Here is a 57,066-nt window from a genome sequence, read left to right on the forward strand (position 1 = left end):
AGCGGGTGCGCGACGACCTGCCTTTGGATCAAGTAGGTTGACGATGTCTTTTAAGCTGAAGCCATACTTCGCCAACAAGGCACGGAGCTTTGTTTCGAATTCGATTTCAGCCTTCAAGCCCGCGTCACCTTTGAGGGCTTCGAGTGCTTGAAGCTGTTCAGCTAGGTGTTTTTCGAGCTGGCGGAACTCTGCGAGCTTGGACATGGGAAATCTCTCCGTGAGTGTTAATCTAACGTTACACCAAAAACTCCGATTTGCATGAAGTAAGCGCGTTTACTTTGTTCATTAGGTCATATCCGTTGCAAGATTCGCACTTGAGCAAACGTCCATTAATCAATATTTGGCGACAAGAGAAGGTTCGTAAAATCGCAACGGAACATTGGTGTGATGGCGCCGCATCTGAATCTGGTTTACGGAACGGAATTGCCAGCGGAGGTGTCGTTTGTATTAGACACTTTGGTGTCGAAATCCCGTTCAGGTGGAGAGGTAGTTTTCATGAACAATATCATTTACATCGTTGGGGCAGTTGTGATCGTCCTAGTTATCCTGTCGTTTGTCGGTCTTGTATAGACTGCAAGCTGAAACCCATTCTGGTGGCGCCGGGAGCGGTTCAGTACGAGCCAAACCACGGTCTTCGGCGGCATTTTCCGACATGTATCCGACGACTCCTGACGGTCGCCACTTTGTGGTCAAAGGGAAGCTTTGGCGTTGCACCACCCCTTCACTGACAGCAGATGCACGGCAGCGCCTCGTCGACGAACTCATGGCAGCGCGAGGCGAGGTAAAGGCAGCGAAAGCCTCAGGTGATTCTGGGCAGATATCGGCGGCAAGGACAAAGGTTCAGAAGACCAAGGTGGAGCTCGGTGAACGCGGGCCTGTTTGGTGGGACGATGGGAGCCCTGACTTCAACAGGTATCAGGTCGCCAATACACCCTATGCTGATTGGTACCTTTCCATAACGCACTAACCGCATGCATCCAGAGGGGCGTGTGCAGATCAGTCGTACAAGGACAACTAGATGCTCGGACGCAAACAGCCAACACACAAGACCGACAGCTCCAACGAACCCTACTCTGAGAAAGCTGTGCAGGCTGGAGCTACGTTCCGACTCACAGTGAGCTTCATGCTGGTGGTAATTGTCGCATTCGTGGCCGTTGAGGGTTGGCGAACGTGGCGCGACTATCGCTCTGCCTTTGCGTCTGCCCGCGACTCCGTGACGAATCTTGCGCGTGCGACGGCTCAGCACGCGGAAGATACCATTCGGCAAGTAGATGTGTTGACCGCAGCGCTTGGTGAACGAGTGGAAGGCGACGGCTTACAAAACATCAACATCCCTCGCATCCACAAACTATTGGTTCAGCAATCCAAAATAATGCCCCAGCTGCACGGGCTATTTATTTACGGCCCTGACGGGCAGTGGATCGTGACGGACAAGGAAGTCACTCCAGAGCCGGCGAACAACGCCGACCGCGATTATTTCCAGTATCACCGTACGCACAATGATCGGAACGTGCGTATCGGTGAAGTAGTCAGGAGTAGATCAACCGACGATCTCATCGTTCCCATCTCTCGCCGATTAAACAATCCAGATGGGTCGTTCGCGGGCGTACTGCTGGGGACGATCAAGGTCAGTTACTTCGTGGACTACTACGGCGATTTCAAAATTGATGACAAGGGCGCTTTGGTTCTGGCCATGCGCAGCGGAACAATCCTGGTGCGTCGTCCCTTCATCGCATCCGTTGTCGGTAAAAGCTTGGCGAACAGCGAGATTTTCAGGCGCTTCTTGCCAACGTCCAACGAAGGCATCGCTGAGGTTAAGGCAGTCATAGACGACACCGAGCGCCTGTACGGTTATAGAGCATTGACTACCTATCCTCTGGTCGTTGAAGCCGGGCTGTCTCGTGAATCCATCATTGCACCTTGGCGCCGTGATCTACTAAAAACAGGGCTCGTGCTGGTGTTCTTGATCGCCGTGCTCGTGGTATTTGGACTCATCGTTTTGAATCAGCTCCGTCAAAGAATGGTGATGGAAAGAGAGTTACGTCACGCACACCAAGCCATGCGAGACATGGCCCTGACTGACAGTCTGACTGGGCTGGGCAATCGCCGACGTCTGGATAGTGCCCTGCTAGATGAGATTCGCTTAGCGAAGCGCCAAGGCTCATCGCTATCACTGATCATGCTTGATGTCGATTACTTCAAGCGCTACAACGACAAGTACGGGCACGCTGGCGGCGATGACTGCCTGAGCGCAGTCGGGGGAGCAATCCAACAAGCGGTTAAAAGACCTGGGGATCTGGCCGTCAGGTACGGTGGAGAAGAGTTCACAGTTCTACTTCCCAACACCGACAGCGCGGGCGCAAAACAAGTCGCCCAAGATATCTTTGAAGCCATTCGATCACTGAACATCGAGCACTCCGAGCATCCGTTGGGAAAGGTGACCGCCAGTGCAGGCATTACTACAAGCCAGCCGAGCATCGAAGAAGTGACGCCGGCGACTTTGTTAAAGTCGGCTGACGCGCAACTCTATTCAGCTAAACAACGAGGACGAAATCGTTGGTGCTCCGCTGATGAGTCCGCGCGATGACTCGCAGTGCTTTTTCCCAATGCTGACGGTGGCGAACCGCCGTCCTCAGGCATATCGGCCCGGGAACACGATACGCACCCAGCTCATGATTCGTTACGAAGCAAGGCAATCCTAATTCAGCAAATCCATGGGAACCTTCCAGCCATTTTCCGCCAGCTTTTTCATGACCGCCGAATGGAGCGAGATGTTAATCGCCGCCGAAACGCCCACGCGTCATTTGCAGTACACCGTCCAAAGCTGAGGGGCTGTACCCAGTACAGATGTCGTCCAGCAGATAGCGCAAACAGTTGCCCTCCCCCCAAATATGCCAATCAAAGCCCAGCTCCACCAGATTGGTTCAGGAGCGTGATGGGTGATCACCACGGTTTTGCCGTCGAAGGGTGTACCTAATTCCTGAGCTAGCCAGCTGTAGGCCGTCTTTGATCTTGCGATCAGATCAGCAGGCCGCAAGCGTCGGTAGCTCGCGTCAGCTCTTATCACTTGAAAATCGTTCATCCACTCCCAAGCAGTGCGGATCGCGGCCTGGATATCTCCAGTCGAGGTGTAATCCGTCCAACCCGTAGCAACTAGAAAACGAGTCTGATCCAAAATCAGCACCTCATTTTCAAGCACGTGCACATGCGGTAAGGCCGCCTCCTTCATCTTGAGCAGCGTGTGTTCGAGGTGCCCACCGTAGTACTCGTGATTTCCGCACACATAGATTACTGGGCACTGGAAAGTTTCGTTCGCCCACTTCACTCCACGTGATTTCAGATCGATGTCTCCCGCAAGAATGACCACGTCAGCGTCGCTTGGGGCGGGATCGAACCGAGCAAATTCATTGTGCAAATCTGAAAAAATTTGAAGCTTCATTGGAATATCCACCCTGATCAATGCTCCGCACATTCCGACTCATGCAGACGTCGTCGACCGCAAAAGCATCTCGTAAATAGTCGGTAAACGCCTGCACTCGAGCCGATCACCTGCGATCCTGGGGAGAGACTGCATGGATTGGCAGTGACGGCGGTGTGTGTCCCTCCAGCAACCCCGTTGGGGTACACAGCGATCGCCTGTTGCGGGCTGCATACGGGTTAACTCGAAGGCCTGCGAGACATAAAAATTATTCACAACCGTGATTGATTCGATCATAAACACCACGTAAAGCGCTTACAAAAAGCAAACCAAGTGATTTGTTCAATCATCAGTCTTGCATTTTATGCACGATTCGATCACTCTCGTTTCAATTACAACAAAACGAGAGAGTTCTTCATGAAATTTCACGGCATCGTTCCCGCTTTAGTCACCCCATTTACTGCAGACCAGCGTGTGGACGAAAAGGCCTTGCGCGGCCTTGTCGAAAACCTGATCGAAGCCGGTGTTCATGGCTTGTTCGTTCTGGGAACCAATGGTGAATTCTTTGCCCTGTCCGACGAAGAAAAACTCGAAATCACCCGCATCACCCTCGACGCTTCAGCGGGCCGATTGCCCGTTATGGTCGGGACCGGGGCGTTCAGTACCCGCGAAGTGATTGAAATGAACAAACGCGTCGAAGGCATGGGGGCCGATGCGTTGTCCGTTATCAGCCCATACTTCAATGCCGTCAGCCAAGCGGAACTGATCAAGCATTACGAGGCCATCGGCGACGCCACCTCGTTGCCGGTGATGATGTACAACATTCCAGCCAAAACCGGCATGTCCATCGGCATTGGCGCCGTCGCCACGTTGTCCCAACATCCACAAATCAAAGGCATCAAGGACAGCGCCGGCAACTTTGACAACCTGGTGCAGATGATCAAATACCGCAGTGATGACTTCGCGGTCTTCGCCGGTACGGATTCCTTGATCTACTGGAACCTGCTCGCCGGTGGCGATGGTGCAGTGGCCGCCACTGCCAACGCCGTGCCGCATATCGTCATGTCCATCTGGAACAACTTCCAGGCCGGTAACCACGAAGCCGCCAAAGTCGCTCAGGAACAGCTGCGTCCACTGCGCGATGCCTTCGCGCTGGGCACCATGCCCTCTGTGTTGAAAAAAGCCACCGAGTTGCTGAACGTGCCGGTTGGCCCGTGCCGCGCCCCGGTCGCGCCCCTCGATGCAGCGGCCGTGGCCAAACTCGAAAGCTTGCTTGCCGTCTACCGCAACAACGCCTGAGGGAGCCGACATGTCCGCGATCTATCACTTCCAAACCGTCAAGAACATCATCCACGGCCCTGGTAGCCTGGAGCAGTTGGGCGACAAACTGCATCTACTGGATACCCCGCTCAAGCAGGTCGTTCTGGTTACACAGCACGCCATGCACCGCCTCGGTGTCACCGAGAAGATCAAAGCGCAGTTCGCGGCGCGCGGCATCGCCGTGCATATGATTGATAACGTCGAGATCGAGCCGACGCTGGAAAACATCGAGCGGGTTTTTCGTGAGGAAGTAGCCCCTCATGCACCGGACGCGTTGATCGCCGTGGGGGGTGGCAGCGTTCTCGATGCGGCCAAACTGTTTGCGGTGATGCTGACCAACGACACGCCGCTCAAGGACCTGCTCGGGATCGACAAGGTTGGCAACCCCGGCAAGCCGATGGTGCTGATTCCGACCACCTCGGGTACCGGTTCCGAAGTCACGCCCAACGCCATCGTCACCCTGCCCGACGAAGCGTTGAAAATCGGTGTCGTCAGCCGTCACTTGTTGCCGACCCTGGTCATCCTTGACCCCTTGCTGACCCTGAGCCTGCCCAAGGCGATCACGGCCGCTACCGGCATGGATGCATTCACCCATTCGCTGGAATCGTTCATTTCCACCAAGGCCAATCCTATCAGCGACGCCTTTGCCCTGGAGTCCATGCGACTGATCGCCGGCAGCATTGTCGAGGCCTGGCAACAACCCGACTCGGTGCGTGCCCGTGGCGATATGCTGCTGGGTTCGATGTATGGCGGCCTGGCACTGACCGGTGCCGGCACCGCCGCTGTCCATGCCCTCGCCTATCCGCTGGGCGGCAAGTTCCATGTCACCCATGGCGTCGCCAATGCGATGCTGCTGCCGCATGTCATGGCCTTCAACATGGACAGCTGCGCTGAACGTCTCAAGCGCGCCGCCTGCGTCTGCGGTGTGGCCCTGGAGAGCGATAGCGACGAGCGTGCCGCGAGCAAACTGATCGAGCAGATCAGCGAGTGGACATCGATCCTGAACATCCCGCAAAACCTGCGCGAATTCGGCGTGGCAGAAGAGCATCTGGCGGAAATGGCCGTGGCTGCATCCAAGGTGACTCGACTGATGGCCAACAATCCAAAAGCCCTCAGCCTCGACGATATCCAGCAGCTCTATCGGCGCCTGCTGCCGTGAGCACCACGCCCATGCCGCGCCTCCTGATCATTGCTGACGACCTCTCCGGGGCTGCCGACTGCGCCGCCGGTTTCGCCAGGCGCATGGTCACTCAAGTCGCTCTCACCCAAGTAGTGCTGGATGCCAACACCGAGCTGAGCGCCGAGGTGATCGCCCTCGACCTCGACTCTCGGCGCCTTGATCCGCAAGCGGCCGCGGCGACCCATCGCAACGTGCTAGCCGTTGCGCAGTTGGGCAACCTGCCGCTGTACAAAAAAATCGACTCCACCCTGCGTGGCAACGTGGCGAGTGAAGTCGCCGCGTTGCAGGCCACTCGCGGAATGGCCCTGGTTGCTCCTGCGTTTCCGGCCATGGGCAGGACGACCGTCGGCGCGGTTCAACACGTCGACGGCATCTCGGTCGATCAAACCGACGTCTGGCGCAATGAGCACCTTGCCGGCACCGCCAACCTGGTGGAGCTGTTGATGGCGCAGGGTATGCGCTGTGCGTCGCTCTCGCTCAATGAAGTGCGGGACACTGCCCGATTGCACGCAGGCCTGATCATGCATCTGGACGACGGTGTGCAGGCATTGATTTGCGATGCGCAAACGGAAACCGATCTGGCGAATATCGCTCAGGCGTCGGCGCCGTTGCATAAGCGCCTGTTCTGGGTTGGCTCCGCCGGTCTGGCCCGGCATCTGCCGCAGGCATTGGGATTTCCTGCGGTCTCACCTCAGGTGAATGCCCCGATCAGCGGACCGGTGTTGACCGTGGTCGGCAGCATGTCCCGACACTCCCAGGACCAGGCCAATTACCTGGCTGATCACAGCGATCAGCAGCGCTTCAGCCTTGCCCCTGCCACGTTGTGCGCGGGACCGGCGGCGGCCGAATGGCAGTCCACAGCCGCCGCGATCGATACGGCCTTGCAGCAAGGTCAGCATGTGCTGGTCAGCCTGCAACAGGAGCAGCGCGATCCCGGTCAAGCCGCGCAGTTGAGTGCGGCGCTGGCTCAATTGCTACAGCCCGCCCTGCTTCGGACGGGTGCGCTGATGGCCACCGGAGGCGAAACCGCCCGCGCCATTCTCGGTGCTGCAGGCATTCAGCGCCTGGACCTTCAGGGTGACTTGGCGCCCGGTGTGGCCTTCTCCCGCGCCTCTTGGCGTGGGCGTGATCTGGCCGTCATCACCAAAGCCGGAGGTTTCGGCCAGCCGAGCAGCCTTTTCGATGCCTGGCGGCAACTTCTCGGCCCCCTGCCGAATACCGCCACGCCAACCCTAACAAAGGAAGACCACTATGTCTGAGCGTCCCGTCATCGGCATCACCATGGGCGATGCCACCGGCGTCGGTCCGGAAATCATCATGAAATGCCTGGCGCATGCCTCGCTATACGAAACCTGTCGCCCGTTGGTGATCGGCGATGCCGGCCGACTGGCGGATGCCAACCGCATTGTTGGCGGCAACCTGAAAGTGAACAGCATTGAACGCCCTGGCCAGGCGCGCTTTCAACACGGCATCGTCGATTGCATCGATCTGGGCCTGATCCCTGCCGATCTGCCCTACGGCAAGCTTTCGCCCATCGCCGGCGATGCTGCATTCCGCTACATCGAACGCACCGTGCAACTGACCGAAGCCGGTGAGCTGGACGCCATTTGCACCGCGCCGCTGAACAAAGAGGCGTTACATGCTGGCGGCCATATCTTTCCTGGCCATACCGAGCTGCTCGCCCACCTGACCGGCATCGAAGAAGTCTCGATGATGCTGATGACGCCGACGCTGCGGGTGATTCACGTCACCACCCATATGGGCATCATCGATGCTATCGCCAGGATCGAGCCAGGCCTGGTGAAACGCACGATTGAACGCGCCCGGGAAACCCTCGTACGCGCCGGAATCGATAACCCGCTCATCGCGGTATGTGGCATCAACCCCCATGCCGGGGAGAACGGTTTGTTCGGCTATGGCGAGGAAGCCACCAAGATCCAGCCGGCTATCGACGAACTGCGCGCACGCGGCTGGCGCGTGGAAGGGCCTTTGCCGGCCGACACCCTGTTCTTCCGCGCCGGGCGCGGTGATTTCGATGCGGTGGTCGCGATGTATCACGATCAGGGCCACGGCCCGGTAAAGGTCATGGGCCTTGAGGCCGGAGTGAACGTGACGGTTGGCCTGCCAGTCATCCGCACCTCCGTCGACCACGGCACCGCCTTCGACATTGCCGGCAAAGGCATCGCCGACGAACGCAGCCTGACCGAGGCGATGCGCCAGGCCGTGGAACTGGCCACCCACAAGCGCACCCGTACAGCGGCCTGATTACGCGCCAAAACCTGAATCAGCAGAACTTCAACCATAAAAACAATATGAGGTCATTACTATGAGAATCGTCTCCACCTCCCCGTCTTTTGCCAAGTATTCTCCAGAGCCTCTGACACTGCTGGGTGAGCAGGCTATCGAGTGCGTCAACCTGCCGGCCGACATCAGCGAAGACGATTTCATCGCCCAGGCCCAGGGGGCTCAGGCGGCGATTGTTGCCTTCAACACCATCAACGCCCGCGTTCTCGATGCACTGCCGCAGCTGCGCATCGTCTGCAAGCATGGCGTCGGCGTGGATAACATCGACCTGTCCGCCGCACGTGAACGTAAGGTGTGGGTCTGCAACGTACCGGACTCCAACAAGCATGCCGTGGCGGATTACACCTTTGCCCTGCTGCTGGCCTCCGCCCGCAAGATCGCGCTGGCCGATCAACAAACCAAAGCCGGAGAGTGGCCGCGCGTGTTCGGTGCCGATGTCCACGGCAAAACCCTGGGCATTATCGGGCTGGGCAATATCGGTAAAGAAGTCGCGCGGCGCGCAGCAGGCTTTTCGATGCAGGTGATCGCCCATGACCCGTACCCGGACCAGGCATTTGCCGATGCCCACGGTATCCGCCTCATGACATTGAATGCGCTGTTGGGCGAAGCGGATTACGTCACGTTGCATATCGGCCTGAACGACGCTACCCGCCATCTCATCGGCGCTGAGCGTCTGGCGTTGATGAAGCCGCAAGCCCACCTGATCAATGCTGCGCGGGGCGGCATTATCGATGAAAACGCCTTGTTTTCCGCCTTGCAAAATGGGCGCCTGGGTGGCGCCGCACTGGATGTTTTCGAGGAGGAACCCGCCATTCACCATCCTCTCTATGCCTTGCCGAGCGTGATCGCCTCGCCGCATATCGCCGGCTACACCCCGGGCGCGCTGGACATCCTGAGCCTGACCTGCGCTCGCAACATCGTTGCGGTGCTGAAGGCCAATGCGCGCCCCGAATCCGTGATGAACGGCCTCTAATCCGTCAGGTCTCCCGAAAAATCCGATCCCGGAGTTGGAACCATGCACAACAATAATAAGGCTTCCTCGGTACGCTGGCTCATTGCCGGATTAATGTGGACCGCCATTGCGATCAATTACATCGACCGTGTAGTGCTTTCGGCAGCAGCCCCCATCATCAGTAAAGAATTCGCCCTGAACACCGCGGAAATGGGCTTGATCATGTCGGCGTTTTTCTGGTCCTACGCATTGCTGCAGTTGCCGGCCGGTTGGCTGGCTGACCGCTTCGGCCAGAAAATCACCCTCGGCGGCGCTGTCCTGTGGTGGTCGGCGGCCACTGCAATGACCGGCCTGGCAACCGGTTTCAATTCGTTGTTCGCGCTGCGTATCGGCCTGGGCGTGGGCGAAGCGGCGGCTTATCCAAGTAACGCCGGGATCGCATCGCGCTGGTTTCCGGACAAAGAGCGCGCCACCGTCGCGGGGATCTTCGACAGCGGCTCGAAATTCGGCGGCGCGATCGCCATGCCATTGATTGTCTGGCTGATCGCACTGGTGGGCTGGAAGATGACGTTTGTCTTGAGCGGCTCCATCGGTATCGTCTGGGCACTGGTCTGGTTTGCTTTTTACAGAAACGATCCGGAGCAGCACAGCGGCGTCAACCAAGCCGAACTGCAGTACATCCGTGAAGGCCAGCGACGCAAGGAAGGCACCGGCGACAAGCCGACCATGCGCTGGTACGACCTGCTGCGTTATCGCAATGTATGGGCCATGTGCCTGGGCTTTTTCTTCATCAACTACAACTCGTACTTCTTCATTACCTGGTTGCCCACCTACCTGGTCAAAGAACGCGGCATGGACCTGATTTCCATGGGCTTCGTCGCGGCGCTGCCGTTGCTGATCGCCATGGTCGTGGAAGTCTTCGCCGGCTGGCTGTCCGACCGCATCTACCGCCAGGGTCGCTGGTCATTGACGCGTATTCGCAAGACCTTCCTGGTCATCGGCCTGCTGATGGCCTCCTGCATCGGTTTCGCGGCATTCGCCGAATCGGCCTGGCTCGCCATCGTCCTGTTGTGCATCGCCAAGTCCGGAACCACGGTAGCCGCCACCCAGGTCTGGGCCATGCCCGGCGATATCGCACCACGGGGCATGACCTCGATGCTGGCCGGCTTGCAAAACACCGTTTCCAATATGGGGGGCGTTGTCGGTCCGATCATCACCGGCTTCATCGTCGCCGCCACGGACTCATTCATTCCAGCCCTGCTGTTTTCTGCCGGATTGATCGTCGTCGCCATTCTCAATTATCTGTTTCTGCTGGGCAAAGTCGAACCGATCGAGGAGCAGCCTGAAAACCCGATCATTCAACCCGCCTTGAACCCTTGACCTGCAAAACGCTCGGACACTTACGCGGTGTCTGAGCGTTTCACCCGGTAACTTTCCCCAGCGACCTTTTACTGCCTCGTTGAAAACCGTATAAAGGCGGTCGGGCCAGATCTCCAGGAAATCCATGAAAGTTGCCACGCGCCGCCAAGCCATTCTGAATCTCGTGCTGTCAGGCACTGCCAACGTCGAGGAGTTGTGTCTTCATTTCGGCGTATCCGAGGCCACGATGCGCCGGGACCTCACCGCGTTGGCGGAAGAAGGTCTGATCCTGCGGACCTATGGCGGTGCCGCCCATGTTGGCCTGCGTGAGCCGGAGACCTCCGTCGAGGAACGGCGCTATCAACACAGCCAGGAAAAACTCGCCATCGCTCGTGCAGCGCTGGCGCACGTGCGAGACAACGACACGCTATTGCTCGATGGCGGCACCACCACCTGCGCTTTGGCGCACCTTTTGGTGGAGCGGCGCGGCTTGCATGTCATCACCAACAACATCCTCGCGTTGCCCGCCCTGGCTCGGCTTCCGGAGGCCAAGATCACACTGCTTGGCGGTGAACTGCGGGCCTCCAGCATGTCGACCTTCGGTGCAGCTGCGCAGGCGACATTGGAGCATTTAAGTGCCGACAAGATTTTCCTTAGCGCCGATGGCGTTGTTGCCGAGTTGGGGCTCTGCGAAGCCAGTGCTGATCAGGCTTACCTCAAAGAAAACATGATCGGGCGAGCGGCACAGACTTTCGTACTGGCTGACGCCACAAAATTGGGGCGCGCACTCCAGCAATATTGGTCTCCCCTCAAAGGGCCATGGACACTCATTACCGATTCAGTGGCAGATGAATCGCTGCTGGCGCCTTTCCGGGCACACAAAATGATCACTATTGAAATAGCCGATAGCTGACTGTTCGGCTGACGTCTGCAAGCCGCTGCCACTACTCACACCGCGCTTGTGTTTGCGACACGAGCGGTGCGAATAAACAAGGCGCGCACCTTCTCCCAGAAATTCCCCCCCAGCACAAAAAAGCTGCCGATCAGCATGGCGTCGCCGAGCGCTTGAGCCTGCCAGAGGTTGGGTCTGAGCCCCGGCCAAATGCTGTCGACATAGGGTTCAAGAAAGGAGGAGATCAGCGGCACCAAGAACATAAAGAGGCCAATTCGATGACGCAATGGGCCCACTTCGACTTCCGTGCTAGGTGCAAGCGAGGTCACATAACCGAACAGGCTGCGCTTTAACTGTTGGAATCCGGCTTTGCCCATCACCGCAATAACGATGATCAGCAGGACTTTGTTGCTGATGAACAGCACGCCGGTCAGTGCAGCGATCTTTGATCCAGGCACATCGGCTGCCGCTGCGAGAGGCACCAACAGCCAGGAGCCAAGCATCAAGCAGATAATGACTATGCCCAACTTAAAGCGCCAGCCGGCTGAATGGGGTTCAACGACACCCGGGGTGTTATTCATAATCGTCGTACCTTTTTAACAGATCACAGTAGATTTGATGGCGCTTAAAAAGCGTAGCAGCCATGTGCCCATTTGGACGGCTATGCTCCAGTGAACTTTGTTGGTCGGGAAATGCGTAATGCATCCAGGTACAACCCTGCTGAATTGGCCAGGCCGGCTTGTGCTGCTTGGCGTACTCGGCCTCAGTGGCTGCGTACGACTTGGGCCGGACTTCCAGCCGCCCGGCGAAGAATGGGTCAAACACTGGAGCACCCCTGCCCTTGAGCAATCCAGCCAGCGCGGACTGAACCCGGATCTGCGTCAGTGGTGGGAAGTCTTCGCCGATCCGGTCCTCAATGATTTGATTGCCGAGTCGGGTACACGCAACTCCAGCCTCAAAATCGCCGGCCTGCGCGTCATGGAGGCCCGTGCCCAACTCGGCATTGCTCAAAGCGGTCTTTACCCGCAACTGCAGCAAGCCAGTGTCGACAGTCTTTACTTTAACCGCAGGCAATCCGGCGGGACCAACCCGCAGGACAGCCATTTCTGGCAACACAGCGCGGGGTTCGACGTGGGGTGGGAGCTGGACTTCTGGGGCCGCTTCAGTCGCGCCATCGAGTCGTCCGACGCCAGCTACTTCGCCGCCCAGGCCAACTATGAAGACGTGCTCGTACTGCTGCGCGCGCAAGTGGCCGATACCTACTTTTCGCTGCGCACCACCGAAGCTCGTTTGCGCGTCGCCCGGGAAAACGCCAAACAGCAAAAGCGCAACTTCGAGATCACCGAAAAACTCTTCAACAGCGGCCAAAGTGCCGAGCTTGACCTGCAACAAGCCAGAACCCAGTACCTGGGCACGTTGAGCACCATCCCCAATTTCGAAGACCAGTTGCAACGGACCCGCAATGCGTTGGCGGTGTTGATTGGTCAGCCGCCCGGCGCGCTGCCGCAACTGCTCGAGAATGAAGGACTGATCCCGCTGATCGACCGTGCCGTGTTGCAAGATGTACCGGCCAACCTGCTGCTGCGTCGGCCTGACGTGCGCGCCGCCGAGCTCAATGTCGCCGCCCAGTCGGCGCTGATCGGCGTGGCCGAGAGTGATTTCTATCCATCGCTGACCTTGCTGGGCAGCATCGTCTGGTCAACCGACACGCTCAGTGGCACGCCCCGAAATCTGGATTTAATCGGGGGCCCGAGTCTGCGCTGGAATCTGTTCGACCATGGCCAGATCAGCAACAACGTGCGCGTGCAGGATGCGCGGTTGCAGCAGCTGATCGAGGCTTACCGCGACAAGGTTCGCCAGGCGGCACGCGAGGCAGACGATGCGGCCTATGGCCTGATCAAATCCCTGGAGCGCGAACGCATCCTGCGTGAGGCCGAAGTGGCGGCCAAGCGCTCGTTGGTGTTGGCCAGCGCGCAATATCGCGAAGGCTATTCGGACTTCCAACGGGTGCTGGATGCGCAGCGTGCCTTGCTCGAACAACAGGACAATTATCTGGTCGCTCGCAGCAATGCCGTGAGTAATGTCATTGCCTTGTACAAAGCCGTGGGCGGTGGCTGGTACAGCGCCCAACCGAAAGTTGACCCAACCACCCGCCAGCAGATGGAAAAACGCATCGACTGGGGCGATCTGCTGGAAGAGCCCGCCACTGCACAGCCTGCCATTCCAATGTCTTACAAGGTAAAAGACCAATGAGTGAAGCCGCCCAGCCCACGCCCGAGACACCTGTCACCCAGGCGCCAGAACCGGCCGCCGACCCGGCGAAAAAAGGCATCAAGTGGGTGCTGCTACTGATCCTCTTGAGCCTGGCCTGGTACCTGTTGGCGGATCGTTTCACACCCTATACGCAACAGGCCCGGGTGGGGGCCTTTGTGATTCCGGTCGCCTCGGAAGTGGCAGGCCGCGTGACCCGGGTGAACGTGCGCAACAATCAGGACGTCAAGGCCGGCGAAATCCTTTTCGAGGTGGACCCGCAGCCGTATCAGATTGCCGTCGACCGTGCGCGCGCCGACCTTGAATCGACCCGCCGACAGATCGGTGCGAGCACCGCCGGGATCGCCTCGGCCCAAGCCAACTTGCGGGCAGCCCAGGCCAATGAACTCAAGGCGCGGCAGGACAATCAGCGTCTTGAAGGTTTGTATCGCGAAGACCCCGGTACCATTTCCGTGCGCCTGCTCGAAGTGTCTCGCGCTAACCGCGAACAGGCTGTGAGTCAGGTCGCCGCTGCCCGCGCCGAAGTGCAGCGCGCGCGTGAGCAGGAAGGCGGCAGCGAAGAAGACAACGCCTTGCTGCGCAGTGCCGCCACGGCGTTGTCCAAAGCCGAACTGGATCTGTCCAACACGCAGATTCGCGCTCGCTCGGCCGGACTGATTACGGATCTGCGTACTGACGCGGGGCAATTTGCTGCTGCCGGCAGCCCGGTCATGACCCTGATCGCCATTCACGATGTGTGGATCAGCGCGGACATGACCGAGAACAACCTCGGCCTGGTCAAGCTCGATACGCCCGTGGCAATCGTACTGGATGCGCTGCCGGGCGAAGTTTTCGAGGGGCGCGTGCGCAGTGTCGGATATGGCGTCAGCGTGGGCCAGACGCCCGCGCCCGGCACGCTTCCCAGCGTGCAGAACAGCCGCGATTGGTTGCGTCCGGCCCAGCGTTTCCCGGTGATCATCGAGTTTTCCGAAGACTCAATGAACAAACTGCGTGACGGTCGTGCCATCCGTGCCGGTGGGCAGGCTGAAGTCATGGCCTTCCCCACCCAAGGCAACCCGCTCAACCCGCTCGGTCGCGTATTCCTGGGACTGATGAGTTGGCTGTCCTATGCCTACTAAACGCACGCCCCGGGCTCAACGCGCTCTGCGCCTGGCCACCGGCACGGCACTGTGCCTGGCGATCAGTTTCGGTCTCGGTTTGCCGATCCCCTTTATCGCGCCGGTGCTCTGCGTGCTGCTGCTTGCCTCACTCAATCGTGCGTTGCCCTTCAAAGCCGCAGTAGTACTCGCACTGGTGGCGATGTTGACGACCGGCATCGGTCTGCTGTTGATTCCGATCCTGCGTTACTACCCCGTCAGCGGTGTGCTTCTGATCGGCGCAAGTCTGTTCCTGGCGTTCCGTTTCGGTCTGCGTGGCGGTAACAACCTGATCGTCACGTTTCTGGTGATTGGCCTGACCATGATCTCTTCGGCCGGTGTGGCGGAATTTGATTTGGCCGCGATGGTTATCGGTGCGTTGGTCAAGGGATTGCTCCTGGCGGTCATGGTGCTGGCGCTGAGTCATTGGTTGTTTCCCGAACCGGCCAGCGCCCCATCACCCCCGCCCACCCCGACCATGCCAGCCGAAGAAGTCGGTCGAGTGGCACTGCGAGCCACCCTGATCGTGCTGCCGACCTTCCTGTTGGCGCTGATCGATCCGGCCAGTTATCTGCCGATCATCTTGAAGGCCGTGACCCTGGGTCAGCAAAGCTCGACGACGACCGCACGCCAAGCCGGTCGTGAGCTGGTCGGTTCAACCTTGCTCGGTGGCCTGCTGGCCGTTCTGTTCTGGTGTGCCCTCAGTCTGTTCGTGCATTTGTGGATGTTCTTTTTGTGGATGCTGCTGTTTGGCCTGGTGCTGGCGCGCAAGCTGTATGGCCTGAGTCCCACGGGATTGAGCCCTGGATTCTGGCTCAACAGCCTGATCACGATGATTATTCTGTTGGGCCAGTCGGTTCAGGACAGCGCGGCGGGCAAGGACGTGTACACGGCGTTCGCGGTGCGTATGGGGCTGTTTATCGCCGTGACACTGTATGCCGACCTGATGGTGCATTTGCTCGATCAACGTCGGCCAAAAGAGGCTCAAGGGTTAACCTGATACCCCTTCCCTTGCAGGCAACTGGTATAGGCCGTTGAACTGGTAGAAGCACTGGTTTTCTGCTGCGCCCGACGTTCCTGACGCTGGCGCGAGCCGCCCACCACCGCTCCCGCAGCCGCGGTCCCTTTTGCCTGGTTCTGGCGATAGTCCTGCTTCACGTCATCATCGACGCGATCATAAAACTCGTCATGCTGACGTCCCCGCACCTGGGCCCCCGCAGCCCCTGCGGCAGCGCCCGCAGCAGCCCCCTTCAGCCTTCCACCGCTAGGAGGCGGTGCAGCCGAGGCGCTCTGACTGGCCGCGATGTTTTGGCAATCGGTGATGTCCACTTGGGTTTGTTGCGAACTCTGCCCTTTCATCGGCACGACCGTTTCCGCCCACCCCTGGGTCCAGGAAACTGACAATGCGATGCACAGGCTAAGGGATGACAACCTTTTCATGATGACCTCCGACAGGGCCCGGCACTCTGCAAGCACACTGGGTCGGTAGACAGACCGCTCAATACGTCACACCTCGTGATCCTGAGCGTGGTTCAGCATAAAAGATTGTAGATCACCCCTTCTCGCCCGCCCCCTTCTCCATTTGTGATCCGCATGGCGCTAGACCTCCATGACCAACCGGTCTTCGACCCATCGCACCGGCACGGGCTCCAACTGTGCGCCCTTGCAGGGACCGTCGATGCAATGTCCGTCTTCGAAACGAAACATCGCGCTGTGATGAGCGCACATCAGGATCTTGCCGCGATAGGTGCAGAATTTTTGCGGTTGATAGTCCAACGGCACCGAGAAATGCGGGCAACGGTTGATGTAGACCCACACCTGCTCGCCTTGCCGCACCGCCACCAGCCCGCCGGGATGCAATTGCTGGTGTTCGGGCAGACCCAGGGCGCCGCCATCAGTGATGTCATTCAGCTGGCATAACGTAATGATGGTCATGATCAGCCGCGCAATTCCGGGTTGCCAAGGCTCCAGTGCCAGGGGCGAATCTGGATACTGGCAAACAATCCGGCCTGAACATACGGATCGTCCTGTATGAACGCCTCCACCTCCGGCAGACTGCCAGCTTCGATGACCAGCAACGTGCCATTCATGGCCGCACCCGCCTCATCGAGGGTCGGGCCGCCGAGCCGGACGATCACCCGATGCGTCTCGGTCGCTCGCAAGTGCGCTTGGTGGCTGGGCCGTAAACGCTGACGCAAGGCCAGTGAGTCCGGGTGGTCTGTGGCGAATACCGCAAAAAACTGTCCCATGGTTCACTCGGTTTCCATGACGAATTCGTAACACGCACGCTTGAACGGCAGTTCGATACCCAGGCTGGCGGACAAATCATCGTGCGTGACCCGGTCTTCATAGATCACTTGCAATGACTGCTTGACGCCAAACACGGCATCGGACGCCAGGTACGGATCATCGTGATTGAACAGGTGGGTGACCAGTTTGCGATAGCCCGGCACATCGATCATGAAGTGCAGGTGCGCAGGCCGCCACGGGTGACGATTGGCGGCATTGAGCATGCGTCCGACCGGACCATCGGTGGGAATTGGATAGCACACCGGGACAATCGTGCGAATCGCAAAATAGCCGTCGGCATTGGTGCGATAGCGACCGCGCAAGTTGCCGACCGGCTGTTCGGCGTCCTGCCCTGAATACATGCCGTTTTCGGCGGTCTGCCAGACGTCCAGCACCGCGCAGGCCAGGGGATTGCCGTGAGTATCGACTACGCGACCGCGCACCAGCGCTGTTTCGCCGGCGGTGAATGCCATGTTTTCGCCGAATTCACGATCCGGCATGCCTTCGATGTAGAACGGCCCGAACACGGTGGTTTCGGTGGCGTTTGCACTGTGCCGATGATTGATCGCGTCGACCAGCATCGACACGCCCAGGGTGTCCGACAGCAGGATGAACTCCTGTCGCACCAGACCATCGCACTTATGGCCGGTTTCAGTCAGAAAACGGATGCCTTCAAACCACTCCTGCTCGGTCAGTTCCACGTCGCTGACGAATGCGTGCAAGTGGCGAACCAGGCTCTGCATGATCTGTTTGTAACGCGCATTGGGAGCGTCGCTGAAACTGTTCACCGTCTGCTCGGAGATCAGGGTTTCTATGGTTTTGTCTTGATCGGTCATTGTTTTTGTTCCGACATATATTGGCTGCACGGATGAATCAGGCTGGCGCCAGGCCTTTCATGGCGCGGGTCAACAGCGCTTCGATCGGGCCTTGTTCAAACGGCCGTGGGTTGTAATAAGGACTGGCACAGGCAATTTGCGCAGCGTCGGCCGGCCCGTTTTCAGGCAGGCCAATGTCAGCCAGCGCCAATGGAATACCCAGCTTCTGGTTCAGTGCGTACAACAAGGCGCCCACCTCCCCCGCTTCGCTGCCGCCCAAGGCGCGGGCGGCGCGCTGTAACGGTCCTGCGGCCGCTTCACGGTTGTAATGCGCCGCGTGTGGCAAAACGATCGCGTGTGCCTGAGCGTGAGGCAAATTGAACGTCCCGCCCAAGGTGTGGCAGAGCTTGTGGTGCAAGGCCATGCCCACCGAACCGAGGCAGATGCCTGCCAGCCAAGCGCCATACAAAGCCTGGATGCGCGCTTGCGGGTCATTGGGATCATTGACCACACCCGGCAGGGCCAGTGCCAGTGAGCGAATCGACTCTTCAGCCATGAAACCGATGATCGGATTGGCGTCCTGGGCGTACAACGCTTCAACCGCGTGGGCCATGGCGTTCATCCCGGAGCAGGCGGAAATCTGCGCGGGCAAGGTCAGGGTCAATTGCGGATCGTAGATCACGGTTTTGGGCAACACCCGGGGATCACGTCCGGTTTTCTTCAGGCGGTTTTCGGTCAGCCCGTAGATCGGGGTCATCTCTGAACCGGCGTACGTCGTCGGGATCGCCACGATCGGCAGTCCCGAATCCATGGCAATCGCCTTGCCCAGCCCAATGGTCGAACCACCGCCAATGGCGACGCAGCAATCGGCATCCAAACGCGCCGCTTCGACACGCGCCGCTTGCGCCACTTCCAGCGGCACATGCATCACTGCCTTGGGATAGATGCCCGCCGCGCGATCACCGAGCAACGCCGCGACCTGTTCGCCGAGCCCATGCTGTTCAGGCGTGGTGAGGATCAACGCACGCCTGGCGCCCAGGCGCTCGATCTCTTCAGCCAGCGCCGAGAGCTTGCCCCAGCCAAACACCACGCGGGTTGGCAAGCTTTGGTACACAAAAGGATTCATGGCAGGCCTCAGCGTGTGTAGTACGGAGCGATTTTCGCGTCAACGTTGACCCACACCGAGCGGGCTTCGGTGTAGTCGTGGATCGCTTCAAAACCCATTTCACGGCCGTAGCCCGACTGTCCAATGCCACCAAACGGGCTGCCAGGACTCACGCGCTTGTAGCAGTTGACCCAGCACATACCGGCGTGAATGGCGTCGGCCATTTTATGCGCGCGGCTCAGGTTCTGCGTCCACAGGCCGCTGCCCAGCCCATATTCAGTGCTGTTGGCGATGGCCAGGGCTTCTTCATCGGTGCTGAAACGCACCACGGTGACGAATGGACCGAAGACCTCTTCCTGGCAAACGCGATCTTCTGGCGAAGCCTCGACAATGGTCGGCTCGACATAAAAGCCTTGGGCCAACGCTTGGTCATCCGGGGCCTTGCCGCCACAGAGGATTTTGCCGCCCTGCTCTATCGCGATATCGATATAGGCCAGCACGCGGTCGCGGTGCAGCGCCGACGTCAGGGGGCCCATTTCGGTCTCTGGGTCCATCGGGTCGCCCAGGCGAATGGATTTGGCCAGGGCGATGAAACGCTCAAGGAATTGGTCAGCAATGTCTTTATGCAGAATCAAACGCGAACCGGCGATGCAGGCCTGGCCCTGGTTGTGAAAGATCGCCCAGGCAGCGCCGTTGACGGCCGCGTCCAGGTTGGCGTCTTCGAACACGATATTGGCGCCCTTCCCGCCCAGTTCCAGTTGAATACGCTTGAGGTTGCCTTTCGACGCTTCAACGATCCGGCGACCGGTGGCCGTCGAACCGGTAAAGGCAATCTTGCCCACGTCTGGGTGTTCGGCCAGGCGTTGACCGGCGGTATGCCCGTAACCCGGCACGACGTTGACCACGCCCTTCGGGAAGCCGACTTCAGTCATCAGCTCGACGATGCGCAAAGTCGACAGCGGTGTGATTTCCGAGGGTTTGATGACGATGGTATTACCGGCGGCCAGTGCCGGGCCCATTTTCCAACTGGTGAACATCAGCGGGAAGTTCCAGGGCACGATCTGCCCGACCACACCGATCGGCTTGCGCTGCACGTAATTGAGAAACCCGGCTTCGACCGGAATCACCGAGCCTTCGATCTTGTCGGCCATGCCGCCGAAATAACGGAAACAGGCCGCCGTGCGCGGAACGTCGAGGCCACGGGAATCACGAATCGGGTGCCCGGTGTTCAGGGATTCGAGCTGCGCCAGTTCTTCGCCACATTCTTCGATCTTGTCTGCCAGTTTGAGCAACAAGCGCCCGCGTTCGGCCGCGCCAAGTGCTGACCAGGCCGGGAACGCACGTTTGGCAGCGGCGACAGCGAGGTCGATGTCGGCGGCCTCGGCGGCCGCGACGCGGGTGATCACCGAGCCGTCATGGGGCGACACGACGTCGAGGGTGCCGCCAGCGACCGCATCCACGAAACGACCATCGATATAGAGCTGATTTTGCATAATATTTTCCTCGCACCGCGCTGATGGCGCAGTGTCTGACGACTTGATTCTTGAGCGCTTGGCCCGGCGCAATGCCGGGCAAGACACAGGGTCTTAGAACTCGATCGGATACGGCTTGAGCTCACCGCTTTCGTAGCGTTGCGGCAGGTTCGGCGTGGCGTTTTCCCACACCAGCAGCATCGAGCGCTTGGTCGAATAGCCCTGGTGGCGTATGTCCGCCGGCATGGCGCAGATGTCGCCAGCGCGCATGGTGATGCGCGCTCGCGGGTTACCGTCGTCCTTGTCGCCGACGTCCCAGAGGATTTCATCGGACAACTGCAAGAACCACTCGACCCGGTCATTGCCATGGAACACCGGCAGGATGAATTCTTCAGTGGTCGGGCAGAACAGGCTGGCCTTGCACACCGAAGTCACCGACGGGTTCCAGGTCACGTCGGAGCGCGACAGGTACTTGAACAGGCTGAAGGCATGCAGCTCACCTTCGAAACCTTCTGCGGCATGAACTTCCGGTTCATCCTGAGAAACGTCGATGAACTGGCGATTGACCGGCAAATCGTTGCGCAGCGGCGAGTCATCTTTCAGGCCCGGCATGCGCTGGGTGGCAATGCGGAAGCGTTCGATGGCTTCGATGTTGTTGCCGTTCTTGCGACCGAACGCCGAACCGGTTTCTTCCGGTGCCGCGAAGGGGTCGAAGGTGGCATTGGTCCAGTCCCGCAGGATGGCCTTGAAGGTCGCCATGATCAGCGGTGTTTCAAAGTTTTCGGTGTAGTTGACGCCTGCGGCCTTGAGCGTGCCATTGAAGGTGCCGGCGTACATGTCGACTTTGCCGTAGTAATTGCGGGTGCCGATGACGTGGTCGAAGTTGACCCAGCCGTAGAAAAAGCCCCAGGCCACGTCCCGCATCATGGCGCGCAGAAAGGCATCGACCGGAATCAGGTGCGAACGGGTCTGACCTTTGGCGGGCCAGGTGATACGGGCAAAATACTCGTCGCGCGAGAGTTCGAAGGCGCCGAGTTTGAAGGAGCGATAGCCGGTGACGGCATGGGGAGCGCTGGCCTGGACTTCGTCGTCGGCAAAGGGTGTGTTATCGGCAGCGTTTTCAAGCATGGCCATGACGGGGTTCCTCTTGTTGCTTTTGTTAGATGGGAGAGCGGTGATCACTTGAAGCAGATGTCTGCCCACTTCTCGACCGACAACGGCCCCTTGATGGTCTGCTGCAGGATCACGCCGGGATGGCTGGCTTCGAAGCGATACGCAGTGCCGGTCGGCAGCAGGCACTGGTGTCCGCGCTTGAGCAGCACGTAGCCCATCGGTTTGCCCTCAGGCAGTTCACCGGCCAGCCGAGTGCCCTCGCCGTCTTTCAACGGTGCATCGAGCTTGAGGAAGTCCACACGTACTTCACCGTCCATGACGATGGCGAATTCGTCATGCGCCGCTGTGTACCAAGGCGACTGTCCCTCGGCGCGCAGGGTTTCAATGACGTAGACAAGATTGAGGCCGACGACGACTTTTTCATAAGGAAGGGATTTTTCCGCCACTTCGAAAATGTTCGAAAAGGCGTAATGACTGGCCTGGCCGCTGATGATTTCAACCGACCCTTTGCTGTACTTGTCCAGCGAGCCGAAGACCGTTTCGATTGCCGCGCTACTCATGGTTTTCACCGTTTTGTTGTTGTAGTAACAGTGAGCCAACAGTACGTCGCAGCTCGTGCGGGAACAATTAGAGAGCCGGCGACAACAGTGTTTGCGAAACGCAAACACTGATAGGGCAACCGTGCCGCTCAGCGTACCCAGCCACGCTCCAGCAAGGGTTTGTCCCAGCACGGTTCGTCACCGAAGTTTTCCACCAGGAAATCGATCAGCGTGCGCACTTTCAAGGCCCGGCGCTGGGTGGCGGGATACACCGCCGAGAAATTGAAGGATGACAATGCGTACTCCGGCAGTACCGGAATCAGTCGACCGCTGAGCAGGTCATCGCTGGCCACCAACGTTGGCAAACACACAATGCAGACCCCGGTCGACGCGTAGTCGCGCAGCAAATGAACCGAATTCGACCGTACCTGCCCCGGCAGGCTCAGCTCCACCTGCTCGTGCTCGCCGGTGAAGATCCAGCGGTTGCGCGACGGATAGCCTTCGTACAAGGCGATTTTGTGTTGCAGCAGCTCCTGCGGATGCTTGGGCATACCGAACTCGGCGGCATAATCGGGTGACATGCAGAACAACCGGCGAACGCTGAACAACTTGCGTTCGATCAGGGTTTCCGCCATCGGCGGGAACATCTGGAACGCCACATCGAAGCCTTCTTCGATCGGGTCCACCACCCGGTCATTGACGATGACGTCGACCTCAATGTCCGGGTACAGCCGCGTGAACTCGGCGAGCATCCTGCCAAAGTGACCGATGGCAAAGCCAGGCAGCATCTGCACGCGTAATTTGCCGGTGGGTTTGGCGCGCAACTCGCGCATGTGTTCAGTCAGCGAGTTGAAACTCGCGACCATGTCCGCACACTCCTTGTAGTACGTCTCGCCCACTTCGGAGAGCCGGACATGCCGCGTACTGCGGTGGAACAACGGCGCATTGATGAACTGTTCCAGCTGTTGAATGCGGTGAGTGATCACCGAACGGGTCACGCCCAATTGCTGAGCCGCCTTGGCGAAGTTGCCGGTTTCGGCAACACGCACAAAAGCTTCGACACTGAGTAAACGATCCATGGGGCAGGCTCTCTGGATGATGCCAGTCAGTTAACCAATCGCACCCTTTGCAGCTGCCCTGTGGCGAGGGGATTTATCCCCGTTCGGCTGCGAAGCAGTCGTAAAACCTGAACGCACGGTCTATTTGATGCACCGCGTTGTCTGAATTCACGACTGCTTCGCAGCCGAACGGGGATAAATCCCCTCGCCACAAGGCAGCTGCTACGAAGGCTTAACTGACGTTTTTGTTCTTATAGGAACAATGAGGTTAGCCTGTCGGCCCCTCGCACTCCACATCCCTGACCGCGCGCTATTTGTCGCTTTGAACAGACAACCGTCGCTGCATGGGGAAAACCTGCCAGCCCAGGCGTTCACTGATCAGCCCCCACACCCCTTGCGGCGCCTTGAGCATCATCACCACCGCGACCACGCCGAGGATGATCATGTACACGGCGCCGTACTGCGCCAGACAGCCGCGCAACACAAAGTAGATCAGCGTGCCAATCAAAGGCCCCTCCAGGGTGCCGATGCCGCCGATGATGACGATGAAGATCACCACCGCCGTCCAGTCCTGCAGGTTGAACGCCGCGTCCGGGGAAATTCGCAGTTTTTGCAGGAAGATCAGCGCCCCGACCACGCCCGTGCAACCGGCGGCCAGCACGTACACCATCAACTTGGTACGGAAGGTGTTGACCCCCAGGCTGCCGGACGCCGGCTCGGAATCGCGAATCGACGCCAAGGCCAGGCCCTGTCGCGAACGCAGGACAAAGAACACCACCGCCACGGCGGCAATGGCGATGGCCAGAGCGGTGAAGTAGATCAGCATCTCGCGCTCGTCCCGGTCATTGCCGATCTGCCGCACAATCGCCGCCGGCAGGCTTTGCCCGGAACCACCACCGAGGCTGCTCATCTGTGCCAGCCCCAGGCGAAAGACTTCTGCCACCACCCAGGTGCCGATGGCGAAGTAGGCACCGCGCAGCCGAAACACAATCAAGGCGGTGGGAATCGCCAACAGCGCGACCAGCACGCCCGAGAGCAGGACCGCGAACAACGGCGGAATACCCAACCGGGTGGCCAACATAAACAGCAGATACCCACCCAGGCCGACGAACGCCTGCTGTCCGACCGAGACCATGCCCGCGTAACCCGCCAGCAGGTTCCACATTTGCGCCAGGGCCAGGTAATAGGCGAACTCCACCACGAGTCGCAAACTTGAGCGATCCGCCCAGAATGGCGCACTGATCAACACCAACACACAGACACCCAGCAATGACAGCCCGATCATGCTGCTGGTACTCGTGCGTTGTACGCGATAGCTGAGCGCGGGATTGTTCAAGGCATTCATCAGTCGACACTCCGGGGGAACAGGCCACGCGGGCGCACGACCAGGATCAGCAGAAACACAAGATGACCGGCGAGGATTTGCCAGCCGGGATCGATTTTTGCGCCCAGCGCCTGGGCGACGCCGAGAATCACCCCGCCGGCCAGGGTGCCCCACAGGCTGCCCAACCCGCCGATGATCACCGCTTCGAAACCGTACAACAGACGCGCCGGCCCCACCGTGGGATCGAAACTGGTGCGAATCGCCAGAAACACCCCGGCAATCGACACCACGGCCATCGCCAGCGCCATGGCCAGACCGAAGATATGCGCGTTGTTGACGCCCATCAGCCGCGCGGTGTGCTGGTCATCGGAAGTGGCGCGAAACGCCCGGCCCAGTGCGGTTTTGTAAAACAGCAGTTGCAGACCACCGATGATCAGCAACGCACTGCAAAACACGATCAGCGGCATGACGCCCACGCTCAAACTGCCGAAGCCGACACTGGCGACTTCAAGGTCACCCTGAGACAGCTTTTGACTGTCTGCGCTGAAAAACTCCAGTAGTACGTTTTGCACGATGATCGACAAACCAAAGGTCACCAGCAGCGGCGGCAGGATGTCCTGGCCCAGCGTTCGGTTGAGCAACAACCGTTGCAGCAGGTAGCCGAAGCAAAACATCAGCGGCACCACCAGCAGCAAACTTGCCAGCGGGCTGAACCCCAGATGATTGACCACCATCAGCGCCAGGTACGACGCCAGCACGATGAAGTCGCCATGGGCGATATTGACCAGGCGCATGATGCCGAACATCAGCGACAGCCCCACTGCGAACATCGCGTAGAGGCCACCCAGCAACATGCCCTGAAGCAAAGTATTGAGCCATTCCATAACTAGATCCCGAAATACGCGGCTTTGATTTGCGCTTTGTCCGCATCCCCAGGGCGGCCGGTCAGGGACACGCGCCCTTCCTGGAAGCAATAGAAACGGTCACAGACACTCAGCGCCTGATTGATGTCCTGCTCGACGAGAATCACCGTGGTGCCGTCGGCCTTGATCGAGGGCAGCGCGGCGTAGATGTCCTTGATCGTGGTCGGCGCCAGGCCCAGGCTGATCTCGTCGCACAACAGCAAATGCGGGTTGGCCATCAAGCCCCGGCCTATCGCAACCATTTGCTGCTGGCCGCCGGACAGCGCGGTGCCGGGGCGTTTGCGCAGTTTTTCCAGCACCGGAAACAGCTGATAGATCCGTGCCAGCGTCCAAGGGCCGGGGCGTTTGCTGTAAGCACCGATCAACAGGTTTTCCTCGACGCTCAGCGAAGGAAACAGCTTTCTGCCTTCCGGCACCAAAGCGATGCCACGTTCGAGCACCCGATTCGCCGCCAGATCACCAATCGCCTGCCCCTTGAAGGTGATTGCGCCGGGCTGGTTTTTGATCAGCCCGGCCAGCGAGCGCAGGAATGTCGATTTGCCCGCGCCGTTGGAGCCGATGATCGCCACGGTTTCGCCCGCCTCAAGGGTCAGGCTGATATCGAACAGGGCTTGAAAGTCGCCGTAGCCGGCACAGAGTTTTTCGATGGACAACAGGTTTGAAGGGGTCGACATATTCAGCTCCCGATGCCCATATAAATGTCCTGGACCCTGGGGTCGGCCATCACGCTGCGCGGTTCGCCTTCCGCCAGTTTGGCGCCGAAGTTGATCACCGTCAGACGGCTGACGACCGCCAGCAAGGCATGCACGATGTGCTCGATCCAGATGATGGCGACGCCGGCCTTGTGAATGCCCTGAATGGTTTCCACCAGCGCCAGGCATTCCGGTTCGGTCAGGCCCCCGGCGATTTCATCCAGCAACAGCAGCCGCGGTTGGGTCGACAACGCGCGAGCCATTTCCAGACGCTTGCGGTCGAGCAGTGTCAGCGAGCCGGCCAGGACGTTGGCCTTGCGCATCAGGCCGGTCAGTTCCAGGGTCTGCGCGCACCATTGGCTGGCCTCCTTGTCGCGCAATCGCGCCCCGTAGGTCGCACCGACCAGCAAGTTCTCGAACACCGTCATTTTCACGAACGGATGCGGGATCTGATGGGAGCGGCCAATGCCTTGCTGACAACGTTTGAACACTGGCTCACGAGTGACGTTACGGCCTTCGAAATGGATCGTGCCGCTGTCGGCTCCCACGCCCCCGGCGATCAGGTTGAACAGCGTGCTTTTACCCGCGCCATTGGGACCGATGATGCCCAGGGCTTCACCCGGCTGCAGGGTCAGGCTCATCGCGTCCGTGACCTTCACCGAGCCGTAGCTCTTGTGCACATCGTTCATTTGCAGAAGTGGCTGTTGCATGGTGCACCCGTTTCTTTTCGAGTCATCAGTACGTAATGGCCTGCATGTCGCCGCCCAGTGGAATCGCCGGTGCGGTGGCATTGCTGGTCACGATCAGGTCGTATTTGTTGTCATTGCCCAATCGCCATTGGCCGCTGACCAGAGGCGTCTTGGCGACGTTCTTCACCGGTCCGTTTTTCCAGCTGATCGGCCCGACCACGGTGTTGAGGTCAGTCTTGAGCAAGGCATCGCGTACCGCATGCGGGTTACCGACTTCTTCAGTGCGCTTGAGGATGTCCACCGCCAGTTCGAACAGGGCATGCACGAAACCCAGCGGTTGAGTCCACTGTTTGCCGGTTGCCTGAGTGAAGCCCTGGGCCAACTGCCCGGCACTGCCGCCGGTCAATGAAGAGCTGAACGGGTGCGTCGGGCTCCACCAGATTTCGGTCGACAGGTTGTTGCCGGCCTTGCCCAGCGCTTCGACCGCCGTGGGAAACAGCAGCGCCTTGCCGACCGACACCGCTTTGGGTTTGAAGCCCTGCTGGCGAGCCTGGGTCCAGAAGGTGGTGAGGTCCGGTGGAATGACCACACCGGTGACGATCTCGACATCGGCCTTCTTGAACGCAGCGATCTGTGCCGAGAAATCGTCGGTCAAGCTTTGAAAGCGGCCGGGATCGACCACTTGGAAACCCTTTTGCGCCAACACCGGTGGAAACCCCAGTTTCGGATCGCCCCAGGCATTGCCGTCACCATCGTTGGGGAACAGACCGCCGACCACCTTGTTCGACGGCATCGCGCCCCACATGGCGCTGTAAGTGCCGATCACATCCTCCAGGCCCCAGAAGAAGTGATAGGTCCACTCGAACCCCTGATCCGGCTTACCACCGCGGGTAAAGAACCACGGCTGCCATGGCGCCACCGTGGAAATACACGGAATCTCGTTGATTTCGCATTGGTCGGAGACCGGGTTGGTGGTTTCCGGTGTCGACGACACCAGCATCAGGTCGACCTGATCAGACAGGATCAGCTCGCTCGCCACTTCCGCTGCGCGATTAGGGTTGGACTGGCTGTCCTTGACGATGACTTCCAGGCGATACGCCTTGCCGGCCACGTTGATGGAGTTCTTCAACACCTGCTTGAGCGATTCGATGATGTAGTTGTCAGCGGCCGCAAAGGGGGCCAATGGCCCGGTCTGCGGGCTGACATAACCGAGTTTGATCACCCGCTCGCTACCCAGCGCAAAGTTGAACGGCAAACTCGCCAGCGCCACACCGCCGGCAGCAACGCCTGTGCTGCGCAGGAAATCACGGCGCGAGACGTCGCGGCCAAACAGGTTTTTATCGTTGTTGTCTGTCATGGAGTACTCCAAAGCGGCTGCGTATCGGCAAAGCCCGGACGAACACGGTTGCAGCGTGTGGGTTGAGCCAACACGCAGGGTCAGGTGCTTTGCGAAAGTGGGCGGTTTAGAAAAAGAAGCTGACGTCGAAAGAAGCGACCAGTTGCGAGTCCTTTTGCCCATCGGCATAGGCATCGCGGCCGGGGCCGGAATGAATGTCGTAACGCAATTCCGGTCGCAGGCGCACGTTGGGTGTCGGCGTCCAGGCCAGGTTGGTGGTCACACCGTAGAAACTGCCCCAGGTCGGGTCGGGAATCCCGGTGTGCGGGTCGATGTTGGCCATCATCACGTGCACCGGTGCATCGGTGTAGAACCACTCGGCGCGGCTGTTCCACATCAGGGTTTCGCTAAGTTTGTGATACCAGTTGATGTCGGTGCCGTACCAGGTGGCATCGTTTTTGTTGGCAAACCCGGCGAAAGCGCCCTGCTCCTGCTTGCCGTAATTCAACTCCAGCGCCACACGGTTGTTCGGATCGAGCACTTGCGACAAGGTCAGGTAAGAGGCCAGGCGCTTGTAATCGTCATCCTTGGTGCCGGCCGGCAATGGCGATCCGCAACTGCAGTCGGCGAAGCTGTCACCGGCACCGTTGCCGTAGATGTTTTCCCAGTCAACCCAGGTGGTGAAATCCGCCGAGCGCCAACGCACGTTGGCGATCACATCCGGGTCATGGTTGGGGTCCTGCAGGTTGTTCCAGCCCTGCACTACGCCCAGTTCGAAGCCCAGCATGCTTTCCCCGGGCGCCGAGGGCAGTTTGAACGAGTACAGCGCACCGGCATGCTTGGCCGGGCCGTGCATGAAGGAATAGGTGTGCGAGTAGAAGTCGCTCGGTGCCGGGGATGGCAAGGCGAAGCCGATTTCATTTTCCAGCGGCGTGTGGAAAATCCCGATCATCAGGTCCGAACCGCCGAGCACCGGGAAGTAAAAATCGACATACGCCTGAGCGACGGTGAACGCTTCGTCTTCGGCCTTGTTGTCGCGATTGACACTCAGGTCCTCGTCCCAGCCATAGGTCTTGAAGAAGCGCGCATCCTTGCCGTACAGCGCCGTGACGTTGAAGCCCCAGTCAGCCTCTTGCGGCATGGGCCCGGGAAACGGTCCGACACGACCGACCACATTGCTCTTGGGTTTTTTCTCCACGGCCAGGGCGAACTGGTTGAGGTTTACACCTTCGTCGGAGGTGAAGAAGCTCTGCTTGCTGACGTCATCCGTGCCGTTGTTGTTGTAGGTCACGCCTACCTGGCCCCAGCCGTAGACCTTGATGCCATGTTCGCGCTCAAGGCTATCGCCGAACACCCCGCGAACCAGCGAGCCCATCGGGTCGTCCGCCGCCGAAGCCGTTGATGGAAACAAAACGTTGGCACCCAGAACGGGGGCGAACAGGGTTGCTGCGCAAACCCATGCACGAATACTCATACCTGCCTTCCTTATTTTTATTAGGCGCCAAACCCCCGAGGGGGCGGAAGTCCGAAAGCAAGGTATGACGTTGAAGCGTCTGTCTTGGTGAGCCCTGGCTTGGGCTCCACTCGATCGTTGGCAAATCGTAGTGTTCGGCGTAATGGAGGCTACAAGCCCGTCACTACGCCAACAATTCCATTCTCGGCGACTTCAGTGTTTGCGTATTCAGAACAATCGCGCGCATCGCGGAACTATTTTTCGCGCCAGCACATGCCATGACCTAACCTGAATGGCTAAAGCCGCTGGAGGCATGCCTATGCGTCCTGCATTGAAATTACTCATATTCGTTGTGTTTGCGCTGATGGGGGCGAACATCGGCGAGCTGTCGGCGGATGAACTACCCAACACCTTAAGTAACGGTGAGGCCAGCGCTACCGCTACGGTGTCAAAAAACGATCTGGAAGCACTGCAATTAAGGCTGGACAACCTTAAACAGCAGGTATCACTGACCAGTAACTACACCCAGTTGATGGGCTTTCAGGACAACGTTCAGTTGCTCTTCAGTGATGCGGACAAGTTGGCGGCCGTGTTACTTCCCGAGCAGGCGCAATTGCAAGCGCAACTCAGTGTGCTCGGGACGGCATCCGCCACCAGCGTGGCCATGGAAAAGTCCGATCTGGTGAAACAGAGGTCTTACCTCACTGCACAAAAAGACAAGGTGGATGGCGATCTCAAGATACTGCAGGCCATCAAAGAAGGCGCTACTAACCTCATCACTCAGATTGCCAGCATGCGGCGCACCCAACTGGAAATCGAACTGACCCAGCGCACCGCCAGCCTCCTCAACCCCCGATTCTGGTTACCGCTGTTTTCTCCACTGGAGGAGGATAAAAACCGTCTGACATTTTTGATCGACCAGTCTAACAGTGTCATTCAGTCCGTCTGGCAACCCGGCCGGCGTGCCGTGACCGTCACGTTGTTATTGCTGGCCCTGGCCTTCTGGACGCCGGGGCGAAGACTGGCTGAGCGTGGTTTGACATGGATCTGCATCCATCGAGTACCTGAAGGTCGCCTGCGCAGAAGTTCATTGGCGATAGCGACAGTACTCGCCACGCTGTTGAGCGCAGGTTGCGCAATACAGCTCATCTCCGCTGCGGCGACCCGGCTTGAACCATTGCCGCAGCCACTGCAAGGTTACTTCGACGATGTCGAGAAAGTCGCTTACGCCTGCGCCCTGATTATCGGCCTGAGTCGGGCCCTGCTGTCTAAACGTAATCCCTCATGGCGATTACCTGGCATCGCCGATGAAGTGGCGGTTTCGATCAGCCCTTTTCCGGCGCTGCTGGCCGGATCAATGCTGATACTCATCTCGCTGGTACAAGTCACCAATGCGACGGGGATGAGTTCCCAGGTGGTTCTCTTCAGCCGGGGCGTCGTGTCATTAGTCGTCATCTTGATTATCGGTGCGTTGTTGCTACGCGTCAGTAAAACCCGCCGGGCGATGGTCATTGCCGGGGAACTCCCTGAGTCAGGTACTACGCTGGCGGGCCTGATTTATACCGGCATCAGTATCGCCGTTTTGATCTCGATTTTTGGCCTGCTGGTCGGTTACATCTCCCTGGCCCGATTCATCACTTACGAAATTGTCTGGCTCTATATCGTTATTGCCAGCTTCTATTTGCTGACGCAGTTGTTCAGAGACTTGTGTGATTACTTGTTTTCGCCAAGGCACCCAAGTGGCAAGGCGATCAAACAACTGCTGGGTATCGGTGACGTACGGCTTGAACAAATCGAGGTTGTTGTGTCGGGTATTGGCAGAGCGGCCTTACTGTTAATTACCGTGATTACAACGTTTGTGGGGGGGATTGGAGCGACCTTTGGCCAACTGACTGACAGGGTTTCAGCGATCCTCGGCGGCGATGGCCTGCGCAAGCTCAATATCATTCCGGGCAATCTGTTGAATGCGGTTCTCGCGCTGTTGATCGGTATTTACCTGATTCGATCGCTGCGCAGATGGCTGGATCACGAGTTCCTGCCGAAAACCGATATGGACCCCGGCATGGGGGCGTCGCTGAGCACCTTGTTCAGTAATATCGGGTACGTACTGGTCATTCTGCTGGCGTTATCTTCTTTGGGCGTCAAATGGACGAATCTGGCCTGGATCGTCAGTGCGTTGTCGGTGGGGATCGGCTTCGGCTTGCAGGAGATCGTCAAGAACTTCGTGTCCGGGTTGATCCTGCTTACCGAGCGTCCGGTCAAGGTCGGCGACCTGATCAGCATCAGCGGGGTCGAAGGCGATATCCGGCGGATCAATGTCAGGGCCACCGAGATACAACTCAGTGATCGCTCGATCGTGATCGTGCCCAACTCCCAGCTTATTTCCCAGAACCTGCGCAATGTGACCATGGGCGGTAGCGCCCAAGGGGTGGCCACACTCGAGCTGGTGTTCCCTCTGGATATCGACCCCGAACAAGTCAAAACCCTGCTGTACACCACCTATTGCGAACATGAAACCATCCTCGACAAACCCGCCCCCGTTGTTCGATTCAGCAATCTGAGCCCTGAAGGCATCACGTTAACCATCACCGGCTATGTCAGCAGCCCAAGGATTGTCAGTACGACCAAGAGCGATCTGCTCTTTGAAATCCTGAAGCGATTGGGTGCGGCTGGCATCGAATTGGCCAAGCCAGTACCTCCCGCATAATGCCCGTCAGTAGCCTGCCTGGCGCCTGAACGTACTCGTGATCACACGGGATCGCTGTGAATTTGCGCGCCATCGACTGATACGTTTATTTTCACAGAGTTGCAAAATGAAATAATTCATGTCATTTATAGCCACGCAAAATCATCAGGACTGATCCACCGTGCCAGATCGGATGGCCTGTACCACCCCAACGCCCTCCAAGGAGTCAACAATATGAACAAGACAGAACTTCTAGGTGCTCTGGCACTGTGCGCCGCAAGCTTGCTGGCACACGCCGACGAAGACAGCCTGCGTATCGGTATCGAAGCCGCCTACCCGCCCTTCTCTTTCAAGACGCCGGAGGGCAACGTGAGTGGTTTCGACTACGACATCGGCAACGCCCTGTGCGAAGAAATGAAGGTCAAATGCGAGTGGGTCATCCAGGAATTCGACGGCATGATCCCGTCATTGAAAGTGCGCAAGATCGATGCCGTGCTGTCGTCGATGTCGATCACTGAAGACCGTATGAAGTCGGTCGACTTCAGCAAAAAGTACTACCACACGCCAGGCAAGTTCGCGATGAAGGCCGGCAACGTGATCAACGACCCGCTGGTTGATCTCAAGGGCAAGAAAGTCGGGGTGCAACGCTCATCGACCTACGACCGTTTCGCCACCGAGCAGCTTGAAAGAGCCGACGTCGAAGTGGTGCGCTACGGCTCACAAAATGAAGCCTTCCTCGATCTGGCGTCGGGTCGCCTGGACGCGACGCTCGCCGACATCGTCAACACCGACGAGAGCTTCATCAAAACGCCCGCAGGCAAAGGCTTCGCACTGGTGGGGCCGGACATCAACGACCCGAAATATTTCGGTCGAGGCGCCGGGATCGCGGTGCGCAAAGGCGACAGCGTGAACGTTGCGCGCCTGAGTACGGCAATCGACGCCATCCGCGCCAACGGCAAGTACCAGCAAGTGATGGCCAAGTACTTCGCGTTCGATATCTACGGCGAATAAGCCTTTACCCGAAACCCTGGCGCCGGCCCCTTGCGGGCGCCGCTTTGGGCTTGTCTCGCGCGCCTCACGGCGCTCGTTTGAGGAACTTCATCATGCTTCACGGCTACGGATCGAGCATTCTCGATGGCGCCTGGCTGACCATTAACCTGGCCTTGACCTCCATGAGCATGGCGATTGCTTTGGGTCTGGTCGGCGCGGCTTTTCGTTTGTCGCCGCTCAAATGGCTGGCGATGCTGGGCGAAGGGTACACAACCCTGATTCGCGGTATTCCTGACCTGGTGTTGATCCTGTTGATCTTCTACGGCGGCCAGGATCTGGTGAACCGCATCGCCTTGGCGCTCGGTTACACCCGCTACATCGACATCAATCCCTTTATCGCCGGTGTCTGCACCATGGGCTTCATTTTTGGTGCCTATCTGTCGGAAACCTTTCGCGGCGCCTTTATGGCGATCCCTAAAGGTCAAGCCGAGGCCGGTGTGTCGTATGGCATGAGTGGCGGCCAGGTGTTCTGGCGGATTCTGGTGCCGCAGATGATTCGTTTCGCCATCCCGGGGTTCACCAACAACTGGCTCGTGCTGACCAAATCCACCGCGCTGATCTCGGTGATCGGCTTGCAGGACATGATGTTCAAAGCCAAGAACGCAGCGGACGCCACCCATGAGCCGTTTACGTTTTTCCTCGCGGTGGCGGCGCTTTATCTGATGCTGACCAGCGTGTCATTGCTGGTGCTGCGCTATCTGGAAAAACACTACTCGGTCGGCATCAAAGCCGCCGAATTGTGATTGGGAGCCCCCATGATTCTTGACTACAACCTGATCTGGGAAAACCTGCCGCTGTATTTCAATGGCGCCTTGTTGACCCTCAAAGTCCTGCTGATTTCCCTGGCTTTCGGCCTGGTGCTGGCGATTCCGTTGGCATTGATGCGGGTATCCCGATCGCCCCTGATCAACTTCCCGGCCTGGCTCTACACCTACGTGATTCGCGGCACGCCGATGCTGGTGCAATTGTTTCTGATCTATTACGGCCTGGCGCAGTTCGCCGCAGTACGTGAAAGCGCGCTCTGGCCGTACCTGTCCAGTGCAACCTTTTGCGCCTGCCTGGCCTTTGCGATCAATACCAGTGCCTATAGCGCGGAACTGCTGGCCGGCAGTTTGAAGGCCACGGCCCACGGCGAGATCGAAGCCGCCAAAGCCATGGGCATGTCACGCTTCACTCTGTACCGCCGCATTCTGCTGCCGTCAGCCTTGCGCCGGGCGTTGCCGCAATACAGCAACGAAGTGCTGATGATGCTGCAAACCACCAGCCTGGCATCGATTGTCACCCTGGTGGACATCACCGGGGCCGCGCGTACGGTCAGTTCTCGGTTCTATCTGCCGTTCGAGGCGTTCATCACGGCCGGCCTCATCTACCTGGCCCTGACCTTCATCCTGGTTCGCCTGTTCAAGCTGGCCGAGCGCCGCTGGCTGGCGTATCTGGCACCGCGCAAGCACTAAGGAGCTTTTATGGAGCACATTCAATACCTGTTGCCGTGGAGTGCCTCGGGCACTGAACGGAAACTGTCGCTGTTTCGTTTCGGCAGCGGACCGCGCAAAGCCTACATCCAGGCCTCACTGCATGCCGACGAGTTGCCGGGGATGCGCGTCGCTGTCGAGCTCAAGCGCCGTTTGCAGGCACTGGAAGAACAAGGCCGACTGACCGGGGTAATCGAGCTGGTGCCGATGGCCAATCCGATCGGTATCGCACAGATGTTCCAGGCCACCCATCAGGGGCGCTTCGAGTTCTCCAGCGGTAAGAACTTCAATCGCGACTTCCCTGAGCTGGCCGACGCCGTGGTGCCGCTACTGGAAGGAAAACTGGGAGACGATGCCGACGCCAACATTGCGTTAATCCGCCGCGCCATGAGCGTTGTCCTCACTGACTTGCCGGCACCGACATCGGAACTCGATGGCCTGCGCCGCCTGTTGCTGCAGCATGCCTGTGACGCCGATCTGGTGTTGGACCTGCACTGCGACTTCGAGTCGATTATGTTGCTTTACGCCATGCCGCAAAACTGGCCGCGCTTGCGTTCTTTGGCCGCCCGTCTGGGCGCTGGTGCCGCTCTGTTGGCCGAAGAGGCTGGCGGCAACGCTTTCGACGAAGCCTGCGCGATGTCCTGGTTACGTCTGGCCGAACGTTTTCCTGAAGCCAATATTCCGCTGGCGTGTGTGGCCACCACGATTGAATTGCGTGGCATGGCCGACACCGAACGCGAGCCATGCGTCGATAGCGCGAATGCCATTCTCGGCTATCTCGCCGAGCAGGGCCTGATCAGCGGTGACTGGCCTGTCGCTCCACCCGGTTGCTGTGAAGCGACGCCGTTCGCCGGTGCGCAGTACGCCTATGCGCCGCACCCGGGGGTGGTGAGTTTTCTGCAATCGCTGGGCGCCCGGGTCAAGGTCGGCGATCCGCTGTTCGAAGTGATTGATCCGCTGACCGATCGCCACAGCGTGGTGTGCGCCAGCACTGAAGGCATCCTCTATGCCCGTGAACGCCTGCGCTTTGCCCAACCCGGTTTGTGGCTAGCCAAAGTGGCCGGCAGCACGCCTATTCGCCAAGGCCGCTTGCTCAGCGACTGATTCCAGAGAATAAAAACCATGTACAAACTTGAAGTTCAGAATCTACACAAAAGCTACGGCACCCACGAAGTGCTCAAGGGCGTGTCCCTGGAGGCGAAAGCCGGTGATGTAATCAGCCTCATTGGCTCCAGCGGCTCAGGCAAAAGCACCTTCCTGCGCTGCATCAACCTGCTGGAGCAGCCCAACGCGGGCAATATCGTGCTCAATGGTGAACCACTCAAACTGGTGACCAACAAACTCGGCGGGCTCAAGGCGGCCGAACCCAAACAGTTACAACGCATGCGTTCGCGGCTGTCGATGGTGTTTCAGCACTTCAACCTGTGGTCGCACATGAGCGCCCTTGAAAACGTCATGGAAGCCCCGGTTCATGTGCTTGGCATCAGCAAGAAAGAAGCCCGGGAAAAGGCCGAGCACTACCTGAACAAAGTCGGCGTGGCGCACCGGATGGACGCCTGGCCGGCCCATATGTCGGGTGGCGAGCAGCAGCGTGTGGCGATTGCCCGCGCGCTGGCCATGGAACCGGAAGTGATGCTGTTCGATGAGCCGACCTCGGCACTCGACCCCGAGCTGGTCGGTGAAGTGCTGAAAGTCATGCAGGACCTCGCCCTCGAAGGCCGCACCATGGTGGTCGTGACCCACGAAATGGGCTTTGCCCGCGAGGTTTCCAATCAACTGGTGTTCCTGCACAAGGGTCAGGTCGAAGAACGTGGCGACCCGCGCGAAGTGCTGGTCAACCCGCAGTCCGAACGGCTCCAGCAGTTTCTGGCGGGGAGCTTGAAATAACCCGACCATAACGCAGTCCGTGTAGCAGCTGCCGAAGGCTGCGTTCGGCTGCGCAGCAGTCGTTAAACCTGACCGCGAGGTAATCCTGAAGAACCGCACCGCCTGATTTCACGACTGCTGCGCAGCCGAACGCAGCCTTCGGCAGCTGCTACACGGACTGCGTTATGGCTTAACTGACTGGTCTTGACCCTTGGCAAGCGCTGCACACCAACGGTTGGCTTCGGATACACTCCAGCCAACCTTGTGTCCCCCCTTCTCCAACCCTCAGGAAATGTTGAGCCGGATATGCCGACCCCATCGAAAAACACTACGGTCTATGCCGCACCGGTTATGCGCAAACTGGCGGAGATCGTTGGCGATTTGCAGCCGTCACTGCGCAAGGTGGCGGACTTTATCCTGCGTCACCCGCTGAAGGCCGCGACGCTGACCATCGAGGAGATGGCCCACGAAACGTCCACCTCGCCAGCCGCGGTCAACCGCTTGGCCAAGGCCCTGAACCTGGGTGGCTACACCGGCATGAAGGCCGAACTGGTCGCGACGTTGCAGCAAATGGTGTCGCCGGTCGACAAACTGCGCAACGAACTGGCGCATCGTCCCGGCGGCGCGTTTGGCCTGCATGAGCAAATCCAGAGCGCCAGCAGCAACCTCGCCACGGCGGCGACCAACAACCATGCAGACACCTTTGAAGCCTTCGTCACGCGCCTGACCACAGCGCGCAAAATCTACATCCTGGGCTTTGGCAACAGCGTCTACTTCGCCGGCCTCGCCGCCTCGACCCTGATGCCCTTCTGCGCGGACGCCACCGCCATCAGCATGGAGGGCGGCAACGAAAACGCTGCTTACCGTCTGGCCGCCATTACCGATCAGGATGTGTTGCTGGCGATCTCCCTGCCGCGCTATTCCCTCGACACCCTGCAACTCGCCCGTTTCGCCAATGAGCGTGGCGCCACGGTGCTGGCAATCACCGATTCACCCGCCTCGCCGCTCACCAGCATTGCCGAACATGTGCTGTTTGCTCCCGCCGACCATCCGGTATTGACCAGTTCCAACATCGCGGTGCTCGCCTTGATCGAAGGCTTGGTGGCGGGCGTGATGGCGCGCAACAAGGAAGCCGTCAAGCTGGCGACCGAACTGACCGAAAGCGTGATGGCTTATCTGCACATGCCTGGCAACAGCAAATCGGCGAAAGCCACAAAGCCGCGTTGACGTGTCCGGGCTTACCCGCGACCTGTTGCACCACAGGGTTTGCGGGCAAGCGTCTGACTGGGAAGTTCGTTGAACAACGCCCGATAACTGCTGGAAAATCGCCCCAAATGCCAGAACGACCAGTGCATCGCCACTTCGGCAACGGTGGTGTCCATCGCCGTGCGGCTGAGCAATTCGCGGCGTGCGCTGTTGAGTCGGCGCAAGCGCAGCCAATGGGTCGGGGTCATCCCGGTATAGGCTTTAAACGCATGCTGCAACTGCCGCAGTGAAACCCCGGCGACCTGCGAAAGCTCCAGCAGATTCAGGGTGTCTTCCGGGGCATCAGCCGCCCACTCACCGATGCGCTTCATCACCGATCGTTCTTCGGCGCGGCGCTGCAGACCTCCACGATCAAGGCACACACACGCGTTGTCGAGGATGTACAGGCAGTCTTCGAGCAACTGTTGGGTCAATGCCTCCTTGCTCGGCGGATCGAGCGTCTGCGCCAGTCGGGTCAACGTCCCGCTGAGCCAGCGACTGAACAATGCGTTCTGTCCCGAGTTCAGCGGCGCCATGAACAGGCCTTCGAGCCTGGCCACGTTCAAACCGTGACGCTGCACGAACTCCGGACCGAACACCACGGCGATTTCCTGGTAGTTCTCCGGGGTGATCCAGATGTTGCGGCTTTCGCCATTCAACACGTACAGCGCGTTGTCGCTTCGATCGAAACAGAACGCCAGCGCACCTTCGGGCGCGCTGAAGTTCTGTTCGACCCGGGTGTTCATCTGTTCCTCGTAAATCTCCACGCCTTGCAGGTCCAGGTAGCGCACGCGCCCGGCGAAATGCCCCGGTGACATTTGCTGGTAATGCTGCACCCAACCCGGTGTGGCGCGGATTTGCTCGGCCACGTCGGCGGTGTTGAACGCTTGGACTTGCAGGGGATTGCACGTTGTCATGGGTGACCTTACGCACTCGTTTGGTGCGTTTTGGTGCTGCTGAAAGTGGATAGATGGAACGTCAAGGCTCGCCCAAGATAGTCGCCAACGCGCCACAGGGGAAGTGTGTGGTGGATGAAACCAGCCTCCCCGGCGTTAATAAAACCAATAACGAGGTCTTTATGAATGTCCCTTTCGATCAGCTGCTCACGTGGCTGAAAGATCACAAGATTACCGAAGTCGAGTGTGTGGTCAGCGACTTGACTGGCATTGCACGCGGCAAAATTGCACCTACCAACAAGTTCCTGCATGAGCGAGGCATGCGCCTGCCGGAAAGTGTGCTTTTGCAAACGGTAACCGGGGACTTTGTCGACGACGACATCTACTACGACCTGCTCGACCCGGCTGACATCGACATGGTGTGCAAGCCCGTCTCCGACGCGGTTTACGTGATTCCATGGGCCATCGAGCCCACCGCGATCGTGATTCACGACACCTTCGACAAGTTCGGCAACCCGATCGAGCTGTCGCCGCGCAACGTGCTGAAAAAAGTCCTGCAGCTGTACACCGACAAAGGCTGGAGGCCGATTGTCGCGCCGGAAATGGAGTTCTACCTGACCCAGCGCTGCGAAGATCCGGACTTGCCGCTCAAGGCACCGCTGGGCCGTTCGGGCCGTGCGGAAAGTGGTCGACAGTCGTTTTCCATCGACGCGGCCAACGAATTCGATCCGCTGTTTGAAGACGTTTACGACTGGTGTGAACTTCAGGGCCTGGACCTCGATACCTTGATCCACGAAGACGGCCCCGCGCAGATGGAAATCAACTTCCGTCACGGCGACGCACTGGATCTGGCCGACCAGATCACCGTGTTCAAGCGAACCCTGCGCGAAGCGGCGCTCAAGCACAACGTCACCGCGACCTTCATGGCCAAACCGATTGGCGATGAACCCGGCAGCGCCATGCATATCCACCAGAGCGTGGTGGACATCGCCACCGGCCAGCCGATCTTTGCCGATGCCGACGGGCAGATGAGCGAGCTTTTCCTGCACCACATCGGCGGCCTGCAAAAGTACATCCCCAAAGTGCTGCCGATGTTTGCGCCCAACGTCAATTCGTTCCGCCGCTTCCTTCCAGACACGTCGGCGCCGGTGAACGTCGAATGGGGCGAAGAAAACCGCACCGTGGGTCTGCGTGTGCCGACCTCCACGCCGGACGCGATGCGCGTGGAAAACCGTTTGCCGGGGGCCGACGCCAACCCTTATCTGGCGATCGCCGCGAGCCTGTTGTGCGGGTATCTGGGCATGGTCGAGCGCATCGAGCCGAGCGCGGCGGTGCAAGGTCGTGCCTACGAACGTCGCAACCTGCGCTTGCCAATCACCATCGAAGACGCCCTGACGCAGATGGAAGAATGCGAAACCATCGGGCGTTATCTGGGCAGCAAATTCGTCCGCGGCTATGTGGCGGTCAAGCGCGCCGAACACGAGAACTTCAAACGGGTGATCAGCTCGTGGGAGCGTGAGTTTCTGCTGCTGAGCGTCTGAAACCTGATTTGCCCGCACGGGCCTCTTCGCGAGCAGGCTCGCTCCCACAGGGAAAAGCATTCCAAATGTGGGAGCGAGCCTGCTCGCGAAGGCGGCCGTCAGAACACCAAAGAAACGCCTGAAAAATCCAATAACTCAAAGAGGTGTCGAATGCGTCTATTGAAATCCGTGGTTCCGGTCGCACTGGCGTTAGTGTTCAGCGCCGTTGCGCAGGCGCAGGCTCAGCCAACGGTCAGCGTCTACAACTGGACCGATTACATCGGCGAGACCACCCTCGCCGACTTCCAGGCGAAAAGCGGGATCAAGGTGATCTACGACGTGTTCGATTCCAACGAAACCCTGGAGGGCAAATTGCTCGCCGGCCGCACGGGGTATGACGTGGTGGTGCCGTCCAACCACTTCCTCGCCCGCCAGGTGAAGGCCGGCGCGTTCCTGAAGCTCGATCGTTCGCAGCTGCCCAACTTCAAGAACCTCGACCCGAAACTGTTGGCACTGCTGGAGAAAAACGACCCGGGCAACGAACACTCGGTCCCGTACCTGTGGGGCACCAACGGCATCGGCTACAACGTCGACAAGGTCAAGCAAGTGCTCGGCATTGACCGCATCGACTCCTGGGCGGTGTTTTTCGAACCGGAGAACCTGAAGAAACTCAGTCAGTGCGGCGTGTCGATGATGGATTCGGCCGATGAAGTGTTCCCGGCGGTCCTCAATTACATGGGCATGGACCCTCGCAGCGAAAATCCTGAGGATTACAAAAAGGCTGAAGCCAAGCTGTTGAGCATCCGCCCGTACGTCACCTACTTCCACTCCTCCAAGTACGTGTCGGACCTGGCCAACGGCGACATCTGCGTGGCTTTCGGTTACTCGGGTGACGTGTTCCAGGCCGCGAACCGGGCCAAGGAAGCCAAGAACGGCGTGAACATCGCCTACGCGATTCCCAAGGAAGGCAGTAACTTGTGGTTCGACCTGTTGGCGATTCCCGCCGATGCCAGCAACCCGAAAGAAGCGCACGCCTTCGTCAACTACCTGCTGGACCCGCAAGTGATTGCCAAGGTCAGCGCGTCGGTCGGTTACGCCAACCCGAACCCGGCGTCCAAGCAAGACATGGACCCTGAGCTGGTCAACAATCCTGAGGTTTACCCTCCACAGGAAGTCCTCGACAAGCTCTACATTTCGACCACCCCGCCCCAGGCGATCATGCGGTTGATGACCCGCTCCTGGAGCAAAGTGAAGTCCAACCAATGAATCAGTACAGCAACGAACATGCTCGCTCCTATTACGCGGCGTCGGCCAATGGCATGGCGCCCTACCCCACGCTGGCCGCAGATCTTGAAGCCGATGTCTGTGTGATCGGCGGTGGTTTCACCGGGGTCAACACGGCGATCGAACTGGCGCAGCGCGGACTCTCGGTGATCTTGCTGGAGGCGCGGCGAATCGGTTGGGGCGCCAGCGGGCGCAATGGCGGTCAGTTGATCCGCGGTATCGGCCATGACGTCAGAGGTTTCGCCCGTCATGTCGGTGAGGAAGGCGTGCGTTACCTTGAGCGTGCGGGTGTCGAATCGGTAGCGCTCGTGGGTAATCGCATCCGTGAACACGGCATCGATTGCGACCTGCGCTGGGGATTCTGCGAACTGGCCAACACGGCGGCGCAATTCAGCGCATTGAAGGCCGAGCAAGAAGGTCTGACCGAATCCGGATACGCCCATGAAACACGCCTGGTCGGGCCGCAGCAGATCCGCCAGCAAGTGGTGAACTCCGGCGTGTATGTCGGTGGTCTGGTCGACATGGGCTCCGGTCATTTGCATCCGCTCAACCTGGTGCTCGGCGAAGCGCGGCTAGCCGAATCTCTTGGGGTACGGGTCTTCGAGCAGAGCCCGGTGCTGGAGTTGATCCATGGCAGCACCGTGCAGGTTCGCTGTGCCGGCGGCACGGTGCGCGCCGGCAGCCTGGTGTTGGCGTGCAACGCTCACCTGGAAGAGCTCGAACCGAAACTGAGCGGCAAGGTCCTCCCGGCGGGCAGCTACATCATCGCCACCGAGCCGTTGGCGCCCGACGTTGCAGCGCAATTGATCCCGCATAACCTGGCGCTCTGCGACCAGAAAGTTGGCCTGGATTACTACCGGCTTTCGGCGGACCGACGCTTGCTGTTCGGCGGCGCCTGTCATTATTCTGGGCGTGATCCGGCGGACATCGAAGCTTACATGCGCCCGCACATGCTCAAGGTCTTCCCGCAACTGGCCAACGTGCGCATCGACTATCAATGGGGCGGCAAGATTGGCATCTCCGCCAATCGCTTCCCGCAGGTCGGGCGCTTGAGCCAGCACCCGAACGTGTTTTACGCCCAGGGTTACTCCGGTCATGGCCTGAACGTAACCCACTGGTGCGCAAAGCTGTTGGGCGAAGCGATCCATGTCGGACACAGTCAGGGCTTTGACGTGTTCAGCGCCGTGCCGCACATGACCTTTCCCGGTGGGCCCATGCTGCGCTCTCCGCTGCTGGCCCTCGGCATGTTCTGGTATCGCCTGCGCGAACTGCTGGGCTAAAAAACCACGTTGCTGACCCACCGCTTTCGTCGGAACGCCGCCCGGAGCCGGCTCGCTCCCACAGGGAAACGCATTCCAAATGTGGGAGCGAGCCTGCTCGCGAAGAACGGTGACGCTGTCTATCAGGCATTTGGCCTTTCGATTTGCTCAATCGCTAGGCGCTTCTATATTGAGGGAGTGCTCTGACTTCCCTGCGTCCTGGCGAGTGCGGCCAATGGCTACGACTGCCCCACTGATCATCTGCGAGCACTGCGACTGCGTGTATGAAAAAGTCACGCTCGCCAAACATCAGAAAACCCTGTGTACGCGCTGCGGCGGCGTGCTTCAGCGCTATAACGGCCTGACGGTGGAACAACGTCTGGCGCTGACCTTCACCGCGTTGATGCTGTGGATTTTCGCCAACTTCTATCCCGTCATGAGCATCAGCCTCAAAGGCCTTAAAAACAGCGCAACACTCTGGGATTCGGTGCTGGCCCTGAGTCTGGGGCCGATCACTTTTATCGCCATGGTGGCGGCGATCTCGATGATCATCGCGCCGATTTTCCAACTGGTGCTGCTTCTCTGGGTGCTGAGCTTCGCCCTCGCCTCCCGTCGCTCGCCCGGTTTCAGGTTCTGCATGCGCTGGCTGGAAACCCTCAGGCCCTGGAGCATGCTGGAGGTCTGTCTGCTGGGGGCGATGGTCGCGGTCATCAAACTCGCCGGATTGCTGGATGTGCTGCCCGGCATCGGCCTGTTTGCCCTGGCCATTCTCAGTCTGATGATGATCCGCATCGCCGGGCGCGACATCCGTGATCTATGGGACATCTCATGAACAGGCCCCCGGTAGCGAGTGAACTCAACCTGTGCCTGTGTCATAGCTGCGGCCTGGCCTGTGACATGACCGATGAACCTCACGAATGCACACGGTGCGGCGCGCCGCTGCATCGACGCAAAACCAACTCCCTGACCCGGACCTGGGCCTACCTGGTGACATCGCTGGTGTTTTATATCCCGGCTAATCTGCTGCCAGTGATGAACACCAAAATGGTCGGCAACGGCGCCGATAGCACGATCATGAGCGGTGTACTGGAGTTCTGGCAGCACGGCGCCTGGGACATTGCCCTGATTATTTTCATCGCCAGCATCGCGGTGCCGGGCATCAAGTTCGTCGCCCTGACGCTGTTACTGGTGACCGTTCAGCGCGACAGCCAATGGGCGAGTAAGCAGCGGTCAACGCTGTACCGTTTCGTCGAGCTCATCGGTTACTGGTCGATGCTCGATGTGATCGTGGTCGCCCTGGTGGCCTCACTGGTGAAGTTTCAAGCCCTGGCCGATATCGAACCGCGCCAGGGCATTCTGTTTTTTGGTCTGGTGGTGGTGTTCACCATGCTGTCGGCAATGAGTTTCGACCCACGCCTGATCTGGGATAAAGAAGAGCGGGATCACCCAAACGAGGAGGTCAAGGATGAAGTCGCAAGCCACTGACGGGCCGCAAACACCCGGTCAGGCCCCTGTCAAAACCCGTCGTTTCAGCGTTTCGCTGGTATGGATCGTGCCGATTGTCGCGGTGCTGGTAGGGATCTCCCTGGTCGTACACACCATGCTGCAGGAAGGTCCGACCATCACCGTCACGTTCAAGACCGGTAGCGGCCTGACCGCCAACAAAACCGAGGTCAAATACCGCAACGTGGTGATCGGCCATGTCTCGGACGTGGAACTGAGCAACGATCAGAAGAGCGTCAACGCCACCATTAAACTGTCCAAGCAGGCGGAAAGTTTCACCCGCGAAGACTCGCAATTCTGGGTCGTGCGTCCGCGCATTGGCGCCGGCGGGGTATCGGGTATCGATACTCTGCTGTCCGGGGATTACATTGGCGCCGACATCGGCCAGGCCGACGCCCGCGCAAAAAACTTTATCGGCCTCGAAAACCCGCCGCCGATTACCTATGGCGAGCCGGGCAAGCGCTTCACCCTGCACACCGAAGACCTGGGTTCGCTGGACATCGGCTCTCCGGTTTACTACCGCAAGATTCCGGTGGGTCAAGTGGTGGCCTATGCCCTGGACGCCGACGGTAAAGGGGTGAACATCGAAGTGTTCATCCACGCACCCAACGATGCCTACGTCACTGAAAACACCCGGTTCTGGAACGCCAGCGGCATCGACGTAAACGTCGGCGCCAACGGCTTTTCGGTAAAAACCGAATCGCTGTCATCCATCCTGGTGGGCGGCATCGCCTTCCGCGCTCCGGAATACAGCCCCAATGATCAACCCGCCACCGAGGACAAAGCCTTCGATCTGTTCGAAGACCAGCTAACCGCCCTCGCCCCGCCCAGCGGCAAGGGGCAATTCTTGAGTTTGCGTTTCGATCAGGCCTTGCGCGGGCTCAAGGTCGGTGCACCGGTGGAATTCCTTGGCACCGAGTTCGGCAGAGTCGTGGCGGTCAATCTGGATTTTGACGCGAAAAAACGCAGTTTCCCGGTCAATGTCGGCATCGTGATCTACCCGCAACGACTCGGCCAGGCCCACATCAAAATGCTCGAGGTCTTGAAGCATGACCCCAACGACGAAGCCGCTGGCGTACGCCTGATCGGCAGCTTCATCGACAACGGTCTGCGGGCCCAGGCCCGGAGCGGCAACCTGTTGACCGGTCAGCTCTACATTGCGCTCGACTTCTACCCCAAAGCGGAGAAAGTCGTGTTCGATCCGACCGCCCGTCCAGTCTCTATCCCAACCATTCCGGGCAGCCTCGAGCAGTTGCAGGAAAAACTCGAGGGCATGGTCAACAAGATCAACCAGCTGCCGATCGAGCGCATTGCCGGCAACCTCGACAGCAACCTCGTCGAACTGCGCAAAGGCCTGGCGCAATTCAACGCCAAGACCCTGCCCGGCGTGCAGACCACCCTGGCGGACGTCAGCAAGACGCTGCAATCGGCCAGTTCGACCCTCGCCGAAGACTCGCCGCAACGCGAACAATTAGGTCAGACCCTCGACGAACTCGGACGCATGTCGCGCTCCTTGCGTGAACTCTCGGATTACCTGGGACGGCATCCGGAATCGCTGATTCGCGGTCGTCCCGACAATGCTGCGCCGATGGACCTGCAGGGACCACCGCGCAAATGACCACAGGAGCATCACTCATGGTTTATCCGCTGAAGATCAGCTTGGTCACCGCATTGTTCCTGCTCACGGCTTGCCGCAGTGAGCCGATTCAATTCCACACCCTGACCCCGGCCCAACCGAGCGGCAATTCAAGAACCAGCGCTGCGGATTTCCAGATCGAGGGGCTCAGCGTCCCTCCTCAGGTCGACCGCCCGCAAATCGTTATTCGCCAGGGCAACAGTGGCCTGGCGATCCTCGAAACCGAATGGTGGGGTGCGAGCCTGTCGGATGAATTGCGCACTGCCCTGGTCGATCAACTGGTCAACAGCAATCCCCAGCGCAAGGTGTCGGTGCGACTGGACGTGCAACGGTTTGATTCGATTCCCGGCCAATACGGGTTGATCGACGTCAAATGGCGCCTGCGCAAGTTCGGCGAAAGCGATAACGCACTGATCACTTGCCGCAGCACGTTGCAGACACCGTCAGGGCCTTCCATCGACGACCTGGTGATCGCCCAACAGAACAACGTCAAACGCCTGTCCGCGTTGATCAATCAGGCCGCTTCCGGTACATCAAGGGGTTGTCCAGCGGCTCAATAAGAGCCGATCTCCCGCCAGTCAAGTCAACCGTGAAACAACATCCGCTTGGCTGGCGGCTGGTAAGTTCCACTCGCCAATTCTGATGGGTGCAAATACGCTGGACCAACGAAAGGCCCAGGCCCAGTCCGTCGCCGCGTTGCTCATCACCGCGCACGAACGGTTGAAACATCGCATGACGTTTTTCTTCCGCAATGCCTATGCCACTGTCTTCGACACTGAAACCGTGCTCGCGCAGCGTCAGCCGAATGAAACCCTGATCGGTGTAGTGCCAGGCATTACGCAACAAATTGCCCATGACCGATTGCAGGAATGTCAGGTTATGGCGATCCGTTGAAACGTCTTCGACGACGTAAATAAACTCGATGTCCTTTTCCCTGATCAGCGGCCTCCAGACATCCACCAGCGCGTCGGCGGCGTCCTTGATGGTGGCACTCGCGCCTGAACCGGAATCCTCCCGCGCACGCGCCAGCATCAAAAACGTCTCGACCAATTGGCGCATTTCATGACTGGCACGGGCGATTCGCTGGACCTGCGCCGTGGAGCGGTGGTCCAGCGACGGGTTGCCAAGTAGCAGTTCACAGGAGCTGGCCAACACCATCAACGGTGTGCGCAGTTCGTGACTGACATCGCTGGTAAAGAGTTTTTCCCGTCCCAGTGCGGCGCGCAAACGGCCCAGCGTCTGATCGAAGGAAAGCGCCAGTTCACCCACTTCGTCCGTTGCATAATCGGGATGTAGCGGTGGTGCCAGTTCCAGCAATTGATCGCGATGCCGCACCTGATGCGCCAGACGAATCACAGGCGCGAGGACGCGCCGGGCCAGCAACCGGCCCATCAAAATCGCCAGCAAGACACTCAAAAAAACCCCGACAACCACCACCGAGAACAGCACATGTTCCCGTCGTTCGAGGCTTCGTTGGTCGCGCAACAAAACGTACTTGCGATCACCCACCAGGTTCACCATGGCGTAGTACTTCGAACCACCGTAGAGAATCTCCTGAAACCCCGGGGGCAGCGCCTCCAGCACCGAGGTCAGGGCCATGGGGGCCTTGGCTCCCTGGGCAAAAAACAGTTCATCTTTCTCGGGTTGATGGGGCCAGCTATCGGGGTTGTCCATCAACAGCAGGCGGTGCAGCCCTCCTCCCAGGGTCGTGGCCGTGAGCCTTCGTTCCACCACATGGACAGTCGCAACAATGCCAAACGCAAAAATACCCGCGACCAGCGCGCTCATCAGGGCGAATACGATGACAATCCGTTTCGTCAGGCTTTGCTTTAAATCCATTTTGTTGCCGAGCTCCATTGTCGGGGTCAATTGCCACAGAACCGGGGCTAAAACCAAAGTCAGCCCACAGGCAAGGTACATAAGAGAAGAGTTTGCAACAACGCACTAATGATTAACTGACCATCCCTCCCGCAAAACTTTCACATTTCTTTCACCCCTCAGGCACCTGACACCTTTTAGTTTGTCGTTAATTGCGCCTGGACAACCAAAATAGCCGATGGATCTAAAAGGCTGTTTGGAAGAAGCGCATTGAAAGTTGATATTTATCGCGCACTCACGGGTAAAACATACGTGCCAAATTTACTATCGCGCAAGTTTCCGCAAAAACCAATGTGGCTATCGCGGCTTTTCGGGCTCACGGGGTTGGTCGTGGCGTTGGTCATCGTTGCCGGGTTCACCGGCTTTATGTTGTGGTCAAGATCTCCGGCCAACCTGTCGACGGCTGGAACCGCAACTAAAGCGGACCTGCTCCAGCGCTGGCAAGCCGGTGAGGTCGTCGCTCTGGTGCGCCATACCGAGCGATGCGACCGATCCACGAACCCATGCCTGGGCCCGGCTGACGGTATTACCCAAGCCGGCAGCGTTGAGGCCGTGGCGGTGGGCCAGGGCTTCCAGCGCCTGGGCCTGTCACAGACCGACGTCCTGAGCAGTCCGGTTACCCGTACAGTGCAAACCTCACACTATATGCTCGGCAAAGACGCGATGACTCAGGACTGGCTGTCGATCTGCGGCAAGACCCTGCGTAACGATGTGGTGGCGCACAAGGTGGCCCATCGCAATCTGGTGTTGGTCACTCACAGCGGTTGTATCCACGAATTTGAAGCGCAGACCGGTTTCCGACACGCGCCGAAAAGTAAATATGGCAGTTCGTTGTTCGTGCGAGTTAGTGCTGATGGACAACTTAAAGTACTCGGTATCGTCAATGCCGATGACTGGCATTCCCTGTTGAACGAAAAGTGAGCGAGCCCATCATCCTGCCGGCGCGTCCGAATGCAGTGTTTGCGAACACATCGCTTTAACTTAAAAACTCAAAAAAATAGTTGAGCCTACCTCCAAGTTCAGGTCGCGGTGGCGTCATGACATTCAAGAAGTTGCGTTCTTGCTGTGTCGTGCCGCGCGCCCGTTCATTTACAAACTTTGCCAAGGTCTAGTCATGACGTCCGATAACCTGCTTCCCCGTTCTGCTGGCCATTTGTCTCGAACAGACGCCTCGGTCCGGTCGATCGCCGAGCGCTGGATGGTTCCGGGTTTGCTGCTGGTCTTCCTGGTCTTTTATCTCCTGCCGCTCGTGACCCATGGCTTATGGACGCCTGACGAAACCCGTTATGGTCAGGTCAGTCAGGAAATGCTGTTGAGCGGTAACTGGGTCGCCCCGCATTTCATGGGGATTCGTTATTTCGAGAAGCCGATTGCCGGTTACTGGATGATCGCCATCGGTCAGGCTGTATTTGGCGACACCCTGTTTGGGGTGCGTATCGCTTCGGCACTGAGCACCGGGCTGAGTATCTGGCTAACGTACCTGATTGCCCGTCGCCTCTGGAACGACCCGCGCAAAAGCTTCGCCTGCGCACTGTTGTATATGAGCTTCGGGTTGATCGCCGGTCAGGCCGGATACGCCAACCTCGATCCGCAATTCACGTTATGGGTCAACCTGAGCCTGGTCGCGTTGTGGTTCGCCGTCGACAGTCATGCTCCCCGGGCTCGATCAGGTGCCTGGGCGCTGTTGGGCGTTGCCTGCGGGATGGGTTTCATGACCAAGGGTTTTCTTGCCTGGTTGTTGCCAGTGTTGATCGCCCTGCCCTGGATGCTCTGGCAACGACGCGTGGGTGAGCTGCTGCGTTACGGGCCGCTGGCGGTCATCGTGGCCGTCGTAGTCTGCCTGCCGTGGGTACTCGCGATCCACCAACAGGAACCGGACTTCTGGCGGTTTTTCTTCTGGAACGAACACATTCGCCGCTTCGCTGCCGATGATGCGCAGCACGCTCGTCCTTGGTGGTTCTACGTGCCGCTACTGGTCGTGTCGAGTCTGCCCTGGGCAGCCTTTCTGCCAACGACATTCGTCCAGGCCTGGCAGCAAAAACGCCAGCCAGCGATCTGTTTCCTGTTGCTCTGGCTGCTGTTGCCCCTGGGGTTCTTCAGCCTGAGCAGCGGCAAGCTGCCGACCTATATCATGCCGTGCCTGTTACCCCTGGCGTTGCTGATGGGCCATGCTCTGACCGAGTTGCTGAACAAGGCGCGCGGCCGAGCGATTCGTATCAACGGAATGATCAATGTCGTCATGGCGACCACAGCCCTGATCGTCCTGCTCTATCTGCAGACCACCAAAGAGATCTACGAAAACACTGAAATGTTCAGCCTGTCGCTGGTGTTTTTCGTGCTGCTTGGCTGGATCATCGCTAACGCGTTGCAAGTCTTGCGTCCATTGATGTTCTGGGCCATGCCGGCACTGGGCATCTGGCTGCTGATCGCATTGCTGCCGGCGGCGATGCCCGGCCAGATCGTCAATAGCAAGATGCCCGATCAGTTCATTGCCGAGCATCTGGATGCCTTGAGCCAGACAACCTCGCTGCTCAGTAACGATTTGGGTGCGGCATCGGCCTTGTCCTGGCGCCTGAAGCGGCCGCAAATCGCTCTTTACAACACCATCGGCGAGCTGAAGTACGGCCTCGACGATCCCGCGATGGAATCAAGAAAAGTGACCAAGGACAGTGTCGGCCAATGGATGACCGAGGCCCGCAAAAAAGGCGCGGTCGGCGTGGTGATGCGGGTCAACAGTGTCCAGGAAGTGCAAGAAGTCGAGTTGTTGCCCATCGATGGCAAGCGTTATCAGCGCGGCAACCTGCAGGTTCTGATCTTCCCGCAGCGCCAACCCTGACAAGGACGGCGCTCAAAAAAAAAGAGGCCTGACTTAAGCCGTAACGCGATCTGTAGCAGCTGCCGAGCTCGCGAGGCTGCGTTCGGTTCGGGCCGCGTTCGGACGAAGCAGTCGTAAAATCAGTCATTGCGGTACGTCAGGCATACCGCGTCAGCCGGACTCACGACTGCTGCGCAGCCGAACGCAGGCTTCGCCAGCTCAGGGTATGCGTGCTGCTGAAATTGCTTAACTGACTGGCATGAGCCCGACGGGCCTCTCTATTCAATCGCGTTCAATGATCTGTCAGTCGGTACTTTTACTGTCGATTTTCGTCGACAACGTGTTCAGCGCCTCGGTACACGCGGCCAGGTCCGGTGAACCGGTGCGGACCTGCTTCAATGCCCGGTCCAGTGACTTGTCGATCGAGGTCCAGCCATCCGGATCGATCGGTCGCAGTTTTTCCTCAGCCTGATCCCAGGCACTTTCCAGGTCGGTGATCCGTGTCCGGGCACCTTTCATGTCGCCGCTGGCGAGCAGTTTTTCGGTGTCGGCCAGAATCACCTTCAGGTAAGACAAGTTGCCCATGGAACCGGCGGGCGTTGTCGTCACGGGGGTGGCGGCGCTGATCTGTTTGGTATCCAGCTTGGCCAGCAAGGTTTTCAGTGCTTCTGCACAGGCGGCCGGATCAGGCGTGCCAGAACGCAATTGCGACAGCGCGCGGTCAATCGATTTGTCGACCGAGGTCCAGTCGGCCGGTGACTTGGGCTGCAAGTTTTCTTCGGCTTGATCCCAGGCAGTTTCAAGATCGGTGATCCGTGCCTTGGCCGCCTTCAGGTCTCCTGTCTCCACCAGGCGAGCAGTGTCCACGGTGATTTGCCGGTAGCTCGACAAGTCTCCCAGCGACCCGCTGATCACCGATTTGCCTGCGGTTGCCTGGGCGGGAACCCAGAACCACCCTGCGACACCGACCATGCAAACAACCAGCAGTGCGCCAAGGAACGGCGCCGATGTCAGGTGCGGGACAGGCTGAGGGCGGGTCCTCAATGTTGAGTCAATCCTGGCCGGTCGTAGTTTGCGACGCGACAGCGTCAGCCAAACAGCACTGGACATGAAAATCGACGACACCGCCCCGGATATCAGCCCCAGCACCAGCGCCAAAGAGAACATCTGCAAGGGTTCACAGGCGAACAGATAAAGGCAGGTCGATGCCATCACCACGGTCAGTACCGTGTACAGCGAACGGCCCAGGGTCTGGCTGATGCTCAGGTTGATCACATGCAACAAGGACACTGGATCGCTCGGCGGCGACTTGTTCGAATTTTCGACAATGCGCCCGAAAATCACGATTTTGTCGTTGAGCGAATAGCCGATGATCGTCAGCAACGCAGCGATATAGGTAACGTCCACCTCGAACTTGAACAGCGAGAAAACCGCCGAAACGATGAGAATGTCCTGAACAATCGGCAACAATGTTGCCAAGGCAATCGCCCAGGAAAAACGCAGGCCGATGTAGATCGCGATACTGGCGAACGCCGCAATGACGGCATAGATCGCCCGGGTTGCGAAGTCCCGCGCCACACCAGGGTCCGCGGTATTTTCCTCGTATTCGACGCTCTGATACTGACCTTTGAACGCGGTAATGATCTGCTTCAAGTCGGCCGGTTTGAGCACCTCATCGAAGCGCACGGCGATGTGTTGATTCTGCGCACCGCCCACCGTCACAGTGGCCGGAATGGTCCCCGCCTCGGTCATGATCCGGGTGGCGATGTCTTGAGTGATTGCGCGGTCGACGTCGATGTCGAGTGCGGTGCCCGCGGTGAAATCGATGTCCAGGTTCAAACCGTGCGCCCGGTAATACAGCGATCCGGAAACAATGGTCAGCAGCGAGACGAAAATCGCCGTTTTACCCAGGCCTACAAAGTTGAAACCGCGGGCCTGAGTTGCCGGCAACTTGGCCGGGCCGATCAACCAGCTCTGGCTGATCCATTGGGTTTCGACCAGCCACACCATCAGCCGGCGAATCAAGAAGAAGTTGGTGGCGACGCTGATCACGATGCTCACCAGCATGGTCAACGCAAAGCCCTGAATCGGGCCGATGCCTGCTGCAAACAAGGCAATCATGGCCAGCGCGGTCACCAGGTTTGCATCACGAATCGTTGGCAGCGAATCCTTGAATCCGTTTTCTACCGCCTCGCGCAGGGAACGGCCGAGGCCGAGTTCTTCACGAATGCGCTCAAAGCAAATGATGCTCGCGTCTGCCGCCATGCCAATGCCAAGAACGAATGCCACCACTGCCGACAGCGACAATGTGGCTCCCGACGCCGTGAACACAATCAGCAATAGCCAGAGATAGATCGTCGTACAAAACGCGGCCATCAAACCGGCGGCGCGGTACAGCCCCACCAGAAGCAGGAAGATACAGGCGATGCCGATCAACCCCGCTTGCACGGTTTCCGCCAGAGCCGTCTTGCCCAACACACTGCCGACGGTCTGGGTGTATTTCTCGGTCAACTGTGTGGGCAGGCCCTGCGAGCTGCCGAGCAGCGAGCGCGACTCCTCGGCCGACGTCAGGCCAGCCAGCTTGACCCGAATATGGTTGGCACCCTCGACCCGGATATCCGGCTCGGTGATGCCGATGCTGTCGGCTCGTTTGCTCAGGATCGCGACCGTCTGCAACAGGTCATCCTTGGAAACCCGGGTTTTGCCCGGCACCGGGTTTACGACGTAATAAATCTCGTAACCACCGCGAAACTCCAGTCCAAAGCGTACATGGGTGGCCAGGCTGGAAAATGTTGCGGCAACCAGACAGGCCAGCAGCGCCGTCAGGAGGATGAACGACAGGCGTCGATTGGAAAGGCTCATGGGGGAAATCCACGTGGAAGGCTGGAAAGCGATTCGAACCCGAAGGGTTCGCTCACCACTGCAGGGCAGTCTAAAGAGGCGAAAATGAACCGCTTGTTAACGGCGCCTGGTTGTTTGCCCGACGGCTTGCCAGCGCGTGAGGGACATGCGATGAATGCCCTCCTGCGCAACGCCTGAACAGGGAGCGAGCGATGAAGGTTCTGGTGGCCGAAGACAATGTTTTGCTGGGCAACAGCATCAAGCGCGGGCTTGAGGAAGAAGGCTGGGTGGTGGACCTGGCCAGGGATGGCAAGGATGCGTTGTATTACGCCGAAGCCAGCGAATACGACGTGCTGGTGTTGGACTGGATGCTGCCGCAACTGTCTGGTCTGGATATGCTCAAGGTCCTGCGTGACAAAGGTAATGAGGTGCCGGTGATCATGGTCACGGCCAGGAGCGAGGTGGTGGATCGTGTCCAGGGACTGGATCGGGGCGCCGACGACTATCTGAGCAAACCTTTCGAAATGATTGAGCTGGTATCGCGCTTGAACGCCCTCTATCGACGCTCGATCGCCCGGGGTTCGAAATCGCTGTCACTGGGCAACCTGAGTATCGAACTCGACACCTTGAAGGTTCGCATCGGTGAACGGCCGTTGGAGCTCACGGGCAAGGAATACGATTTGCTGGTGGCACTCGCCGGCAAGGCCAATCAATTGCAGACCCGCGCGGTGTTGCTGGGGTTGCTCTACCCTTTCGACAGCGAGCCGGACAGCAACAGTCTGGACGTGCTGCTCAATCGCTTGCGGCGTAAATTGATCGGCGCCGACGTCGAGATTGAAACCATTCGTGGCAAGGGGTTGATCCTTCGTGTGGCGTAGCCTGGCGCTCAACATCAAAATCGCCCTCACCTTGTTTGTGGTGCAAGCGTGCGTTTTGCTGATCGGGTTTGTGTGGCTCAGTCACTGGGTGCAAAGCACCCGCCTTGATGAGTTGCGTCACCATCTCGATACCCAGTCGGACGTCATTGAATCGATGATCAGCGTCGAAGACGGTCGTCTGGTCTACCAGCGCCAGGGGGAATTCGCCTCGGAGCTGGACCAGGATCACGACCTGTACTTCGTTTTGTCGTCGGTCACCGGTGAACTTCTTCAGGATTCCCTGGGGCCGACCCCACCGATGCGCAAAGCGCTGCGCCAATCCATGGGTCAGGGCGGGGCCGACGACGAAGAAACGTTCCTGTTCGAAGTCGGTGACGAAAAGTGGATCGCTCAGATGGGCAATCTTGAGCGCACCAGTCCCGAGGGGCTGTTGACCGCCAAACTGTTGGTGGCCACCAATGCGCAACCGGTACTCGACGCAGTCGACGCCTTCAAGCGCGTGGTGGTGCTTGCCGCGCTCGGCATACTGCTGCTGACCACCCTCGGCAGTTTTTTCGTCGTGTCGTACTCCACTCGAAACCTGCGCAGCTTCGCCCGACAACTGCGCACATTGAAGCCGCCGGAGTTCACCCGTCGGGTGGTGTTCGAGCCGCATTCGGCGGAAGAAAAGCTGCTGTTCGACAGCTACGCGCAAATGGAAACCGCGGTCCAGGAGGTATTGGAACGCCAACGATTGTTTATCGCCAACGCCTCCCATGAACTCAAGACACCGATCGCCGCCGTGACCTCTGCCCTGGAGGTGATTCTGGCCCGGCCCCGACAAGCCGAAGACTACGCACAGACCTGCCGTGATGTGCTGGCCGAAATGCAGGTGCTCAAACGCCTGTCACTTGGCCTGCTGAACCTGGCGCAGCTGGAAGGCATCGCAGACACCGCCGGGCAGTCCAGCGTGCTGAATGACAACGTATTCGATGCCGTCGAGCGTTGGCGTAAAGCGGCGGAACACAAGCACCTCAGTCTTTCCCTGCAGTCGCTCGACGACGCCGGGGCCCGGGTGATGGGCACCCAGGAACAGTGGGAAGTGGTCATCGGAAACCTGTTGGACAATGCCATCAAGTACACCGACCCGGGCGGTGAAATTAATGTACTCGTTGCGCACCAGCCAGGCACTGGCTTCACAGTCGACATTTGTGACAACGGCATGGGCATGTCCGCCGATGAACTCAAGCAACTGGGCCAAATGTTCTTTCGCGCCGATGCGGCTCGCTCGCAAACGTCTTCGTTCGGGCTAGGCTTTGCCCATTGCAAACGCATTGTCGAGACACTCGGTGGCCACATCACCGTGCACAGCGCTCCAGGCAACGGCTCGCGAGTGAGCGTCTCGGTGCCCGACCCCACAAGCCAAATGACACGAATTAACGATTAAATTGACGTTTTTTTCTCATTTCAAGCACTACATTCGCCGCGCCTCAAACATGCAAATGATTCCTATTGATCTACACTCATCGACGATCTACCCTCGTCGACGCTGCCGAATTTGCGCGCACGATTAAAAAAACTGGAGCTGCCGACGCATGAATGCCCATTTACCCTCTTTCCTGAAAACAGCACTGCTGGCCACCGCTCTGCTGAGCGCCGGTCACGTGTATGCAGCCGATGCCGATGGCATCGTGGTCTACAACGCCCAGCACGAAAGCCTGACCAAATCCTGGATCGAGGGCTTTACCAAGGAAACCGGGATCAAGGTCACCGTGCGCAATGGCGACGACACCGAGATGGGTAATCAGATCGTGCAGGAAGGCGCTGCCTCCCCGGCCGACGTGTTCCTGACCGAAAACTCCCCGGCCATGGTGCTGGTCGACAACGCGGGGCTGTTTGCGCCGGTTGCGCCGGCCACCCTGGAACAGGTCGGCAATGCTTACCGTCCCGCCCATGGCAAATGGGTGGGGATCGCCGCGCGCTCCACGGTGTTTGTCTATAACCCGAGCAAACTGCCCGAAGCCGAGCTGCCCAAGTCGCTGATGGACCTCGCTGGCCCGAACTGGAAAGGTCGCTGGGGCGCTTCGCCGGCCGGTGCCGACTTCCAGGCAATCGTCGCCGCTGTGCTGGAACTCAAGGGTGAAGCCGCCACCCTCGAGTGGTTGAAAGGGATGAAAACCAACTATACGGCGTACCGTGGCAACAGCGCCGTGCTCAAAGCGGTCAACGCCGGGCAGGTCGACAGCGGCGTGATCTACCACTATTACAGCTTCGGCGACCAGGCCAAGACCGGCGAAAACAGCAAGAGCACCGCCCTGCACTACTTCAAGCACAAGGATCCGGGCGCGTTTGTCAGCGTCTCCGGTGGCGGCGTTCTGGCGTCCAGCAAACACAAGGAACAAGCCCAGGCGTTCCTCAAGTGGATTACGGGTAAAGATGGCCAGGCCATCCTCAAAACCGGCAAATCGTTTGAATACGCCGTGGGCAAGAACGCTGAATCCAATCCAAAACTGGTGCCTTTGCAGCAACTTGACGCGCCGACAGTCGATGCTTCAAAACTCGACAGTAAAAAAGCCGTGGAGTTGATGACTCAGGCGGGACTGCTTTAATTGATGCCT

General features: G+C 58.9%; 53 protein-coding genes (2 of these 53 cut by a window edge). 32 read left to right on the forward strand and 21 right to left on the reverse strand.

Annotation, left to right across the window (positions count from 1 at the left end; genetic code table 11):
* Nucleotides 1-204, reverse strand: the 5' portion of a protein-coding gene (locus ACYZTW_RS17110; RefSeq protein WP_462000995.1) for a histone-like nucleoid-structuring protein, MvaT/MvaU family. The gene continues 162 nt to the left of window position 1, outside the view; 204 of the gene's 366 nt are visible here — the first part of the coding sequence; it begins with the start codon at nt 202-204; its stop codon lies beyond the left edge, outside the window.
* A 448-nt stretch (nt 205-652) separates the two neighbouring features.
* On the opposite strand from ACYZTW_RS17110, the gene ACYZTW_RS17115 reads away from it, so the two are divergent.
* The gene (locus tag ACYZTW_RS17115; protein WP_462000996.1) at nt 653-967 is read left to right on the forward strand and encodes a hypothetical protein; all 315 of its coding nucleotides are present in this window, start codon (nt 653-655) and stop codon (nt 965-967) included.
* Between the two features lie 51 nt (nt 968-1,018).
* Nucleotides 1,019-2,587 carry a sensor domain-containing diguanylate cyclase gene (locus ACYZTW_RS17120; protein ID WP_462000997.1) on the forward strand — a complete coding sequence of 523 codons (1,569 nt, stop codon included), beginning with the start codon at nt 1,019-1,021 and terminating at the stop codon, nt 2,585-2,587.
* 213 nt (nt 2,588-2,800) lie between these two features.
* Here ACYZTW_RS17120 and ACYZTW_RS17125 read toward each other — a convergent pair whose 3' ends face one another.
* Nucleotides 2,801-3,439 (reverse strand): metallophosphoesterase family protein, encoded by a 639-nt coding sequence (locus ACYZTW_RS17125; RefSeq protein WP_462000998.1) that lies wholly within the window; start codon nt 3,437-3,439, stop codon nt 2,801-2,803.
* A gap of 396 nt (nt 3,440-3,835) precedes the next feature.
* Between ACYZTW_RS17125 and dapA the strand changes: the two genes are divergently transcribed.
* From dapA to ACYZTW_RS17160, 7 genes are all read left to right on the forward strand, one after another.
* Nucleotides 3,836-4,717 carry a 4-hydroxy-tetrahydrodipicolinate synthase gene (dapA, locus tag ACYZTW_RS17130; RefSeq protein ID WP_462000999.1) on the forward strand — a complete coding sequence of 294 codons (882 nt, stop codon included), beginning with the start codon at nt 3,836-3,838 and terminating at the stop codon, nt 4,715-4,717.
* Between the two features lie 10 nt (nt 4,718-4,727).
* Entirely contained in the window at nt 4,728-5,897 is a 1,170-nt protein-coding gene (locus ACYZTW_RS17135) for an iron-containing alcohol dehydrogenase (RefSeq protein ID WP_462001000.1), read from the forward strand.
* 11 nt (nt 5,898-5,908) lie between these two features.
* Entirely contained in the window at nt 5,909-7,177 is a 1,269-nt protein-coding gene (locus tag ACYZTW_RS17140; protein ID WP_462001001.1) for a four-carbon acid sugar kinase family protein, read from the forward strand.
* Complete coding sequence (gene pdxA / locus ACYZTW_RS17145; protein ID WP_462001002.1) at nt 7,170-8,183, forward strand: 4-hydroxythreonine-4-phosphate dehydrogenase PdxA; 1,014 nt, start codon at nt 7,170-7,172, stop codon at nt 8,181-8,183. Before ACYZTW_RS17140 ends, pdxA begins: the two co-directional genes overlap by 8 nt.
* A gap of 61 nt (nt 8,184-8,244) precedes the next feature.
* Complete coding sequence (locus ACYZTW_RS17150) at nt 8,245-9,195, forward strand: phosphoglycerate dehydrogenase (RefSeq protein WP_462001003.1); 951 nt, start codon at nt 8,245-8,247, stop codon at nt 9,193-9,195.
* Between the two features lie 42 nt (nt 9,196-9,237).
* Nucleotides 9,238-10,554 (forward strand): MFS transporter, encoded by a 1,317-nt coding sequence (locus ACYZTW_RS17155; protein ID WP_462001004.1) that lies wholly within the window; start codon nt 9,238-9,240, stop codon nt 10,552-10,554.
* A gap of 124 nt (nt 10,555-10,678) precedes the next feature.
* Complete coding sequence (locus ACYZTW_RS17160) at nt 10,679-11,446, forward strand: DeoR/GlpR family DNA-binding transcription regulator (RefSeq protein ID WP_462001005.1); 768 nt, start codon at nt 10,679-10,681, stop codon at nt 11,444-11,446.
* 35 nt (nt 11,447-11,481) lie between these two features.
* Here ACYZTW_RS17160 and ACYZTW_RS17165 read toward each other — a convergent pair whose 3' ends face one another.
* Nucleotides 11,482-12,006: a transporter suffix domain-containing protein gene (locus tag ACYZTW_RS17165; protein ID WP_462001006.1), complete on the reverse strand. Its 525-nt coding sequence runs from the start codon at nt 12,004-12,006 to the stop codon at nt 11,482-11,484.
* Between the two features lie 118 nt (nt 12,007-12,124).
* Between ACYZTW_RS17165 and ACYZTW_RS17170 the strand changes: the two genes are divergently transcribed.
* Genes ACYZTW_RS17170 through ACYZTW_RS17180 form a run of 3 tightly spaced genes read left to right on the forward strand, consistent with a single transcriptional unit; the run spans nt 12,125 to nt 15,832 of the window.
* Nucleotides 12,125-13,678, forward strand: a complete 1,554-nt coding sequence (locus ACYZTW_RS17170) for an efflux transporter outer membrane subunit (RefSeq protein WP_462001007.1) — start codon at nt 12,125-12,127, stop codon at nt 13,676-13,678.
* Nucleotides 13,675-14,814, forward strand: coding sequence for an HlyD family secretion protein (locus ACYZTW_RS17175; RefSeq protein WP_462001008.1), 1,140 nt, complete (start codon nt 13,675-13,677; stop codon nt 14,812-14,814). The genes ACYZTW_RS17170 and ACYZTW_RS17175 overlap by 4 nt, the downstream gene beginning before the upstream one ends.
* Nucleotides 14,804-15,832 (forward strand): DUF2955 domain-containing protein, encoded by a 1,029-nt coding sequence (locus ACYZTW_RS17180; RefSeq protein WP_462001009.1) that lies wholly within the window; start codon nt 14,804-14,806, stop codon nt 15,830-15,832. Before ACYZTW_RS17175 ends, ACYZTW_RS17180 begins: the two co-directional genes overlap by 11 nt.
* Here the strand turns inward: ACYZTW_RS17180 and ACYZTW_RS17185 are convergent.
* The 15 genes from ACYZTW_RS17185 to ACYZTW_RS17255 all read right to left on the reverse strand — a co-directional run bounded on the left by ACYZTW_RS17185 (nt 15,817) and on the right by ACYZTW_RS17255 (nt 29,661).
* A complete protein-coding gene (locus tag ACYZTW_RS17185; RefSeq protein ID WP_462001010.1) occupies nt 15,817-16,272 on the reverse strand; it encodes a hypothetical protein in 456 nt (151 codons plus the stop codon). The two genes, ACYZTW_RS17180 and ACYZTW_RS17185, sit on opposite strands and share 16 nt — an antisense overlap.
* 159 nt (nt 16,273-16,431) lie before the next feature.
* Nucleotides 16,432-16,767 carry a Rieske (2Fe-2S) protein gene (locus ACYZTW_RS17190; RefSeq protein ID WP_462001011.1) on the reverse strand — a complete coding sequence of 112 codons (336 nt, stop codon included), beginning with the start codon at nt 16,765-16,767 and terminating at the stop codon, nt 16,432-16,434.
* 2 nt (nt 16,768-16,769) lie between these two features.
* Nucleotides 16,770-17,081: a YciI family protein gene (locus ACYZTW_RS17195; protein WP_401352329.1), complete on the reverse strand. Its 312-nt coding sequence runs from the start codon at nt 17,079-17,081 to the stop codon at nt 16,770-16,772.
* Nucleotides 17,082-17,084: 3 nt separating this feature from the next.
* Nucleotides 17,085-17,957: a dioxygenase family protein gene (locus ACYZTW_RS17200; protein WP_462001012.1), complete on the reverse strand. Its 873-nt coding sequence runs from the start codon at nt 17,955-17,957 to the stop codon at nt 17,085-17,087.
* Nucleotides 17,958-17,994: 37 nt separating this feature from the next.
* Complete coding sequence (locus ACYZTW_RS17205; RefSeq protein WP_462001013.1) at nt 17,995-19,062, reverse strand: maleylacetate reductase; 1,068 nt, start codon at nt 19,060-19,062, stop codon at nt 17,995-17,997.
* 8 nt (nt 19,063-19,070) lie between these two features.
* Complete coding sequence (locus ACYZTW_RS17210) at nt 19,071-20,534, reverse strand: aldehyde dehydrogenase family protein (protein ID WP_462001014.1); 1,464 nt, start codon at nt 20,532-20,534, stop codon at nt 19,071-19,073.
* 93 nt (nt 20,535-20,627) lie between these two features.
* Nucleotides 20,628-21,647, reverse strand: a complete 1,020-nt coding sequence (locus ACYZTW_RS17215; RefSeq protein WP_462001015.1) for a hydroxyquinol 1,2-dioxygenase — start codon at nt 21,645-21,647, stop codon at nt 20,628-20,630.
* A gap of 44 nt (nt 21,648-21,691) precedes the next feature.
* A complete protein-coding gene (locus ACYZTW_RS17220) occupies nt 21,692-22,186 on the reverse strand; it encodes a hydroxyquinol 1,2-dioxygenase (RefSeq protein WP_462001016.1) in 495 nt (164 codons plus the stop codon).
* A gap of 128 nt (nt 22,187-22,314) precedes the next feature.
* Entirely contained in the window at nt 22,315-23,244 is a 930-nt protein-coding gene (locus ACYZTW_RS17225; RefSeq protein WP_462001017.1) for a LysR family transcriptional regulator, read from the reverse strand.
* A 289-nt stretch (nt 23,245-23,533) separates the two neighbouring features.
* The gene (locus ACYZTW_RS17230; RefSeq protein WP_462001018.1) at nt 23,534-24,568 is read right to left on the reverse strand and encodes a branched-chain amino acid ABC transporter permease; all 1,035 of its coding nucleotides are present in this window, start codon (nt 24,566-24,568) and stop codon (nt 23,534-23,536) included.
* Nucleotides 24,568-25,431 carry a branched-chain amino acid ABC transporter permease gene (locus ACYZTW_RS17235; RefSeq protein WP_462001019.1) on the reverse strand — a complete coding sequence of 288 codons (864 nt, stop codon included), beginning with the start codon at nt 25,429-25,431 and terminating at the stop codon, nt 24,568-24,570. The genes ACYZTW_RS17230 and ACYZTW_RS17235 overlap by 1 nt, the downstream gene beginning before the upstream one ends.
* Before the next feature lie 2 nt (nt 25,432-25,433).
* Nucleotides 25,434-26,126 (reverse strand): ABC transporter ATP-binding protein, encoded by a 693-nt coding sequence (locus tag ACYZTW_RS17240; protein ID WP_462005777.1) that lies wholly within the window; start codon nt 26,124-26,126, stop codon nt 25,434-25,436.
* A 20-nt stretch (nt 26,127-26,146) separates the two neighbouring features.
* Entirely contained in the window at nt 26,147-26,872 is a 726-nt protein-coding gene (locus ACYZTW_RS17245; protein WP_462001020.1) for an ABC transporter ATP-binding protein, read from the reverse strand.
* Nucleotides 26,873-26,897: 25 nt separating this feature from the next.
* The gene (locus ACYZTW_RS17250; RefSeq protein WP_462001021.1) at nt 26,898-28,208 is read right to left on the reverse strand and encodes an ABC transporter substrate-binding protein; all 1,311 of its coding nucleotides are present in this window, start codon (nt 28,206-28,208) and stop codon (nt 26,898-26,900) included.
* Between the two features lie 106 nt (nt 28,209-28,314).
* On the reverse strand, nt 28,315-29,661 hold the full coding sequence (locus ACYZTW_RS17255; protein ID WP_462001022.1) for an outer membrane beta-barrel protein: 1,347 nt from the start codon (nt 29,659-29,661) through the stop codon (nt 28,315-28,317).
* A gap of 298 nt (nt 29,662-29,959) precedes the next feature.
* Between ACYZTW_RS17255 and ACYZTW_RS17260 the strand changes: the two genes are divergently transcribed.
* From ACYZTW_RS17260 to ACYZTW_RS17290, 7 genes are all read left to right on the forward strand, one after another.
* Nucleotides 29,960-32,347 (forward strand): DUF3772 domain-containing protein, encoded by a 2,388-nt coding sequence (locus ACYZTW_RS17260; protein WP_462005778.1) that lies wholly within the window; start codon nt 29,960-29,962, stop codon nt 32,345-32,347.
* 213 nt (nt 32,348-32,560) lie between these two features.
* Nucleotides 32,561-33,337, forward strand: a complete 777-nt coding sequence (locus ACYZTW_RS17265) for an ABC transporter substrate-binding protein (protein ID WP_462001023.1) — start codon at nt 32,561-32,563, stop codon at nt 33,335-33,337.
* A gap of 92 nt (nt 33,338-33,429) precedes the next feature.
* Nucleotides 33,430-34,119: an ABC transporter permease gene (locus ACYZTW_RS17270; RefSeq protein ID WP_462001024.1), complete on the forward strand. Its 690-nt coding sequence runs from the start codon at nt 33,430-33,432 to the stop codon at nt 34,117-34,119.
* Nucleotides 34,120-34,131: 12 nt separating this feature from the next.
* Nucleotides 34,132-34,830, forward strand: a complete 699-nt coding sequence (locus ACYZTW_RS17275; protein ID WP_429510000.1) for an ABC transporter permease — start codon at nt 34,132-34,134, stop codon at nt 34,828-34,830.
* A 9-nt stretch (nt 34,831-34,839) separates the two neighbouring features.
* Nucleotides 34,840-35,952: a succinylglutamate desuccinylase/aspartoacylase family protein gene (locus ACYZTW_RS17280; RefSeq protein ID WP_462001025.1), complete on the forward strand. Its 1,113-nt coding sequence runs from the start codon at nt 34,840-34,842 to the stop codon at nt 35,950-35,952.
* An 18-nt stretch (nt 35,953-35,970) separates the two neighbouring features.
* On the forward strand, nt 35,971-36,735 hold the full coding sequence (locus tag ACYZTW_RS17285; RefSeq protein WP_462001026.1) for an ABC transporter ATP-binding protein: 765 nt from the start codon (nt 35,971-35,973) through the stop codon (nt 36,733-36,735).
* 285 nt (nt 36,736-37,020) lie between these two features.
* On the forward strand, nt 37,021-37,941 hold the full coding sequence (locus ACYZTW_RS17290; RefSeq protein ID WP_462001027.1) for a MurR/RpiR family transcriptional regulator: 921 nt from the start codon (nt 37,021-37,023) through the stop codon (nt 37,939-37,941).
* Between the two features lie 11 nt (nt 37,942-37,952).
* Here ACYZTW_RS17290 and ACYZTW_RS17295 read toward each other — a convergent pair whose 3' ends face one another.
* Nucleotides 37,953-38,876 carry a helix-turn-helix domain-containing protein gene (locus tag ACYZTW_RS17295; protein ID WP_462001028.1) on the reverse strand — a complete coding sequence of 308 codons (924 nt, stop codon included), beginning with the start codon at nt 38,874-38,876 and terminating at the stop codon, nt 37,953-37,955.
* Nucleotides 38,877-39,037: 161 nt separating this feature from the next.
* Between ACYZTW_RS17295 and ACYZTW_RS17300 the strand changes: the two genes are divergently transcribed.
* The 7 genes from ACYZTW_RS17300 (at nt 39,038) to ACYZTW_RS17330 (ending at nt 46,617) form a co-directional block, all read left to right on the forward strand.
* Nucleotides 39,038-40,396 carry a glutamine synthetase family protein gene (locus ACYZTW_RS17300; protein ID WP_282378368.1) on the forward strand — a complete coding sequence of 453 codons (1,359 nt, stop codon included), beginning with the start codon at nt 39,038-39,040 and terminating at the stop codon, nt 40,394-40,396.
* A gap of 150 nt (nt 40,397-40,546) precedes the next feature.
* Nucleotides 40,547-41,641 (forward strand): polyamine ABC transporter substrate-binding protein, encoded by a 1,095-nt coding sequence (locus ACYZTW_RS17305; protein ID WP_462001029.1) that lies wholly within the window; start codon nt 40,547-40,549, stop codon nt 41,639-41,641.
* Nucleotides 41,638-42,939, forward strand: coding sequence for an NAD(P)/FAD-dependent oxidoreductase (locus tag ACYZTW_RS17310; RefSeq protein WP_462001030.1), 1,302 nt, complete (start codon nt 41,638-41,640; stop codon nt 42,937-42,939). The genes ACYZTW_RS17305 and ACYZTW_RS17310 overlap by 4 nt, the downstream gene beginning before the upstream one ends.
* Nucleotides 42,940-43,153: 214 nt before the next feature.
* Nucleotides 43,154-43,750 (forward strand): paraquat-inducible protein A, encoded by a 597-nt coding sequence (locus tag ACYZTW_RS17315; protein WP_462001031.1) that lies wholly within the window; start codon nt 43,154-43,156, stop codon nt 43,748-43,750.
* Nucleotides 43,747-44,403 (forward strand): paraquat-inducible protein A, encoded by a 657-nt coding sequence (locus tag ACYZTW_RS17320; protein WP_462001032.1) that lies wholly within the window; start codon nt 43,747-43,749, stop codon nt 44,401-44,403. The genes ACYZTW_RS17315 and ACYZTW_RS17320 overlap by 4 nt, the downstream gene beginning before the upstream one ends.
* Nucleotides 44,384-46,039 carry a PqiB family protein gene (locus ACYZTW_RS17325; RefSeq protein ID WP_462001033.1) on the forward strand — a complete coding sequence of 552 codons (1,656 nt, stop codon included), beginning with the start codon at nt 44,384-44,386 and terminating at the stop codon, nt 46,037-46,039. The genes ACYZTW_RS17320 and ACYZTW_RS17325 overlap by 20 nt, the downstream gene beginning before the upstream one ends.
* A gap of 17 nt (nt 46,040-46,056) precedes the next feature.
* Complete coding sequence (locus ACYZTW_RS17330; protein ID WP_462001034.1) at nt 46,057-46,617, forward strand: PqiC family protein; 561 nt, start codon at nt 46,057-46,059, stop codon at nt 46,615-46,617.
* Here ACYZTW_RS17330 and ACYZTW_RS17335 read toward each other — a convergent pair.
* A complete protein-coding gene (locus ACYZTW_RS17335) occupies nt 46,568-47,896 on the reverse strand; it encodes a sensor histidine kinase (protein WP_462001035.1) in 1,329 nt (442 codons plus the stop codon). The genes ACYZTW_RS17330 and ACYZTW_RS17335 overlap by 50 nt on opposite strands.
* 330 nt (nt 47,897-48,226) lie before the next feature.
* On the opposite strand from ACYZTW_RS17335, the gene pmrG reads away from it, so the two are divergent.
* Complete coding sequence (gene pmrG, locus ACYZTW_RS17340) at nt 48,227-48,856, forward strand: lipopolysaccharide core heptose(II)-phosphate phosphatase PmrG (protein WP_462005779.1); 630 nt, start codon at nt 48,227-48,229, stop codon at nt 48,854-48,856.
* Between the two features lie 193 nt (nt 48,857-49,049).
* Entirely contained in the window at nt 49,050-50,771 is a 1,722-nt protein-coding gene (gene arnT, locus ACYZTW_RS17345) for a lipid IV(A) 4-amino-4-deoxy-L-arabinosyltransferase (RefSeq protein WP_462001036.1), read from the forward strand.
* A gap of 282 nt (nt 50,772-51,053) precedes the next feature.
* On the opposite strand, the gene secF is transcribed toward arnT, so the two are convergent.
* Nucleotides 51,054-53,612 carry a protein translocase subunit SecF gene (secF, locus tag ACYZTW_RS17350; RefSeq protein ID WP_462001037.1) on the reverse strand — a complete coding sequence of 853 codons (2,559 nt, stop codon included), beginning with the start codon at nt 53,610-53,612 and terminating at the stop codon, nt 51,054-51,056.
* Between the two features lie 191 nt (nt 53,613-53,803).
* Here secF and ACYZTW_RS17355 point away from each other — a divergent pair, with 191 nt between their 5' ends.
* The 4 genes from ACYZTW_RS17355 to ACYZTW_RS17370 form a co-directional block, all read left to right on the forward strand.
* On the forward strand, nt 53,804-54,469 hold the full coding sequence (locus ACYZTW_RS17355; protein WP_462001038.1) for a response regulator transcription factor: 666 nt from the start codon (nt 53,804-53,806) through the stop codon (nt 54,467-54,469).
* Nucleotides 54,459-55,895 carry a sensor histidine kinase gene (locus tag ACYZTW_RS17360; protein ID WP_462001039.1) on the forward strand — a complete coding sequence of 479 codons (1,437 nt, stop codon included), beginning with the start codon at nt 54,459-54,461 and terminating at the stop codon, nt 55,893-55,895. Before ACYZTW_RS17355 ends, ACYZTW_RS17360 begins: the two co-directional genes overlap by 11 nt.
* 148 nt (nt 55,896-56,043) lie before the next feature.
* Nucleotides 56,044-57,057 carry an iron ABC transporter substrate-binding protein gene (locus tag ACYZTW_RS17365; RefSeq protein WP_462001040.1) on the forward strand — a complete coding sequence of 338 codons (1,014 nt, stop codon included), beginning with the start codon at nt 56,044-56,046 and terminating at the stop codon, nt 57,055-57,057.
* Nucleotides 57,058-57,060: 3 nt separating this feature from the next.
* On the forward strand, nt 57,061-57,066 hold the 5' portion of the coding sequence (locus ACYZTW_RS17370; RefSeq protein WP_462001041.1) for an ABC transporter permease. 1,593 nt of this gene lie beyond the right edge of the window; 6 of the gene's 1,599 nt are visible here — the first part of the coding sequence; the start codon lies at nt 57,061-57,063; its stop codon lies beyond the right edge, outside the window.

The sequence above is a fragment of the Pseudomonas sp. LB3P25 genome (genome assembly GCF_054897985.1).

Excerpts from the sequence above, each read along its gene's own strand:
- ACYZTW_RS17115 (WP_462000996.1), top strand. The coding sequence starts at position 653 with ATGTATCCGACGACTCCTGACGGTCGCCACTTTGTGGTCAAAGGGAAG.
- ACYZTW_RS17120 (WP_462000997.1), top strand. The coding sequence starts at position 1,019 with ATGCTCGGACGCAAACAGCCAACACACAAGACCGACAGCTCCAACGAA.
- ACYZTW_RS17125 (WP_462000998.1), bottom strand. The coding sequence starts at position 3,439 with ATGAAGCTTCAAATTTTTTCAGATTTGCACAATGAATTTGCTCGGTTC.
- dapA (WP_462000999.1), top strand. The coding sequence starts at position 3,836 with ATGAAATTTCACGGCATCGTTCCCGCTTTAGTCACCCCATTTACTGCA.
- ACYZTW_RS17135 (WP_462001000.1), top strand. The coding sequence starts at position 4,728 with ATGTCCGCGATCTATCACTTCCAAACCGTCAAGAACATCATCCACGGC.
- ACYZTW_RS17140 (WP_462001001.1), top strand. The coding sequence starts at position 5,909 with ATGCCGCGCCTCCTGATCATTGCTGACGACCTCTCCGGGGCTGCCGAC.
- pdxA (WP_462001002.1), top strand. The coding sequence starts at position 7,170 with ATGTCTGAGCGTCCCGTCATCGGCATCACCATGGGCGATGCCACCGGC.
- ACYZTW_RS17150 (WP_462001003.1), top strand. The coding sequence starts at position 8,245 with ATGAGAATCGTCTCCACCTCCCCGTCTTTTGCCAAGTATTCTCCAGAG.
- ACYZTW_RS17155 (WP_462001004.1), top strand. The coding sequence starts at position 9,238 with ATGCACAACAATAATAAGGCTTCCTCGGTACGCTGGCTCATTGCCGGA.
- ACYZTW_RS17160 (WP_462001005.1), top strand. The coding sequence starts at position 10,679 with ATGAAAGTTGCCACGCGCCGCCAAGCCATTCTGAATCTCGTGCTGTCA.
- ACYZTW_RS17165 (WP_462001006.1), bottom strand. The coding sequence starts at position 12,006 with ATGAATAACACCCCGGGTGTCGTTGAACCCCATTCAGCCGGCTGGCGC.
- ACYZTW_RS17170 (WP_462001007.1), top strand. The coding sequence starts at position 12,125 with ATGCATCCAGGTACAACCCTGCTGAATTGGCCAGGCCGGCTTGTGCTG.
- ACYZTW_RS17175 (WP_462001008.1), top strand. The coding sequence starts at position 13,675 with ATGAGTGAAGCCGCCCAGCCCACGCCCGAGACACCTGTCACCCAGGCG.
- ACYZTW_RS17180 (WP_462001009.1), top strand. The coding sequence starts at position 14,804 with ATGCCTACTAAACGCACGCCCCGGGCTCAACGCGCTCTGCGCCTGGCC.
- ACYZTW_RS17185 (WP_462001010.1), bottom strand. The coding sequence starts at position 16,272 with ATGAAAAGGTTGTCATCCCTTAGCCTGTGCATCGCATTGTCAGTTTCC.
- ACYZTW_RS17190 (WP_462001011.1), bottom strand. The coding sequence starts at position 16,767 with ATGACCATCATTACGTTATGCCAGCTGAATGACATCACTGATGGCGGC.
- ACYZTW_RS17195 (WP_401352329.1), bottom strand. The coding sequence starts at position 17,081 with ATGGGACAGTTTTTTGCGGTATTCGCCACAGACCACCCGGACTCACTG.
- ACYZTW_RS17200 (WP_462001012.1), bottom strand. The coding sequence starts at position 17,957 with ATGACCGATCAAGACAAAACCATAGAAACCCTGATCTCCGAGCAGACG.
- ACYZTW_RS17205 (WP_462001013.1), bottom strand. The coding sequence starts at position 19,062 with ATGAATCCTTTTGTGTACCAAAGCTTGCCAACCCGCGTGGTGTTTGGC.
- ACYZTW_RS17210 (WP_462001014.1), bottom strand. The coding sequence starts at position 20,534 with ATGCAAAATCAGCTCTATATCGATGGTCGTTTCGTGGATGCGGTCGCT.
- ACYZTW_RS17215 (WP_462001015.1), bottom strand. The coding sequence starts at position 21,647 with ATGGCCATGCTTGAAAACGCTGCCGATAACACACCCTTTGCCGACGAC.
- ACYZTW_RS17220 (WP_462001016.1), bottom strand. The coding sequence starts at position 22,186 with ATGAGTAGCGCGGCAATCGAAACGGTCTTCGGCTCGCTGGACAAGTAC.
- ACYZTW_RS17225 (WP_462001017.1), bottom strand. The coding sequence starts at position 23,244 with ATGGATCGTTTACTCAGTGTCGAAGCTTTTGTGCGTGTTGCCGAAACC.
- ACYZTW_RS17230 (WP_462001018.1), bottom strand. The coding sequence starts at position 24,568 with ATGAATGCCTTGAACAATCCCGCGCTCAGCTATCGCGTACAACGCACG.
- ACYZTW_RS17235 (WP_462001019.1), bottom strand. The coding sequence starts at position 25,431 with ATGGAATGGCTCAATACTTTGCTTCAGGGCATGTTGCTGGGTGGCCTC.
- ACYZTW_RS17245 (WP_462001020.1), bottom strand. The coding sequence starts at position 26,872 with ATGCAACAGCCACTTCTGCAAATGAACGATGTGCACAAGAGCTACGGC.
- ACYZTW_RS17250 (WP_462001021.1), bottom strand. The coding sequence starts at position 28,208 with ATGACAGACAACAACGATAAAAACCTGTTTGGCCGCGACGTCTCGCGC.
- ACYZTW_RS17255 (WP_462001022.1), bottom strand. The coding sequence starts at position 29,661 with ATGAGTATTCGTGCATGGGTTTGCGCAGCAACCCTGTTCGCCCCCGTT.
- ACYZTW_RS17260 (WP_462005778.1), top strand. The coding sequence starts at position 29,960 with ATGCGTCCTGCATTGAAATTACTCATATTCGTTGTGTTTGCGCTGATG.
- ACYZTW_RS17265 (WP_462001023.1), top strand. The coding sequence starts at position 32,561 with ATGAACAAGACAGAACTTCTAGGTGCTCTGGCACTGTGCGCCGCAAGC.
- ACYZTW_RS17270 (WP_462001024.1), top strand. The coding sequence starts at position 33,430 with ATGCTTCACGGCTACGGATCGAGCATTCTCGATGGCGCCTGGCTGACC.
- ACYZTW_RS17275 (WP_429510000.1), top strand. The coding sequence starts at position 34,132 with ATGATTCTTGACTACAACCTGATCTGGGAAAACCTGCCGCTGTATTTC.
- ACYZTW_RS17280 (WP_462001025.1), top strand. The coding sequence starts at position 34,840 with ATGGAGCACATTCAATACCTGTTGCCGTGGAGTGCCTCGGGCACTGAA.
- ACYZTW_RS17285 (WP_462001026.1), top strand. The coding sequence starts at position 35,971 with ATGTACAAACTTGAAGTTCAGAATCTACACAAAAGCTACGGCACCCAC.
- ACYZTW_RS17290 (WP_462001027.1), top strand. The coding sequence starts at position 37,021 with ATGCCGACCCCATCGAAAAACACTACGGTCTATGCCGCACCGGTTATG.
- ACYZTW_RS17295 (WP_462001028.1), bottom strand. The coding sequence starts at position 38,876 with ATGACAACGTGCAATCCCCTGCAAGTCCAAGCGTTCAACACCGCCGAC.
- ACYZTW_RS17300 (WP_282378368.1), top strand. The coding sequence starts at position 39,038 with ATGAATGTCCCTTTCGATCAGCTGCTCACGTGGCTGAAAGATCACAAG.
- ACYZTW_RS17305 (WP_462001029.1), top strand. The coding sequence starts at position 40,547 with ATGCGTCTATTGAAATCCGTGGTTCCGGTCGCACTGGCGTTAGTGTTC.
- ACYZTW_RS17310 (WP_462001030.1), top strand. The coding sequence starts at position 41,638 with ATGAATCAGTACAGCAACGAACATGCTCGCTCCTATTACGCGGCGTCG.
- ACYZTW_RS17315 (WP_462001031.1), top strand. The coding sequence starts at position 43,154 with ATGGCTACGACTGCCCCACTGATCATCTGCGAGCACTGCGACTGCGTG.
- ACYZTW_RS17320 (WP_462001032.1), top strand. The coding sequence starts at position 43,747 with ATGAACAGGCCCCCGGTAGCGAGTGAACTCAACCTGTGCCTGTGTCAT.
- ACYZTW_RS17325 (WP_462001033.1), top strand. The coding sequence starts at position 44,384 with ATGAAGTCGCAAGCCACTGACGGGCCGCAAACACCCGGTCAGGCCCCT.
- ACYZTW_RS17330 (WP_462001034.1), top strand. The coding sequence starts at position 46,057 with ATGGTTTATCCGCTGAAGATCAGCTTGGTCACCGCATTGTTCCTGCTC.
- ACYZTW_RS17335 (WP_462001035.1), bottom strand. The coding sequence starts at position 47,896 with ATGGATTTAAAGCAAAGCCTGACGAAACGGATTGTCATCGTATTCGCC.
- pmrG (WP_462005779.1), top strand. The coding sequence starts at position 48,227 with ATGTGGCTATCGCGGCTTTTCGGGCTCACGGGGTTGGTCGTGGCGTTG.
- arnT (WP_462001036.1), top strand. The coding sequence starts at position 49,050 with ATGACGTCCGATAACCTGCTTCCCCGTTCTGCTGGCCATTTGTCTCGA.
- secF (WP_462001037.1), bottom strand. The coding sequence starts at position 53,612 with ATGAGCCTTTCCAATCGACGCCTGTCGTTCATCCTCCTGACGGCGCTG.
- ACYZTW_RS17355 (WP_462001038.1), top strand. The coding sequence starts at position 53,804 with ATGAAGGTTCTGGTGGCCGAAGACAATGTTTTGCTGGGCAACAGCATC.
- ACYZTW_RS17365 (WP_462001040.1), top strand. The coding sequence starts at position 56,044 with ATGAATGCCCATTTACCCTCTTTCCTGAAAACAGCACTGCTGGCCACC.